Source organism: Extibacter sp. GGCC_0201, assembly GCF_017566055.1.
Lineage (GTDB): Bacteria > Bacillota > Clostridia > Lachnospirales > Lachnospiraceae > Extibacter.
In genome coordinates this window covers 1-57671 of sequence record NZ_JABFCH010000005.1, presented here as the reverse complement: position 1 = coordinate 57671, position 57671 = coordinate 1, and the positions used below count along the sequence as shown (strand labels likewise).

The following is a 57671-nucleotide window of genomic DNA, read 5'->3' as shown; positions in this document are numbered from 1 at the left end:
GCGCTTCTGGAACTGCATCCCTGACGATTGGGGGGACGGGTATGAGAACGTGACGATTGGCTGTACGGTGGAGAATCAAGCGAGGGCAGACGAGAGGCTTTCTTTTTTCAAGACCCTCCCAATCAGGCATAAGAATATTATCTGCCAGCCGCTGATAGAGCGAATCGATATCCGGAAGTATCTGGACGGAGTAGAGCTGGTCGTTGTCGGAGGCGAGTCGGACCGGAATGCAAGGCCGCTTGATTATGAATGGGTGCTTGCTGTCAGAGAGCAGTGTATCAGTGCGGGGGTCCATTTTGAGTTCCGGCAGTGCGGGACACATTTTATAAAAGACGGCAGAGAATATACGCTCAATGTCCGGGAATTGGGCAGCCAGGCACGGAAGGCCGGTATCGATTGCTGAGGCAGCCTGTTTATATAATAATGATGCAGGAGGTGTGTTGGGAATGAAGTACAATTTGATTTATCCGGCTGTCATGTGGGCAGTGGGGGCTATGCTGGTTGGGCTTGGCATATATGCCCGGCGCAGGAAGAGGCCAATGTGGTTTTGGACAGGCGAGCATATATCGCCTGACGAGGTAAGTGACGTAGCTGCCTTTAACAGGGCTAATGGCAGAATGTGGCGGCTAAGTTCCGTGCTGTTCTGGATTGCCGGTCTGGTAGAGTTCTGGTATCCGCAGGCGGCGTTGATCTTCTTTGTGCTGGCATGTACGGTTGGCATAGCGTGGGTTATGTGGTATCATAATAAGATTGATGAAAAGTACAAGAAATAATTATAACGCTCAGATGGAGGAAGCTGAAACATGCTTGCAGAAGATATAGCGTATGCCCGGACGGATGAGTATCCGCTGCGGGACAGGGAGTACAAGGATGAATGTCTGACGGAAGAGGATATTCGGAAAATAGAATTCATTCATATCAAATTCATGAGATGCAGGTTCACTGGCTGTGATTTCAGCGGGGCAGGATTTTACAGCGCAGAATTTGATAACTGTGATTTTTCCAACTGCCGGTTCGGCGGAAGCTACTGGAAGGATTCGGCTATAAAGGAATGCAAAGGGAACGGAGCTAAATTAGATATGGCGGTTCTGAAGCATGTAGAACTGGAGAACTGCCGTCTGGATCTCACTAATTTCACAGGCTCTTCGTGGGAGGGATGCAGCGTGCGGGAATGCGGCTTCCGGGAATCTTTCTTTTCAGAAGTCCGATTTCGGAAGGTCCGTTTTGAAAAGTCGGATTTATCAAAGACAGATTTTTTCCGGACGTCTCTGAAAGATATAGATTTTTCCGACAGCGTGATAGAAGGTATCACCGTTTCGGAGGAGCATCGGGAGCTCCAGGGAATGAAGGTCAATATGTTCCAGGCGGCAGAACTTGTAAAGCTGCTCGGTGTAAAAGTCATATGACGTGGTTAGAAAATATAGATGCGAGAGGAGACAGGATATGAAGGTAGGATTTATAGGGATGGGAAGCATGGCGCAGGCTATGATAGAAGGATTCCTCAAAAGCGGGGCGCTGGAAGGAAGAGACATATATGCAAGCGGCGGGAATTATGAGCGGCTTGAGAAGAACTGCAGGAGATTCGGATGTATTCCGTGCCGGACGAACGAAGATGTGATTGAACATTCAGATATGGTCGTCATATCGCTGAAAGCCGCTATGGTGGCGGATGTCATACGCCCGCTTGCAAAGTCGCTGAAAGGCAGAATCGTCGTTTCCATAGCGGCCGGTTATACATTTGACACGTTCAGGGACATATTGGGTACAGACGTCCACTATATCTGCACGATACCGAACACTCCGGTATCCGTAGGGGAAGGAATCACCGTATGCGAGGACAGGCATTCGCTTGAGGAAGAAGAGTATGAGGCATTCTACACGTTGTTTTCTGCCATCGGACTGGTACAGCCTGTCGAGACGGAACTTGTAGGAACGGCTGGTACCGTGGCGGGCTGCGGCCCCGCATTTGCCAGCATGTTTCTGGAAGCGCTTGGAGACGCAGGGGTCAAATACGGCCTGCCGAGACGTACGGCATATGAGCTTGCCGCCCAGATGCTCTGTGGGACCGGGAAGCTGTACACGGAGAAGAAGCAGCATCCGGGCGAGATGAAGGACGCCGTCTGTTCCCCCGGCGGGACGACGATAAGAGGCGTGTCCGCGCTGGAACGAGCCGGCTTCAGGGATGCGGTCATCCGTGCGGTGGACGAGATAGAAGGCTGATGCCGCCGCTATGCGGTAAGGACGGAAGAAGGAGTGGTGACGTTGAGGTTTTTTCATTTATCTGATTTGCACATAGGCAGACAGCTGCATCATTATAACCTGATTGACGACCAGAGGAAGGTGCTCAAAGAAATAGCCGCGTATGCGGCAGACTTGCATCCGGATGCCGTAGTCATTGCAGGAGACATATACGACAAGTCCGTACCGTCTGCCGAGGCGGTCACGGTATTTGATGAATTTCTGACGGCACTGTCCGCAATAGAGCCATCCATTCCGATACTGGTAATAAGCGGGAATCATGACTCGCCGGGACGACTCAGCTATGCATCCGGATTTCTGAAGGCGCATCATATCTATGTTGCCGGAAACGCACCCGAACATGGTGGGGAACATATTTCCAAGGTGACGCTGGCGGATGAATATGGGGAAGTGGATTTTTATCTGCTTCCATTTTTAAAGCCCTCCTATGTAAGGAACGTATGGGAAGGATGTGGGCCTGAAAGCAGCAGCGACGCCATACGTATGCTCATAGAACGGGAGGACATTGACTATGCGGGGCGCAGGAATGTGCTTATATCCCACCAGTTCTATACAGGGGATGGAATCAGGCCCGGCACATGCGATTCTGAGACCATTGCGGTGGGCGGTACCGACAACGTGGATACGGGTCCGCTAAAGCCGTTCGATTACGTGGCGCTTGGACATCTGCATGGGGCCCAGAAGGTGGGAGTAAGCCATATACAGTATTGTGGCACTCCTATGAAGTATTCCGTCAGTGAGAGCGGACATGATAAATCGCTTGCTATGGTTATTCTGCGGGAAAAAGGGGAAGAAGCCGAAGTTGTCAGACTGCCCCTTCACCCGGTGAGGGACGTTCGCAACAAGAGAGGTAAGCTTCAGGATATTCTCAGCCAGCCGCAAGAGGAAGGCCGGGATGATTACGTGAGCATAACACTGACGGACGAGACAGAACCGTATAAGCCGAAGGAACAGCTGGAGAAGATATACTCCCATATCCTGGAAGTGCGCCTTGACAACGAACGGATCCGGCAGAAGCTGACAGAATTTGACAAAGAGCTTGTGTGGAAAAGCCCTATGGATGCATTTGCCGATTTTTATGCCAAGATGCAGGGAAGAGAGCTGGACGATGAGGAAGAAGAGATTCTGGAGCAGGTAATAGACTGGGCAGGAGAAGAGGAGAACCGCAGATGAAACCATTGAGATTAGTAATGTCGGCCTTTGGTTCGTATGCAGGCAGGACAGTGCTTGATTTCACCAAAGTGCAGGCGGGGATATTTCTGATTACGGGAGATACGGGAGCCGGAAAGACGACTATATTTGACGCGGTCACCTATGCGCTTTATGACCAGACAAGCGGCGGCAGACGGGACGGCAGCATGATGCGCAGCCAATATGCTTCCGAAGAGGTGGAGACTTATGTAGAGTATACATTTTCTTACCACGGGGATGTATATACCGTCCGGAGGAATCCGGAGTATATGCGGCTTGGCAGGCGGCGTCATGCAGACGGGTCTCCCCGTCTCGTAAGGGAAGCCCCGAAGGTTGAGCTCACGCTTCCGGACGGTAAAGCATATCATGGCAGGAAGCGGGAGATTGACCAGAAGATTGCGGATATCATCGGACTGGACGCGGACCAGTTTACCCAGATAGCGATGATAGCACAGGGGGATTTTCTGAAGCTGCTGCATGCAGAGTCTAAGGAACGCAAGAAAATATTTACGAAAATATTCCATACACGGCTATATTACCGTGTGCAGGAGGAATTGAAACGGCAGGCGTCACAACTGTACAGTGAGCTGGAGGAGAATACGAACAATGTACGGCGGGAGGCGGAAAGGGCAGAATGCGGTGCAGACAGCCGGTACAGCGAGGAATGGGAGGCTCTAAAGATGCTACCCATACCGGACAGGGAGGAGACGCTTCGGCTGCTCGGGCTTATCATTAGAGAAGGAGCCGAGAGAGAGAAGGAGAAGAAGAAGGAGGCAGCCCGTCTGCAGGAGCAGCTGGATAGAATCAACGGCGCAATGAAAGAGGGGGAGACGCTGAACCGCCTGTTCCAGGCTTACGAAGAGGCGGGGGAAGAGGAAAAGATGCTCCTGGATAAGAAAGACGCTTACCGTAAGATGGCGGCGGACGTGGCCTGCGCCCGGAGGATGGAAAGGGTACGTTTGAAAGAGGAGGAGCTCCATAGTATAAAGGCATCGGCAGCGGAGTCCGCCCAGAACCTCATCCGGCTGGAGAGAAAAGGAAAGGAAGCGGAGGAGTCGGCACATGCAGCGGCGGCAGTAGAAGAACAGGCGGAGGAAGAACTCAGGCGAAAGGAGCCTGCGTATATGGAAGTATTCATGCGGCTGAAAGACACGATGCAGCAGTACGATGAGCTGGAGCAATATGAAGCGGAGACGGGAAGGCTGGCGGGGCTTTTGGATGAAACGAGAAACCAGTCTGCTATGGCGGAGGAAGAAGAGCAAAGACTTGTGGCGTACTGCGAAAGCCTGAAGAAAGAACGGGAAGAGCTGTCCTGCAGCCCGGCGGAAAAGGAGCGCCTGACCGCAAAGGCAAAAGCGCTGGCCGACAGGGCGCAGGAAGTCGAGGCGCTGGAACAGGCGGCCCAGAATATCAGGCAGCTTGTCATGGAATGTAAAGATAAGCAGCGGCATGAGGAGGAATGCTCGTCAGCTTACCGGGATGAGCTGGAGCATTACGAGCAAAAATACCGGGCATTTCTGAACGAACAGGCAGGTATACTGTCGTGCAGTCTCGTTAGTGGGCGCCCATGTCCTGTGTGTGGCTCCTGCGAACATCCGGATCCTGCGCGGCTCTCGGAATCTGCCCCTTCACAGGAAGAGGTCGAGAAGGCAAAGGAATCGAAGGATAATGCGGAAAAGATTCGCCAGGCTGCGGCAGACAGCCTGCGGGAGGCGGCCGGAATGCTTCGGACGGAAAGAGAATTATTTGCCAGGGAGTATGCGAAGCTGTTCGATATAGAGCAGCCTTCAGACTGCAGGGAGAATCTTCCTGATCTGGAGAGAAGAATCAAGGCAGCAGGTGAAGCCTGCGTTAAGAATCTGGCAGATATAAAGCAGGCGCTTCTGCAGACAGAAAGGAATGTGAGCCGTCATGGCTTTGTGTGCGCAGAATATGAAGAGGCAGAGCATACGCTTGTACAGAAGCAGAGCGAGATAAAAGAGATAGCCGGGAGGCTGCTGGAGTTGGAGGGAAAGTACGGCCGGCAGAGCGCATTGGCAGAAGAATGGAAGAAGAAGCTTGATTTCCCCTCGAAAGAAGAGGCTGAAACAAGACAGAAGGAGGCAGCTCATCAGCTTGAAGAATTAAGGAATCATCTCAAACTGGCACGGGAACAGCACCAGAAGGTTCTGCACGAGCTAAAAAGGATTGAGGGAGAGCGGGACGGCGAATTAAAACGCAGGGAACAGTTGGAAATGTTGTGCCAAAAGGCAGAAGAGGCATACAGGCATGCTCTGGCAGAAGAGGAATTCGAAGAAGAAGAGTATGAGACGAAAAAGGAGCTCTTAGATACGAAGGAGGAGATGGCAGCCTCCCTCGAACGTTACGAAGCACAGGTCAAAGAGAACAAAGCCGCCCTTCAGCTACTCGGCACCCAGGTAGAAGGGAAGAAGAGGGTAGATGTGGCAGTTCTTGTAGAAGAGGCAGATAGGCTCGCCGGAGTGCTGGAAGGACTGAGAGGAGAGCAGATCCGTCTCGGCAGTATAAACGGCAGGAACAGGGAGATAAAAGAAGAACTCAGAAAGACATTTGAACGGAAGGGCGGGCTGCAGAAACACTATGAGCTGGTCGGTAACCTGAGCCGTACGGCCAACGGGAATCTGAGCGGCTCGGTCAAGCTGGATTTTGAAACGTATGTACAGCGGCAGTATTTTAAACAAATCATCCATGCGGCAAACAAGAGGCTTGTGCAGATGACAGACAACGGATTCCTGTTGCAGTGCAGGGATATGAAAAGTCTTGGGAGCCAGGGACAGGCAGGGCTGGATCTGGATGTCCTGCATCTGCTCAGCGGTGCGGTGCGCGACGTGAAGACGCTGTCGGGCGGCGAGTCATTCATGGCAGCCTTATGCATGGCGCTTGGCCTGGCAGACATTGTACAAAATACGGCAGGAGCAGTTCATCTGGATACGATGTTCGTGGATGAAGGCTTTGGTTCCCTGGATGATACGTCGAGGGAAAAGGCTATCAGGGTTCTGAACGAGCTGGCGGGAGACAGCAGGCTTGTCGGAATCATTTCACATGTGAATGAACTGAAAGAGCAGATTGATTGTAAGCTCGTAGTGACCAAGACGGAAAAAGGCAGCAGTATACGCTGGTCATTTGACTAAAAGATGGGAGTGAAGACAATGAAACAAAGGCGGCCACACGCGGCTGCAGTGCCTATTCACGAGACATTCAGGATAGCGGCGCTGCTTGCCATCGTAGGAGGGTTTCTGGACGCATACACCTATATGCTCAGGGGAGGCGTATTTGCCAACGCGCAGACAGGCAACATGGTATTGCTCGGCATATACGCGGCTCAGGGGAGATACCGCCAGGCAGGGTACTGCATCATACCGATATTGGCTTTTGCTCTCGGAGTATTCATAACAGAGGTATTTAAAAAGCATTTTACAGAGAAAGAATTTGATATATACGAACACTGGATAATAGCGATAGAAATTATATTGTTGATAGTTATAGGATTTGTGCCTGGTACTGTGCCGGACAGCGTGGTAAATGTGACCATCTCATTCGTCTGCTCCCTGCAGGTCAACAGCTTTCGGAGAATGAAAAACCTGCCGTACGCCTCGACTATGTGTACCGGAAACCTGCGGTCCGGGACCGAGAAAATCTTCCAGTTCATCATGAATAAAGATGAAAGAGCCGGAATACAGGCCGCACACTACTTCGGTATCATCCTGCTGTTCATACTGGGGGCGGTGGCAGGAACAATCCTTGCATTGCTGTGGGGGATACAGAGCATATGGTGCTGCTGCATACTCCTGGGTATCGTATTCGTGATAATGTGTCTGACAATTCGTTGAATTTTGAAAGGGGTCAGACCCCCGTGTACACGGGGGTCTGACCCCTTTCAAAATTTATCAATTATTCTGATAATTTAATGCTGCTTCGATGAAGCCTTTGAACAGTGGATGCGGCCGGTTTGGCCTCGATTTTAATTCCGGGTGTGCCTGGGTTGCGATGAACCACGGATGTCCAGGAATCTCTATCATCTCCACGATGTTGCCGTCTGGTGAGAGGCCGGACAGCTTCATGCCGTGGCTTGTAAGCGCTTCCCGATAGTCGTTGTTCACTTCGTAACGGTGGCGGTGGCGCTCTTTGATCTCTTCCCTGCCATATAATTCGTAAGCTTTGGATGTCTTGTCCAACACGCATGGGTAAGAGCCAAGCCGCAGCGTACCGCCGATATCTTCCACACCGATCTGGTCGGGCATGATGTGTATGACAGGGTGCGTCGTATCAGGCTTCAGTTCTGCGCTGTGGGCATCGTTATACCCGAGCACATCCTGGGCGAACTCTACGATGGAGAGCTGCATGCCGAGACAGAGACCGAGAAAGGGGACATTGTGCGTACGTGCATACCGTATGGCTTCCAGCTTGCCGTCTATCCCGCGGTGGCCGAAACCGCCCGGTACGAGGATTCCGCTTACATCGTGGAAAAGCTCGTCTGCATTGTCTGCATGCACTGTCTCGGAATCGATCCATTTGATATTTACCGTTGCTCGGCTGAAGATTCCGCCGTGCTTCAGCGCCTCGACTACGCTGATATAGGCATCGTGAAGCTGGATATATTTGCCCACCAGTGCGATGGTAACCTCTGTGTTGGGATGGCACAGATAATCGACCATTTCCTCCCAGTCTTTCAGGTCTGGCTCCGGGCACGGAAGGTTCAGACATTCGCACACGACATTGGCCAGCCTTTCTTTTTCCATCGCAAGCGGGGCTTCATAGAGGTATTCCACGTCCAGGTTCTGGAGCACATGGTTCGCCGGGACGTTGCAGAACAAGGCAATCTTATCTTTGATGCCCGTATCGAGGGGGTATTCGGAACGGCAGACGATGACATCCGGCTGGATCCCCATCCCCTGCAGATCCTTTACGCTTGCCTGCGTCGGCTTCGTCTTCATCTCCTGCGAGGCACGCAGATAGGGGATGAGCGTGACATGGATAAGCATGGCATTGTCCCGTCCCTTCTCGTGCTGGAACTGCCGGATTGCCTCGAGGAAAGGCTGGCTTTCGATGTCACCGACGGTCCCCCCTACTTCTATTATGGCTATCTCCGTATTCTCTGCGGATGGGTTGCGGTAGAATCGCCCTTTTATTTCATTAGTGATATGAGGAATCACCTGTACGGTGCCACCGCCAAAATCGCCGCGGCGTTCCTTCTGGAGTACGGACCAGTAGATTTTGCCGGTAGTTACATTGGAATTCTTGCTCAGGCTCTCATCGATGAACCTCTCGTAATGCCCGAGGTCAAGATCCGTCTCCGCACCATCGTCTGTCACGAATACCTCGCCGTGCTGTACCGGGTTCATCGTACCAGGATCGATATTGATATAAGGGTCAAATTTCTGCATGGTCACTGTGTAGCCGCGGGCCTTAAGAAGCCGCCCAAGAGAGGCCGCCGTAATCCCTTTGCCAAGTCCTGACACGACTCCGCCCGTAACGAATACGTATTTTACTGCCATATGTTCCTCCTTGTATAAAATGTTTTAGCCTAAGCTAATCTTATCGCAATTGATATCTTTAGCTTAGGCTATGTAATGTTGGTGAAAAAAATACTTATCTATTATATACCTTTCCCGTTAAAAAATACAGAACTTTTTTCGAACTTTGCCTCGAAGGTGGCCTGGATGGACAGCTTCTTGAACTGTTTCATATCTACAGAACCTACCATGACAGACGTATGGGCCTGGCAGCCTTTTAACTTTGGAATCTGGTCAAGCGCAAGCTGGGCAGTCTCGTCATTTGCGGCACTGACCGAAAGGGCAATCAATACTTCATCCGTGTGCAGACGTGGATTGCGGCTTCCGAGATATTGGGTTTTCAGCTTCTGGATCGGCTCGATCGCATCCGGCGATATGACATGCAGCTCGTGATCAATGCCAGCCAGCTCTTTCAGTGCATTGAGCAGAAGAGCTGCGGACGCGCCCAACAGGTTTGACGTCTTGCCGGTAATCATACGCCCGTCGTGCAGCTGGAGTGCCGCTGCCGGGCCGCCTGTCTCCTGGGCCCGCTGCAATGCGGCGTTCACGACCGGACGGTCACGGACCGTGATGCCGGCCTGGTTCATCAGCATCTCTATCTTGTAAGCCTCGTCGTCCGGGCAGGCGCCGACGAGCAGTCTCCGGAGAGAGTCGTAATAGCGGCGGATAATCTCCTGGCAGGACGCTTCTTTGCACACGTCATCGTCACAGATGCAGTTGCCGGCCATATTAACACCCATATCGGTCGGCGATTTGTATGGGCTCTTTCCGTAAATGCGCTCGAACATGGCGTTCAGCACAGGGAATATCTCTACATCACGGTTATAGTTTACCGTTGTCTTGCCATATGCTTCCAGATGGAAGGGATCGATCATGTTGACGTCATTAAGGTCTGCGGTGGCTGCCTCGTACGCCAGATTGACCGGATGCTTCAGTGGTATGTTCCAGATGGGAAATGTCTCGAATTTGGCATAACCTGCGCTTATCCCTCTTTTATGTTCTTGATAGAGCTGGGACAGGCATACCGCCATCTTTCCGCTGCCGGGTCCCGGGGCGGTGACGACAACGAGAGGCCTCGACGTCTCTATAAAATCATTCTTGCCATAACCTTCATCGCTGACGATGAACGGTACATTGGATGGGTAGCCGGATATCACATAGTGCCGGTATACTTTTATGCCCAGTTTTTCCAGCCGGTTTTTAAACAGATCTGCGCTGCTTTGCCCACTGTATTTCGTGATGACGACGCTGCCGACGTAGAGTCCGTTTTCACGGTAGGCATGCATAAGCCGCAGGACGTCGGAATCATAGGTGATGCCAAGGTCGCCGCGGACTTTGTTTTTCTCGATATCCTCAGCGCTAATTACGATGATGATTTCTGCCTGGTCGGAAAGCTGCTTGAGCATACGCAGCTTACTGTCCGGCTGAAATCCCGGAAGTACGCGGGAGGCATGGTAATCATCGAACAGCTTTCCTCCAAACTCCAGATACAGCTTGTTGTCAAACTGGTCGATGCGTTCCCGGATATGGGCTGACTGCATTTGCAAGTATTTTTCATTGTCAAATCCTTTTTTCATTCGTAAATTCCCTCTTAATTCCTTCAAATTAGCTATTACATCAGTATAAGCAATCTCATTCCAAGTATACTACAAGATATAGGAAGTTTACAATCTTTTCATAATGTTTTTATTGATTTATAAGTAGGCTGTCCGTATAATGAAAGAGTGATGCAGGAGGATAAAAATGGACAACCAGAATAATCAGAATAAAAATAATAAGGGCTCTGGCAATAAGAATAACAAGCAGGGTTTTTCCTTCATTATTTTAGTAACATTGATCACGACGATACTGGTGCTTGCGCTGTATCAGTTCCAGGGTTCCGCGGGATCCAAGGAAATCAGCTATGACCAGTTCCTGAAATACGTGGACGATAAAAAGGTGGAAGAAGTCATCATCAGCAGTGACAGAATCACCATAACGATGAAGAAGGAGAAGGGCGCGCGTACATCCATGCAGTATTACACCGGCGTGGTGAGAGACGAGACGCTGGCGGAAAGGCTTGACAAGGCCGGCGTGAAGTTCGGGCAGGAGATTCCAGACACGACCTCCGCCGTGATACTGAACGTGCTTCTGACTCTCCTGCCGATAGCACTCATCGTAGGCATGTTCGTCTGGATGACAAAGCGGATGTCAAAGGGCGGCGGCATGATGGGTGTCGGAAAGAGCAATGCCAAGATGTATGTGGAGAAAGAGACCGGCGTCACATTCAAAGATGTGGCCGGGCAGGATGAAGCAAAGGAATCACTGCAGGAAGTGGTAGACTTTCTGCACAATCCGGGCAAATACACCCAGATTGGCGCCAAGCTGCCGAAGGGAGCACTGCTGGTCGGCCCACCTGGTACAGGTAAGACGCTTCTTGCCAAAGCTGTTGCGGGAGAGGCGAAGGTTCCGTTCTTCTCTCTGACGGGCTCTTCCTTTGTGGAAATGTACGTAGGTGTCGGTGCATCGAGGGTGCGTGACCTGTTCAAGCAGGCACAGCAGATGGCACCGTGTATCATCTTTATCGATGAGATTGACGCCATCGGCAAGAGTCGTGACAACCAGCTCGGAAGCAATGACGAGCGGGAACAGACGTTGAACCAGCTGCTGTCGGAGATGGATGGATTCGACACGAACAAGGGTCTTGTACTTCTGGCGGCTACCAACCGTCCGGAGATTCTGGATCCGGCGCTCTTGCGGCCCGGCCGCTTCGACCGTCGGATTATCGTTGAAAAGCCGGATCTGAAAGGCCGTGTGGATGTACTGAAAGTGCACTCCAAAGATGTAAGGATGGACGAGACCGTTGATTTGGAAGCGATTGCTCTTGCCACATCAGGAGCTGTCGGCTCCGATCTGGCCAACATGATTAACGAGGCGGCAATCAATGCTGTTAAGAATGGAAGAAATGCGGTATCACAGGGTGACCTGTTTGAAGCGGTGGAAGTCGTTCTGGTCGGGAAAGAGAAGAAAGACCGGATTATGAGCACCGAGGAGCGGAAAATCGTTTCCTACCATGAGGTGGGACACGCGCTGGTCAGCGCACTGCAGAAAGACGCAGAACCGGTACAGAAGATTACGATTGTACCGAGAACGATGGGCGCGCTCGGTTATGTAATGCAGACGCCGGAGGAAGAGAAGTTCCTGAACACGAAGAAGGAGCTTGAAGCGATGCTCGTAGGTATGCTGGCAGGACGTGCGGCGGAGGAAATCGTATTTGACACGGTGACGACGGGGGCTGCCAATGATATTGAGAAGGCGACGAACATAGCGAGAGCCATGATAACCCAGTACGGTATGAGCGAGAAGTTCGGGCTCATAGGGCTGGAGTCAATCCAGAACCGCTATCTGGACGGCAGAGCGGTAAGCAATTGCGGGGAGGCGACTTCTGCCGAGATAGACAGGGAAGTCATGGGCATGCTTAAGACTGCATATACGGAGGCCAAACGGCTGCTCAGCGAACATAGAGAGTCGCTGGATAAGATAGCGGCATTCCTGATAGAGAAAGAGACGATTACCGGCAAGGAGTTTATGGAGATCTTCTATCAGGTAGAAGGCATAGATCCTGAAATTGAGAAAAAGCCGGAAGAGCGAATCGCTGTCAGAGAGACCGAGCCGAAGATCGAAGCAAAAGCAGAAGTGAAAGAAGCAGAAGCTAAACAAGTAGAAGAAGCCAAAGAAGAGGCTGAAGTTAAGGCAGAACCAGAAATATAATGGAAAGGGCCAGGTCCCTTCCGATAGGGGCCAGACCCCTTGCGGAGGGTCTGGCCCCTTTTAATTGATTAACATATCGGCCGGAATATGGTATGATGATGTAGATTTGGAGAACTGCGTATGTGATATGGCACGGCCTTTGAATCGAGGACAAGACAGATAAGGAGACGGCAGACAGATGTTTGATATTCAGGAAGAATTGAAGAAATTGCCCGGCAAGCCGGGTGTCTATATCATGCATGATGAAAAGGATGATATTATCTATGTGGGCAAGGCCATCAGCCTGAAGAACAGGGTACGGCAATATTTCCAGAGCAGCCGCAACAAGGGAATCAAGATAGAGCAGATGGTCACCCATATAGCCAGATTTGAATATATCGTGACGGACTCTGAGCTGGAGGCGCTTGTACTTGAGTGTAATCTGATTAAGGAACACCGCCCGAAATATAATACGATGCTTATGGATGACAAGAGTTATCCATTTATAAAGGTTACGGTAGATGAACCGTTTCCGAGAATCATGCTGGCCAGAAAGATGATGAAGGATAAGGCGAAATATTTTGGCCCTTATACAAGCGCGGGAGCTGTTAAGGACACGATTGAACTTATCAGGAAGCTCTACAATATCCGCAGCTGCAGCCGGAGGCTCCCACAGGACGTAGGCAAGGAACGCCCATGCCTGAATTATCATATCCACCAGTGCAAAGCGCCGTGTCAGGGATACATATCCCAGGATGAATACCGGAAGTCTATAGACGAAGTGATCCGCTTCCTGAACGGTAATTATGACCTGATACTGAAAGAGCTGGAGGAGAAGATGCAGAGCGCGTCTGAGGCTATGGAGTTTGAGAAGGCTATCGAGTACCGGGAGCTTCTGAACAGCGTCCACAAGATAGCCCAGAAGCAGAAGATAACGGACACTGCAGGAGACGACCGCGATATTCTGGCGGTTGCTACCGAGGAGGAGGACGCGGTCGTACAGGTATTCTTTATCCGGGGCGGCAGGCTGATTGGCCGGGACCACTTCTACCTGAGGATTGCAAAAGGCGAGAAAGAATCGGAGATACTGTCCAGCTTTATCAAACAGTTCTATGCCGGTACACCGTATATCCCATCCCAGCTTATGCTCCAGGAGGAGATAGAGGACCAGGAGGTCGTGGAAGAGTGGCTGACCAGGAGAAGAGGGCATAAGGTCCATCTGCGTGTGCCAAAGAAAGGCACGAAAGAAAAGCTTGTGGAGCTGGCTCAGAAGAATGCGGCCCTTGTGCTCAGCACAGACAAAGAACGTCTGAAGCGGGAGGAAGGGCGCACCATAGGCGCGGTAAAAGAACTGGAGAAGCTGCTTGGTCTGAAGGGCATCGTCCGTATGGAGGCATACGATATATCCAACACGAACGGATTTGCTTCCGTCGGCTCTATGATCGTCTATGAAAAGGGGAAGCCAAAGCGGAACGACTACCGCAAGTTCAAGATTAAGGGCGTGCAGGGCGCGGACGATTATGCCAGCATGGAGGAAGTGCTTACGCGCCGGTTCGTGCATGGAATGAAAGAGATGGAGGAAGGAAAAGAGATGGGGAGCTTTACTGCATTTCCGGATCTGATCCTCATGGATGGGGGAAAAGGTCAGGTGAATGTAGCACTGCAGGTGATGGACAAGCTGCGGCTCAATATACCAGTGTGCGGGATGGTGAAGGATGATAACCACCGGACGAGAGGGCTGTTTTATCAGAATATCGAGATACCGATTGAAAGGGATTCGGAAGGATTTAAGCTCATAACGAGGATCCAGGACGAGGCCCACCGGTTTGCAATCACATTCCACAGAAAGCTGAGGAGCCAGGGGCAGGTACATTCTATCCTGGACGACATACCGGGTGTAGGTCCGGCGAGGAGAAAAGACCTGATGAGCCATTTTTCCAATCTGGATGCCATTAAAAATGCTACGGTGGAAGAGCTGGGCAGGCTTCCGTCCATGAATGAAAAATCAGCCCGCGACGTGTACAATTTTTTTCACTGATATGATATAATAGTTGAAAGAAGGAAGACTGAGAAGGAAAAGGAGACTGCCATGGGGAATAAAGTAAAGATGAAGAAAATTGTCGAAAAGATGAATCTCCGGAATCTGACGCCGGATGTCGATTTGACAGAACGAGAGGTGGAGGTACCGGATATTAACCGGCCCGCCCTTCAGCTGACCGGTTTTTTTGAACACTTTGATTCTGACCGTGTCCAGATAATCGGCTATGTCGAGTATACATTTCTTGAGACGCTGGATGAGAAGACGAAGGAACATATCTATGATACGCTGCTGTCTTACCAGATACCTGGCATCATCTTCAGCCGCGACCTCGCGCCGGAACCGATGCTTCTGGACAAGGCCAACGCCGCCCAGGTTCCGATATTTTCAACGGAGAAGAAGACGTCTGAATTCACGGCAGAGATTATCCGCTGGCTGAATGTGGAACTGGCTCCATGTATTTCCATCCATGGCGTCCTGGTGGATGTGTACGGCGTAGGGGTGCTCATTATGGGAGAAAGCGGCATCGGCAAGAGCGAGTCCGCACTGGAGCTCATTAAGAGAGGGCACCGCCTCGTCAGCGATGACGTGGTGGAAATCCATAAGGTCAGCGATGAGACGCTTGTGGGAACAGCTCCGGATATCACCAGGCATTTTATCGAACTGAGGGGAATCGGCATTGTGGATGTGAAGACATTGTTCGGTGTCCAGAGCGTCCGGGAAACTCAGAATATCGACCTCGTCATTACGCTTGAGGATTGGAACAAAGAGAAGGAATATGACCGCCTTGGCATGGAAGAAGAATATACGGAATTTCTCGGAAACAAAGTCGTATGCCATCAGCTTCCGATTCGCCCGGGACGTAATCTTGCCATCATCGTCGAGACAGCGGCCATCAACCACAGACAGAAGAAGATGGGCTATAACGCGGCTCAGGAGCTTTACAAGCGCGTACAGCAGAATCTTACGAAGAAATAGGAGGGGTTATATAGCATGCAGTATTGTTTTGGAGTAGATATCGGAGGCACGACTGTCAAGATGGGTCTTTTCAGGACAGAAGGCACGCTCGTTGACAAGTGGGAGATCAAGACCCGTACGGAAAACAGCGGGGAGGCTATCCTCTCTGATGTTGCGGCGTCCTTGAAGGCGAAGCTGGAAGAAAAGGAGATAGGACATCTGCAAGTTGCGGGAATCGGAATCGGGATACCTGCACCGGTGGATGACTGTGGTATCGTCAGAAACACGGCAAATCTTGGATGGGGCTACAAAGAAGTGAAGCGTGAGATGGGAGAGCTTACGGGCCTGAAGGTTAAGGCGGGTAATGACGCTAATGTTGCAGCCCTTGGAGAGATGTGGCTCGGTGCAGGCAAGGGCCAGAAGAACATGATTATGGTCACTCTCGGCACAGGCGTGGGCGGCGGCGTCATCGTAAATGGCAGCCCGATTGTCGGCGAGCACGGTGCCGGCGGGGAAATCGGTCATATATGCGTGAATTATGAAGAGGTTGAGAAGTGCGGCTGTGGCAGCAGAGGATGTCTGGAGCAGTATACATCAGCCACGGGAATCACAAGACTGGCAAGACGCAGGCTGACGAATCAGAGCGGCAGTACGATGCTGAAGATGGAGAACCTGAGTGCGAAATCGGTCTTTGACGCATTGAAAGAAGGGGACAAGGTGGCGGAAGAAATCGTAGAAGAGTTCGGCACTTATCTCGGACATGCGATGGCGAACCTGGCGGCAGTCACCGATCCTGCAGTAATTGTTATCGGAGGCGGCGTATCCAAGGCCGGGGATATCCTGCTGGAATATGTGGATAAGCATTTTAAGGAACGGGCGTTTTTTGCGAATAAAGATACGAAGTTCGTCCTTGCGGAACTTGGCAATGACGCAGGAATCTGTGGGGCTGCAAAGCTGATTATAGGGTAAGGATTTTTGGCAAAATGATAAAAAATAAAAGCATTTGAAAATCTTTCAAATGCTTTTATTTTTGTATTTTGCTTAATCTTTGATACTATCTAAAAAACCATTGCAAGACATCAAGATGTCTAAGGTGTCGAAGGATCCGGATTTGGATTTGGGTTTGGGTCAGGTGTCGGCTCCGGGTCAGGTGTTGGTTCAGGATCTGGAGTCGGAGTTGGAGTCGGAGTTGGTGTCGGAGTCGGCGTCGGAGTGTTGTTCCCCTGGTTCGGATCTGTCGGAGTCGTATTTGCATCCGGGTTATCGGTTGTATTCTCGTCGTCTTCCCCATCATCCTTCGGAGCTGACGTATCTACATGGCCCGGACAGGACTCTGTCGGAGCCGTATCCTTCGCAAAATATTCCGTGATGCTCGGACAGCCCGGGGCTGCAAGTTTTCCGGTCTTGGTACATACCGTTTTCTTCTCGATGGAATTAGGCATCTCAAAATCTTTGTATTCCAGATTCTCATGAATCCGGCTCATGATTCCGCGCCATATGCGGAAACGGAAGTTCAGGTCATAGCCGTTTACCTTGTTGTCGTCATATCCGCCCCATACCGCACATGTGTAGTACGGCGTGAAGCCGCAGAACCAGAGGTCCTTGTTCGAGTCTGTCGTACCGGTCTTGCCGGCTACCGGCATGTTGTCAAGCCTGCAGGCTGTACCGGTACCGCTTTCTACGACCGTTTCCATCGCGCTTGTGAGAAGAGCAGCCGTACTGTCCTTGATGGCAGTATGTGATTCTCCGGCGCCTTCCAGCAGTACATTGCCGTCATGGTCAAGAATCTTCGTATATAAAGTCGGACTGTTGTATACTCCGCCATTAGCGATCGATGCATAAGCGGCACAGAGCTGGTAGTTGTATACACCGTTGCTCAGTCCTCCGAGAACGAGCGTGTCATATACGTCATTCTGCGGATCCAGCGAAGTGATGCCAAATTTCTCTTTACAGTAGTCATATCCAAGCTTCGGGGTCACCGCTTCAATCGTCTTTACCGCGCATACATTGACCGACCACTGGATGGCCTCGCGCATCGTGATATCTCCCCGGTGCGTAGCACTCGCATTTTTCAGAGGAGTACCGTCCCGGTATGAATAGGGTTCGTCTTTTATGATTGTAGCCAGCGTCTGCCCCGCAGAGTCAAGAGCCGGGGCGTAACCTGCCAATATCTTGAAGGTAGAACCTGGCTGCCTCGGGGAACCAGTATATGCACGGTTCAGGCTTCGGCTCGTCGTCTTGGCACCGCGTCCACCTACCATGGCCTTGATCTGGCCTGTGTACTGGTCCATGACAGTGACAGATGCCTGAGGCTGAGGAGAGATGTTGATATATTCATCATAAGCATCACCCTCCTGGGCAATCGTCGCTTTCCATTCCTCGACCATAGCCCGTGCTTCCTCCTCGCTGGAGTAGAGAAGCCCCTGCTCTTTGCCGTACGTTTCTTTAGCGTACTGTTTTATATGCCCGGAACTGTAGTTTTCAACGGTTCCATCTGCGCGGGTGACGGTTAAAGCATAGTCAAGCCCATATTCCTTTAATCCTGGGTAATTGGAATCGTCATTCATCTCTTCGTCACAGATTTGCTGCATCGCAAGATTCTGTGTGGAGTATATGCTAAGCCCGCCACTGTAGACGGCGTTGTATGCCTGCGTCTCCGTATATCCAAGCTGGTCTATGAGATCCTGCGTAACCTGATCCGCAAGAGCATCGACAAAATAACTGTAAGGCGTATCGTCCGCCTCCGAGTTGTTAACTGTCTGGATACGGGAATATACGTCGTCCGCTTTTGCCTCATCATACGCTGCCTGGTCGATATAGCCCTGGTCGAGCATGTTTTTTAATACTTTATCCCGGCGCTTTGCATTGAGTTCCGGGTTCGTAATAGGGTTATAGTCCGATGGATTCTGGGTGATACCTGCGATTACTGCGCTTTCGGACAAAGTAAGCTCGGATACGTCCTTATTAAAATATCGCTTTGCCGCTGACTGTACCCCAAGGCAGTTCTGCCCGAGGTTAATCGTGTTCATATAGCTTTCCAGAATCGTATCTTTGTCCATCTGCTTTTCGATGGCGACGGCCAGGTACTGCTCCTGGATTTTACGTTCGAGCTTATCAAAAAATGTCTTCTCTTCTGTAAAGTTAGGGAATACATTATTTTTTATGAGCTGCTGCGTTATGGTGCTGGCACCTTCTGAGAAGTTGCCGCTCGTCAGTCCCACTACGGCAGCTCTGGCGATACCCTGAAGGTCGATTCCGTTGTGATCGTAGAAACGCTCGTCCTCAATCGCGACAAACGCATGCTGGAGATCCTTCGGCACTTCGTCAATCTTCTTATATATACGGTTGGAACCCGAAGCGACAAAACGTTCAATCTCAGTCTTGTTATCATCGGCGTATACCATGGTGGTAAAGCCTTTTGGCTGCACATCAGCCGGCGATACGTCCGGAGTATTGTCTAATATCTTCTTCAAAAACAGTCCGCCGCCGATGACGCCGACAACTGCTATGACAAGCAGGCAGAGCAGAAATGCTTTAAAAAGTCTTACACCAACTCTTTTACCCTGCATGGTTGATTTGGACGTTATTTTCTTTTGCTTCTGCGAAGCTTTCTTTTTACCATAATTCATGAGTGTCTGCCTCCTTCATACCAAGTCATTATAGCAAATATAATAATTGAAATAAAGAAAAAAATGAAAACTTCATATTTCAGTAGGAAAAACTTAAGAAATTCGCTATAGTATTAGTTGAACCAGTATGTAATATGAAAGAAAGGTGCAGATTATGACGACTGAATATAGGACAGTTTATGAAGGTGGAGAAGGGGAAATCGTGGAGAAGAAGTCCAGGTTTATTGCCGCGGTCAAGCCGGTCTCTGCGGAGGAGGATGCGTTGGCGTTCATAGAATCCGTAAAGAAGAAACACTGGAATGCCACTCATAACTGTTTTGCATATGTGATTGGAGAGCGTTCAGAATTGGCCCGCTGCAGCGATGACGGAGAGCCGAACGGAACGGCCGGCAAACCGATGCTCGATGTACTGCAAGGAGAAAAGCTCCGCAACACTGCCGTAGTAGTGACACGCTATTTCGGAGGTACGCTTCTTGGAACCGGTGGGCTGGTTCGCGCATACTCACAGGCAGTGAAGGCAGGCCTGGCTTCTTCTGTAATTATAACCAAAATTCGCGGGGTTAAACTTAGGATTGGCACAGATTATACCGGTCTCGGGAAAATTCAGTATATTCTCGGCCAGAAAGGGCTTAAAATACTCGACTCCGTATATACTGATTCCGTGAAGCTGGAAGTGCTTGTTCCGGAGTTAGCAGTTGAAGCAGCATGCTCAGACATCACGGAAGGTACAAACGGACAAGCGGCCATGGAAGAAGGAGTGAAGTGCTGGTTTGCGCAGATAGACGGCCAGCCCGTGGTACTGGAAGAATTCACAGACTGAGACAAGTAAAGCAGGCAGCCGAGGAGGAGGTATGGGGCATTTGACGCATACCTCCCCTTCGGCGTCTACTTTATGAAACTCCTGATGAAGATATCAGCCTTTTGCTTTCCCAGATGCAGCTTCTGAAAAATAGTAATCCTACAATAGCGGGCAATAGCGGGGATACCGCCTGGCCGATGTATATGCCGGGGAAGCCGATACTGAATGTAAAAGCTAACAGCCAGCTTACGGGAAGCCGGACGAAAACGGCATCTAAAAGTGCGTTTGCCATTGCGATATTTGCCGAACCTACTCCTATGGCAAAAGAATCAAACGTATACATGACAGCATAAACGAGGCTGTTTATTCCACAGCAGATTTTCAGATACAGTATGCCATCCCGCATGACTTCCAGGCTGTTTGGTTCAAACAGCCTGATAATCTGGCCGGCATATAGCTGCACGGCTATCACAACAAGTGTAGTGATAAATATAGTTAGGCGTAACCCTGCTCTTACCGTTGATTTCACACGCCCAATATCATTTGCGCCCATGTTCTGCCCAACCATAGCAGTAACAGCCTGCCCTATCGCCCAACAGGGCATGCCCGCAAAGGTATTTACTTTGAGTCCAATCCCCGATGCCGCGGCAGCCGATACGCCAAAATTATTCAGCATACCTGTAATCAAAAGATAGGAGATATTGACAATAGCCATTTGTACAGCGGTAGGAAGACCAACTTTCAAAATGATTGCCAGCTTATCCCGCTGAATGATGAAATGCATAATTTTGAAGTCAAAGATAAAGTCTTTCCGTCTTAAATGTATGATGGATATCGCCAGGGAGATGCCTTGTGAAAAGATGGTGGCATAAGCGGCACCGGCCGTTCCCATCTGGAAAGGACCAGCCAAAACCAGATCCAGTACAATATTTATAACGGCCGCAACCGCTATAAAAAAGAAAGGGCTTTTAGAATCCCCGAGGCCTTTCATAATGGAGCATACAGCATTATAGCCGAATACAAATACTGTGCCATAACAAATGATTTTCATGTAATCGCAGGCGTCCTGCATGGAAGGTGCTGGAACTTTCATCATGTGAAATAGAGGTTCATATACAAGCAATCCTATGATTGTAAAGATAACGGAAGCGATAAGGGCGATAGAAAATAATGTACCGACCGTGCCGCTTTGCCCTTTTTTATCAGCAGCCCCCTTATACTGGGCAGCTAATACAGTACCGCCCATTGTTATTCCGATGCAGATAGAGTTGATGATAAAGCTTACCATAGATGCATTACTGATTGCAGCAAGTCCGGCTTCACCTACGATGTTGCCGATAACGAGCATATCTACTACGCTGTAGAAGGATTGCAGCAGGTTGGCAAGTAACAGCGGCAGGGCGAATGAGAATAGCTTTTTCGATACGTTTCCAGTAGTCAGATCTTGTTCCTTTTTCATTTTGTCAGTATCCTTTCATAACGCAGAAAGCAGAGGGTCGACACGATGACGTGCGCCCTCTGCTTATAGAACTCGATAGTTACATGCAAAAGGCAGCAGACAAAACATTGTCTGCTGCCCGAACATCAGAATGGGATATGGACACGCGAACAAAACTCCGGGCTATAACGCCAGTTTGGAGCAGAGTGGAATCTGTATGTTCTCGTGTCTTTCAGGCTCCGTACAATGTTTTGAACTAACAGATTGTGCGGAGCCGGCCTCGATGCAGAATTTTCCAAATAACATGGTACGCAACCTTTCTTTTCGAATGTTAATAAACTTATTATACTGATTTACGTACCCGGTGTCAATTGTGCCATGTCTATTGAACTGTGAGTAAGCATCTCTGAAAAACAGACGGCTCTAAAAGGCTCCTGCGACCGATGCATCAAGCAAAAAAACGGCACAGCCGAAGCCGTGCCATTTCCGTTATTTATTGCTGTTTTATAATTGCGGCCCTTATGGGCCTTTCTTTTATTCTGCACTTTACTGGAACTCAGGCTCTATAAGGCCAAAGGTTCCGTTCTTCCTTCTGTATACTACATTTACTTCGTCCGTCTCCGCATTGCAGAAGACGAAGAAGTCATGACCAAGTAAATCCATCTGTATGCATGCATCCTCCGGATACATAGGTTTGATGCCAAAGCGTTTGGTACGAACGATTCTTACCTCATCATCATCTTCTGTAGCATATTCGCTTTCGAAAAATTCCTGGCGGAAGTTGCCGCCCTCCTGATGTCTTGCGACCAGTTTGTTCTTGTATTTGCGAAGCTGGCGTTCGATTACCTCCTCTACCAGGTCAATAGAGACATACATGTCATTGCTTACCTGTTCAGAACGGATGATATTTCCTTTCACAGGGATAGTTACCTCAATTTTCTGACGTTCTTTTTCGACACTTAAGGTAACGATGATTTCCGTATCGGAAGTAAAATACTTCTCTAATTTTCCCAATTTGTGCTCTACGGTTTCCCTTAAGCCAGGTGTTACATCGATGTTCTTTCCGCTAATAATAAACTTCATGCTGTCCAACTCCTTTTCGACATAATTTCAGATGTCTATAGTCTGACAATTTGGCTTTCAACTAAGAATCTATCTGATATATGTAGTATAACATGTTTGGACACTAATGTATAGAACGTATTACTTCAATTCTTGAAATTTTTCCTTCATGCATCTTGGCAACTCTGAGGCCGAAATCCGAAAAGTACACACATGCACCGACGCCGGTCTCTATACCATACTCCTCAAACTTCTGTTCAATAACGCTGAGCAGCGTCTCATTCTGTTCATGTGGTATGCTGATGCCGAGTATCTTGTTCACCGTCTTGACTCTTGTGCTGGCACGGAAGATAATCTCGTCAGCCACGTCAAACTCGCAGAACAGGTATTTGCGGGTGGCAAAGAGCACTGCGATGGCACAGACGCCGATAAGGCTGCTCCAGATGGAAGAGTGGTCGATGATAATCTGCCTTGCGATGGCAAAAAGCAGCACTTCAAACACAGTGTTGGGCGTATGGTAGTACATCATTCGTATCAGCTCGACTCCGATAATCAGATTAAAACAAGTCTCGAGAAGATCGTCATAGTTTGGCCACACGTCCAGATTCGGTATGTGTACCATAGATGTCGCCATACGCAGGCAGAGAAGGATAATGCCTAGCGCCAGCATGACGGATATGAAAAATTCCAGTGTTACAGCAAGTCGTTTTAAAAATTTAGCGACGTAATGCTTCATATGTTTCCCCCTTTAGGACGGTTTTCATCGTACGCAGGGCATACCGGACAGAGTCTCCTGTGCGGTATGCGTACACTACAAGTATAAATTATCCCGGAGAATTTGCCAAGACCTAATAATTGGGATTATGCCTGCCGCCTGCCCAATCTGCTGAACAGATATGGATAGAGGACGAGTACCCATAAGACGAGCACAAAATACTCAGCCATTTTAGCGATGATGGAAGTCTCGAATAGAAGGGAAAAGCCTTCCTTAATGACAAGCGCAAGCAGGAGCCCGGCGATGAGCTTCGCGGCCTGGCTGCTGAGATGGCCTGTGCGGGTGCTGAACTTAAGACGGGTCCGCTCTATATAGTATCCGAGAGCGAATCCAAGGCCGGCTCCGGCAGCTTTGCAGCAGTCCGCCGCATATTTCATATCAATCGTGCCCCTGCTCTTCAATACAAGTGCATAGGCGGCAACGGCGAAGGATATGGCTGCCAGCACACCGGCAATCATCTTTACATGCTGTGTTCCGTCCAGAAAAAATCTTTGAAAATGCCAGACTATGCCGGAGACGGTTATGGATATGAGCATCGACACGATGACATCCTTCGGTGTGTGGACACCGAGGTACATTCTGGAGAAGCCGATCAGCATAAATGCAAGTACGCAGAATACTTTAATCAGGCCTCTATTTGCTTTGAGCGCAAGAGGGAAGAACAGGCAGGTGGCCCCCTGCGTGTGCCCGCTCGGAAAAGAATATCCCGTGGCACCGGGGACGGCACTTTCCACAGCTTTGAACTGGGGATCGAGCACCCACGGCCTCGGAACGCGGAATGTAATCTTCAGGCTTTGGACGAGCAGCCCGGCCGTGAAGTAGGTAAAGCCGAGCATATAAGCAAAGCGCTTATCCACGCACCAGTAAAGGGCGCAGATAACCGCTATGATGATGATTTCCTGTCCAAAATAAGTGATAAACTGCATCAGCCTGTCTAGGAAGGGGGTCCGTATGCCTTCCAGAAACGTTAAAAATGCCATTATTTTATTCCTCTTTTTCTCATTTTCGGATCTAAAATCTTTTTACGTATTCTAAGATTCTCAGGAGTAACCTCCAGAAGCTCATCGGTATCGATGAAGTCGAGAGCCTCCTCCAGGCTCAGAATCTTCGGCGATGTCAGACGGAGCGCTTCATCCGCTCCGGAAGAGCGGGTGTTGGTCAGATGCTTCATCCTGCAGACATTCAGCTCGATGTCTTCCGCCTTGCCGTTCTGTCCGATAACCATGCCGGAGTATACCTTTTCACCGGGACCGATAAAGAGCGTCCCCCGCTCCTGGGCGCTGAAGAGCCCATAGGTGACGGATTCCCCAGTCTCGAAAGCGATGAGCGAGCCCTGCTTTCTGTACTGGATATCGCCTTTATACGGTGAGTAGCCGTCGAATGACGTATTCAATATGCCGTTGCCCTTCGTATCGGTAAGAAATTCTCCCCGGTAGCCGATAAGCCCGCGTGCCGGTATAGAGAATTCCAGGCGGGTATAGCCCCCGTTTGACGTTCCCATGCCGCGCAGCTCCCCTTTCCTCTGGCCGAGCTTTTCGATGACGACGCCGGTGAATTCATCCGGTACATCAATATATGCAGCTTCCATCGGTTCTAATAACTTGCCGTTCTCATCTTTTTTGTACAGGACTTCCGCCTTGCTCACTGCGAACTCATATCCTTCCCGGCGCATGTTCTCGATAAGGACTGACAGGTGGAGCTCGCCGCGTCCGGATACTTTGAAGCTGTCCGTGCTGTCGGACTCTTCCACGCGCAGGCTTACGTCTGTATTCAGCTCTTTATAGAGCCTGTCCCTGAGATGGCGGGATGTAACATACTTGCCTTCCTGTCCTGCGAAGGGGCTGTCGTTTACGATAAACTGCATGGCGATGGTCGGTTCCGATATCTTCTGGAACGGGATTGCCTGCGGATTGTCCGGCGAACAGAGCGTATCCCCGATCGATATGTTAGAGATACCGGAGATAGCCACGATAGACCCTATGGAAGCCTCTTTTACATCGACCTTGCTCAGTCCGTCGAATTCATATAATTTGCTGATACGTACCTTCTCTTTCCGTTCCGGGTCATGGGCATTGACGACGACCATGTCCTGGTTGACCGCAATCGTACCATTGTCTACCTTGCCGACACCGATTCGTCCTACATACTCATTGTAGTCGATCGTGCTGATCAGTACCTGGGTATCTGCATCCGGGTCGCCCTCCGGCGCAGGAATGTAGTCCAGTATCGTCTCGAAGAGCGGAAGCATGTTCTGCGGGCTGTCGTCCAGCTCTACGAGTGCATAACCCGCCTTGGCGGAAGCATAGACGAACGGACAGTCAAGCTGCTCGTCGTCGGCATCCAGGTCGATGAAGAGCTCCAGCACTTCATCGATGACTTCCTCCGGCCGTGCTTCCGGACGGTCGATTTTATTGATACATACAATAACCGGGAGCTTTAATTCCAGCGCCTTTCTAAGTACGAACTTCGTCTGCGGCATGGCACCTTCGAATGCGTCTACTACCAGGACGACACCGTTAACCATCTTCAGTACGCGCTCCACCTCGCCGCCGAAGTCGGCATGTCCGGGGGTGTCGATGATATTGATTTTCGTTCCCTTGTAATAGACGGCAGTATTCTTTGACAGGATGGTAATTCCACGTTCCCGCTCGATGTCATTAGAGTCCATGACACGTTCTTCTACTTCCTGATTTTCCCGGAATACACCACTTTGTTTCAGCAGCTCATCTACCAGAGTCGTCTTGCCATGATCGACATGGGCGATAATGGCTATATTACGTACATCTTCTCGTTTTGTCTTCATAAATAATACCCTTTTCCTATACGATTTCTACCTATTTATTATATACAACTTTATTAGTTTACCACATTTTGCAGAATTTACAAGTACTCAATCGCTTATAGAAAGAATCGATAACTTTAAAAATAAAAAATAGTTCTAAATCAGAATCTCTCTTCATAGACTAAATAGTGACCGTGAAATACGATTCAGAGGAAGGGAGATTGTAAAATTATGTCAGATAAGATTATTGAAAACAACCAGGTAACTATTATGGGAGAGGTAGCAGGAGGATTCACATTCAGCCATGAAGTATTCGGTGAAGGATTCTACATGGTAGATGTGCTCGTAAAGCGCCTCAGCAACTCCGAGGACCGGATTCCGCTCATGATTTCAGAACGTCTCATCGACGTGACCCAGGACTATACCGGGGAATTTGTCATGGCAAGCGGACAGTTCCGCTCTTATAACAGACACGATGAACAAAAGAACAGGCTTGTGCTATCCGTATTCGTAAGAGAAGTGTCTTTTATAGAGGAGGAACTGGACGGTGCGAAGACGAACAGCATCTTCCTGGATGGTTACATATGTAAGCTTCCGGTGTACAGAAAGACTCCGCTTGGAAGAGAAATCGCAGACCTCCTGCTGGCGGTGAACAGGCCGTATGGCAAATCAGATTACATACCGTGCATATGCTGGGGCAGGAATGCCAGGTTCGCATCCACTTTTGAGGTGGGAGAGCACGTGCAGGTCAACGGCAGGATCCAGAGCAGGGAATATGTGAAAAAGCTTTCTGAGACTGAGACCCAGAAACGCATCGCCTACGAGGTATCGGTCAGCAAATTAGAATGTGTAGACGAGTAGGAGCATTCAAGCCGGACAAGAGACTTTCATTGACATATTTTAGTATTAATGATAAAATTTTTATGAATCTTAATAATACATATTGGTGAAGGTCAGGAGGTTTAATATGGCTATATTTAAAGGTGCCGGGGTGGCGGTTGTCACACCGTTCAATGAAGATGGAAGCATCAATTATGATAGACTGGATGAGTTAATCGACTATCACTGTAACAACGGTACAGATAGTATTATAATATGTGGTACTACCGGGGAATCGGCCACGATGACAGAGGAAGAGCATCTTGCATGCGTGAAGTTCGCGATAGAACGCACAAAGGGCAGGATTCCGGTCATAGCGGGGACGGGCTCCAACTGTACGAGGACAGCGGTAGATATGTCAAAAGATGCAGCCTGTTATGGGGCGGACGGCCTGCTTCTTGTGACGCCTTATTACAACAAGGCTACGCAGGCGGGGCTTATCGCTCATTACAAGGCAGTTGCGGAGGCTGTATCAGGGACACCGATTATTATGTACAGCGTTGCCAGCAGGACGGGATGTAATATCGAGCCGGCCACAGTGGCAGCTTTAGTGAAAGAGACAGATAATATCGTGGGCATCAAAGAAGCCTCGGGAAACATATCTCAGATTGCCAAGATCATGTGTGCGACAGACGGCAACATCGATCTGTATTCCGGCAATGACGACCAGATCGTGCCGCTCATGTCACTGGGGGGGATAGGTGTCATCTCGGTATTGTCCAATATCGCCCCACAGCAGACACATGATATCTGTGAGAAATATTTAAGCGGGGATGTGCAGGAAAGCGCGCGGCTTCAGCTGAAAGCAATTCCGCTTGCCGCCGAGCTGTTCAGCGAAGTGAACCCGATTCCGGTGAAGCGGGCGATGAAGCTTATGGGAATGGACTGCGGTCCGGTCCGTATGCCGCTCACGGAGCTTACGCCAGAACACGAGAAGACGCTGGCACAGGCGATGAAGGATTATGGAATCAAAGTAGTTCAGTAAGCATAGATAATAAATGAATGTGAAAAGGATATCATATGTTGAGTTTGCATGACAGATATGATATCCTTTTTTTAATAGTAAGTAAAGGAGATTATAAGATGGTCAGAGCGATAATGCACGGGTGCAACGGCAGGATGGGCCAGGTGATTACAGGACTTATCCGTGAAGATGAAGGGATTGAAATTGTTGCGGGAATTGATTCATATACCGGGAGGGAAAATGCGTATCCTGTATTCGAGAGCATAGATAGCTGCGATGTGGAGGCAGATGTGGTCATTGACTTTTCCAACGCAGGGGCGGCGGACGCGCTGCTTGACTACTGTACCGTCCGGAAGGTGCCGGTCGTGCTCTGTACGACAGGCCTGTCCGAAGAGCAGCTCGCGAAGGTGGAAGAAGCGTCTAAGAAGGTAGCGGTACTTAAATCTGCCAACATGTCTCTGGGCATCAACCTGCTTCTGAAGCTTGTAAAGAATGCGGCAAAGGTTCTTGCAGGCGCCGGTTTTGACATAGAGCTGGTGGAGAGGCACCACAACCAGAAGGTCGACGCTCCGAGCGGGACAGCCATAGCGCTTGCAGATTCCATCAATGAGGCGATGGACGATGCGTATACATATGTATACGACAGAAGCCAGGAGCGTAAGAAGAGAGAGAAGAAAGAGCTTGGAATCTCGGCGGTGAGAGGTGGTACGATAGTGGGCGACCACGAGATTATCTTTGCCGGTGCAGATGAGGTGGTAGAGTTCAGACATACGGCGTACTCGAAAGCCATATTTGGCAAAGGCGCGGTAGAAGCCGCCAAGTATCTGGCAGGAAAGCCGGCGGGACGGTACGATATGTCGGACGTAGTTGTGCTGTAAGGCAGACGGGAGGCGTTATGAAAGAGTTAGAGGAAAGATATCTGGAAAGGCTTTCGGAACTTTATCCAACCATTGCAGAAGCGTCGACAGAAATCATCAACCTGCAGGCTATCTTGAATCTTCCGAAGGGGACGGAACATTTTCTGACAGACATCCACGGGGAATATGAGGCGTTTTCCCATGTGCTTAAGAACGGCTCTGGTTCCGTGCGCCGTAAAATTGATGATGTGTTCGGAAATACTATGAGTAGCAGAGATAAGCAGTCTTTTGCTACTCTTATTTATTACCCGGCAGAAAAGATGGAGCGGATAAAAAGGGAAGAGAGTAACATGGAGGACTGGTACCGGATTAAACTGTACCGCCTCATCGAAGTGTGCAAACGGGCCGCCAGCAAGTATACGCGTTCCAAGGTGCGCAAAGCCCTGCCGCAGGATTTCGCCTATGTCATCGAGGAGCTGATTACGGAGAAGGCGGAAGTGACGGACAAGGAATCTTACTACAATGCAATTGTGAATACGATTATCAGGACGGGCAGGGCCGAGAAGTTTATCGTCGCCATGAGCGAGCTGATCCAGAGGCTTACCGTGGATCATCTGCATATCGTCGGGGACATCTATGACCGGGGGCCGGGACCGCACATCATCATGGACAAACTGATGGAACACCATTCGGTCGACATCCAGTGGGGCAATCATGATGTGCTCTGGATGGGGGCTGCGGCAGGGCAGAGAGGATGCATAGCCAATGTAATCCGCATCTGTGCAAGATACGGCAATCTGGATATATTGGAAGACGGATATGGAATCAATCTTCTGCCGCTTGCCACATTTGCCCTGAACACATATGAGGACGATGCGTGCGGATGCTTTAAGCTCAAAGGGGAGCCGAATTACAACCCGAACGAGATGCTGATGGACATCAAGATGCACAAGGCGATATCCATCATCCAGTTTAAGGTAGAAGGACAGGTCGTGAAAAAAAATCCGGGCTTCAAGATGGATGACAGGAACCTTCTGCATCATATCGACTATGATAAGGGAACGATAGAGATAGAAGGCAAGACATATGAACTGCTCGATACAAACTTCCCGACTATCGACCCGAAGCGTCCATATGCGCTGACGAAGGAAGAGGAAGATATCATGGAGCGGCTTGAGCAGGCCTTCCTTCACTGTGAAAAGCTGCAGCGGCACATGCGTTTCCTGCTGAACAAAGGCAGCCTTTATAAAGTGTATAACAATAATCTGCTGTACCACGGCTGCGTGCCGCTGAAAGAAGACGGCACGCTAAAGCCGGTCCGTATCTTCGGAAGGTCATACAAGGGCAGAAGCCTGTATGAAGTGCTGGAGAGCTATGTGAGGAAAGGGTTCTACGCGTTGGACGAAAAAGAAAAAGAGCGGGGCAAGGATATCATGTGGTATATCTGGCTGCACGAGAATTCACCGTTGTTCGGCAAGGACAAGATGGCGACCTTCGAACGCTATTTCCTGGCAGACAAGGAGACGCACCGGGAGAAAAAAAATCCATATTATTCGATGCTGCAGGATGTAAGAGTCGTAGACAGGATACTGGCAGAGTTCGGGCTCCCTCCGGAAGGCACGCATATCATCAACGGCCACGTGCCCGTTAAGTCAAAGGACGGAGAGAACCCGGTAAAATGCGGAGGAAAAGTGCTTGTCATAGACGGAGGATTCTCCAGGGCTTATCAGAAAGAGACCGGAATAGCCGGATACACGCTGATTTACAACTCATACGGCCTGATTCTCGTGGCACATGAGCCATTTGAGTCTACAGACGCGGCTATCGAAAAAGAAAGTGACATCCATTCTGACAGTACGATCGTCAAACGTGTCGTACAGCGCAAGATTGTCGGCGATACTGATGTAGGTAAAGAGCTGAAAGAACAGATAGCGGATCTGGAAGTGCTGATGGCGGCATACAGAAGCGGCCGTATCGCCGAAAGAATGTAAAAAAATCCCACCTGCCCTGATGCATATATTTCTATTAACTGCAAATATTACTAGCAACAAGTAATACTTGATTTAATATGAATATACATGAAAGGGAGATTATGACATGAAACAGTTCAAGAAATTATTAGTTATGCTTATGTGCGTAGGCGTAATCATGGGGGTAACAGCATGCGGAAGCGACAAGGACGCTGCAGATAACGGAGCTACAAACAACACGACGACAGGAGACAATACAGGCGACGCCAACGACACGAATACGAATGACGCGACAGACGGCACACGTGATGAAGGTGTAGCAGACGAAATCGGAGACGACGTAAAAGACGGCGCAGAAGATATCGCCGACGGTCTGGACGGTGACGACAACCGTGACAAGAACACGACAGACAAGAACGCGAACGATAAAGATGTCAAAGGTAACGCGTCAGAGAACAAAGCAGACGACAGCAACAAGTAAGAAGCTGCATACCAATAAGACATGCCAGAGGCGGACCTCCAAAGAGGAGGTCCGCCTCTGGCGCATATAAAAGAAACAGGCAAAGCGGCGTATCGGTAAAAAACTTTGTTTCCGGTGTGAATTATGATATAATTTAAAATTATAAATATATACCAAAGGAGATACATAAAAAATGGCGAAAGAATTGCTGATGGGTAATGAAGCGATAGGCCTCGGGGCTATCCACGCCGGCGTAAGGCTCGTATCCGGCTATCCGGGTACGCCGTCTACGGAGATTCTGGAGACCGTAGCACAACATAACGACGGCGGCAGGATCCATGTGGAGTGGTCCGTCAATGAAAAGGCTGCGCTTGAGGTGGCGGCAGGCGGCGCATACGCAGGAGCGCGGACGATGGTTACGATGAAGCAGGTAGGGCTTAATGTTGCATCCGATCCGCTTATGAGCCTTGCATATGTCGGAGTAAAAGGAGGTATGGTCATCGTGGCTGCAGATGATCCCGGGCCCATATCCTCACAGACGGAACAGGACACGAGGTGCTTTGCTGCATTCGCCAAGCTGCCGGTGTTCGACCCGTCATCGCCGGAGGAAGCATACGAGATGGTAGGGGAAGCCTTTGCGTATTCTGAACAATACGGCACTCCTGTCCTGCTCCGTCCGACGACCCGTGTCTGTCACGGCTGTGCCACGGTGGATCTCGGTGAAGCTGCGGCAGAGAGGGAGCCGGAAGGATTTGTCAAGGATACGGGACGGTGGGTCATATTCCCCCGTCTGTCCTACCAGAACCATATAAAGATTGAGGAGAGGAATGTAGAACTTTCACACCTGTTTTCTACTTGCAGATACAATACGGTAGAGGGGAAGGACGGCTTGAAAAAGGGCGTGGCGGCAGGCGGCATAAGCTATGCCTATGTGAAGGAATCGCTGCCCGGAGAAGTAAAGCTTCTGAAGATCGGCACGCCTCATCCTTTTCCAGAAACGCTGGCCGTGGAGTTTATGAGAGGGCTTGAGGAAGTGCTCGTCCTTGAGGAGCTGGACCCTGTCATTGAAAAGGAGCTGCAGCGAATTGCAGGCAAGTACCACCTTCCGGTGACGATAAGAGGCAAGCTCACCCATGATACAAAAAATGCCGGGGAAAACAGCGTTGAAAGCGTGAGAGGGGACCTGGGAAGGTTTCTGCCTGAATACGAGGAGCTGGCGGCGGGAGACGCGGACGGGCCGGAAGAAGCACCGTCGCTTCCTGTCAGGCCTCCTGTCCTCTGTGCGGGATGCCCGCACCGGGCGTCATTCTATGCGGTCAAGCTGGCGGCGAAAGGAAGAAAGGCCGTATATTCAGGGGACATCGGCTGCTATACGCTCGGCAATTCAAAGCCGTTAGATATGGTAGATACGTGCCTGTGCATGGGGGCGGATGTGACGATTGCACAGGGACTGCATATCATCGAACCTGACGCGGTAAACTTTGCATTTATCGGCGACTCGACCTTCTTTGCCTCCGGAATGACCGGCGTGGTGAATGCGGTATATAACCAGACAGACATCATACTTGTCGTTCTGGATAATTCTACTACGGCCATGACAGGCCATCAGCCGCACCCGGGGACAGGAAAGACGATGATGGGTGATGTAGTTTCTAAGATCAGTATTGAAAAGATTCTGGAGGCAGTCGGTGTAGGCCGGATTGTTAATGCGGATCCGCTCCATCTTGCGGAAGCAGTTGGCGCGGTGAAGGAAGTGATGGATGAAAAGGGAGTGCGTGCGGTAATCTTCAAGTCTCCGTGTATTGCGGTTACAAAACCGGCAGCACGGTATGAGGTGAAGGAAGAAGCATGTACGCTGTGCAGGCAGTGCATCCGTGAGCTCGGCTGTCCGGCAATTGTCAGGACCGACGGGAACATATCTATAGAGCCGTCTCTTTGCACCGGATGCGGCCTGTGTGCCCAGGTGTGCAAGTTCAAGGCGATACAGGAGGTGGAGTAAGATGAATAAGAATTGCCTGCTTTGCGGTGTCGGAGGACAGGGCGTCGTCCTTGCCTCCAAACTGATTGCGTATGCAGCTATGGATAAAGGGTATGACGTGCGGACGACCGAGACAATCGGCATGGCACAAAGGGGAGGCTCTGTCGTGAGCCATGTGCGTATGGGAAAGCATATCCATTCTCCTCTCATACCGTTTGGGAGCGCGGAAGTCATCCTGGCGTTTGAACCGGCGGAGGCAGTGAGGAACCTTCCTTACCTGAGGGAAGGCGGCGTGGTCGTCGTCAATAAGAAGGCGGTCAAGCCGGTGACTGCCACGTTGAGTGACAGCAGCTATGACGGGATAGAGATGCTGCGCTATCTGGAAGAGCATGTCAGCCGTCTCTGTATCGTGGACGGCACAGAACTGTGCAATAAAGCAGGCTCCGCGAAAGTGCTCAACGTAACGCTTCTCGGCGTGGCTGTCGCAAGCAGGGCGCTGGATATCACTCTGAGCGATATGGAAGCGGAGATTAAGAAACGTGTGAAACCACAGTTCGTTGCTATGAACATGAAAGCGCTGTCTCTCGGAGCAGAGGCGGCACGGTGAGAGAGAATACATCGAAGGCCGGAAAACCGGAGAAAGGGTTTTAGAAATGCAGATGACAGAATTACAGTTCAGGCTCATTAAGGAGAACTTGAAATTATTGACCTCCAAGCCGTGCTTTTACAAAGATAAGCTGGACGGAATCGACATCGGGTCGATACAGTCTCAGGAAGACTTTGAAACGCTTCCGTTCACATGGAAAGGTGACCTCAGGGAGGCATACCCTCTTGGCCTTCAGGCAGTGCCGGACGAGGAGATCGTAAGAATCCACTCTTCTTCAGGGACGACGGGGACGCCCATAATCATCCCATATACGCAGAAGGATGTGGGCGACTGGGCGAAGATGTTCGCCAGATGTTACGAGATGGCGGGCATCACGGCGCTGGACCGCATACATATCACGCCCGGATACGGGCTGTGGACGGCAGGAATCGGCTTCCAGCTCGGCGCGGAATGGCTCGGAGCCATGACGATTCCGATGGGACCCGGCAATACGGATAAGCAGCTCCGTATGATGCGTGACATGAAGTCTACGGTCCTCTGCGCTACTTCCTCATATGCACTGCTTCTGGCAGAGGAGATAGCAAAAAGAGATATGACAGACAAGATATACCTTAAGAAAGGCGTCATCGGTTCCGAACGGTGGGGCGCGAAGATGAGAAAGCGGATTGCCGATGAACTGGGCGTGCAGCTCTATGACATATATGGGCTTACGGAAGTGTACGGTCCCGGCATCGCCATGAGCTGCGACTGTGAGTGCGGTATGCATTACTGGGATGATTATGTATATTTTGAGATTGTGGATCCGAAGACCGGGAAGAATGTTCCGGACGGGGAGATAGGAGAGCTTGTCATCACGACGCTGCGTAAGCAGGGGGCACCGCTCATCCGCTATAGAACCCATGACCTGACGAGGTTCATACCGGGAGACTGTCCGTGCGGTTCCAGATATCCGAGAATCGACACGCTGATTGGGCGTACGGATGACATGGTAAAGGTGAAAGGCGTGAATATCTTCCCGAGCCAGATCGAGGATATGCTCAAAGGCGTCATGGAGGCATCCAGCGAGTACCAGTTCATGCTCGACCACCTGAACGGCAAAGACGTGTGTACGCTGTTCGTGGAAGTGAACAGAGGTGTGGAGCTCAAAGAAGCCGCAAAGGTGATTCAGAAGGAATTCAAAGAGAAGATAGGTATCACTACGAATGTGAAACCGGTGGCAATCGGCGATCTTCCACGTAGCGAGAAGAAGTCGACGAGAATATTCGACAACCGGTATTAGGAGGGTAAGATGCGTTTTCGACCATGTATCGATATACATAACGGCAAAGTGAAGCAGATTATCGGCGGGAGCCTGACAGACGAACAGGATCGCGCCAGGGAGAACTTTTCCTCCGTATGTGGGGCGGCGCATTATGCAGACCTGTATCAAAGAGACGGGCTTAAGGGAGGCCATGTCATACTCCTGAACCCCGCATCGTCGGAACACTACGAGGCGACCAGGGCACAGGCGCTGGAGGCTCTGTCCGCTTATCCGGAAGGCCTGCAGATCGGGGGAGGCATCACGGCGAAGAACGCAAAGGATTATATCGCGCATGGAGCGAGCCATGTCATCGTAACGTCCTATGTGTTCCGGGACGGCGCGGTGCAGTGGGAGCGGCTCCGGGAGCTGGAGCGTGCCGCAGGCAGGGAACATGTGGTCATCGATCTGAGCTGCCGCAGGAAGGACGGGGCATATTATATCGTGACAGACCGGTGGCAGAAGTTCACGGATGTGGAACTGACGCCCTGCGTTCTGGATGAGATAGCCGGGTACTGCGATGAATTTCTTGTGCATGGAGTGGATGTGGAAGGGCGTGTTTCCGGTATGGAAGAAGGGCTGGTACGTATGCTCGGGAGCTTTAAGGGAATTCCGGTGACATATGCGGGGGGCATCGGAAGTCTTGAGGATCTGGAGCATTTCAGGGAGGTGTCAGGCGGCGGCGTGGACTTTACAATAGGAAGTGCCCTGGATTTGTTCGGCGGAACTGTGCCGTATGACATGGTGAAGCAATACAGATGACGAGTAATTAACAGTTTGTGAACTCTTTATAAACGGGTTGAATTGGAGTTTGTATAGTGCTAGAATGAGGGATAGAGTAAATTTACGGACAAGGAGTAAACACGCAGTATGGGTTTAATACAGAAAATATTTGGAACGCACAGCGAGAACGAGCTGAAGAGAATCTATCCGATAGCAGACGCTATCGAGGCGCTGGAGCCTGAGATACAGAAGCTCTCAGACAGCGAGCTGAAAGATAAGACACGGGAATTCAAAGAGAGGCTGAAGGAAGGAAAGACGCTTGACGACATACTTCCGGAGGCTTTTGCCGTTGTCAGGGAAGCCGCGGTCAGGACGCTTGGGATGAAGCACTACAGGGTGCAGCTCATCGGCGGCATTATACTGCATCAAGGGCGTATCGCAGAGATGAAGACAGGTGAAGGCAAGACGCTCGTGTCGACCCTGCCTGCATATCTGAACGCTCTGACCGGTGATGGCGTGCACATCGTCACGGTCAATGATTACCTGGCAAAGCGTGACGCCGAATGGATGGGACAGGTGCACGAATTTCTCGGACTGAAGGTCGGCGTCGTGCTCAACAGTATGGATAATGACGAGCGCCGGGACGCATATAACTGCGACATCACCTATGTGACGAACAATGAGCTTGGATTTGATTATCTGAGAGACAATATGGTCATCTACAAGGAACAGCTTGTGCAGAGAGGACTTAAGTTTGCCATCATCGATGAGGTCGACTCCGTATTGATTGACGAGGCGAGGACTCCGCTCATCATATCCGGGCAGAGCGGGAAATCCACGAAGCTGTATGAAGCCTGTGATATCCTGGCACGCCAGCTGGAGCGAGGTGAGGCAAGCGGAGAGTTCTCCAAGATGAACGCAATCATGGGAGAGGACATCGAGGAGTCGGGAGACTTTATCGTCAATGAAAAAGAAAAGAATATCAACCTCACGGAAGACGGTGTGAAGAAGGTAGAGAAGTTTTTCCATATAGAGAACCTGGCGGATCCGGAGAATCTGGAGATTCAGCACAACATCATACTGGCGCTGCGGGCGCATAACCTGATGTTCCGTGACCAGGACTATGTCGTGAAGGAGGACCAGGTACTGATTGTAGATGAATTCACCGGCCGTATCATGCCGGGGCGCCGTTATTCCGACGGCCTTCATCAGGCCATAGAGGCGAAGGAGCACGTCAAGGTCAAAAGGGAGAGCAAGACGCTGGCGACGATAACGTTCCAGAACCTGTTCAACAAATTTGACAAGAAATCCGGTATGACAGGTACCGCTCTCACGGAAGAAAAAGAGTTCCGGGATATCTACGGCATGGACGTCGTGGAGATACCTACGAATGTAGAAGTACAGAGGATTGATCTGGAAGATGCCGTATACAAGACGCAGAAGGAGAAGTTCCGGGCCGTGTGCGATGAGATAGAAGCGGCGCACGCCAAGCATCAGCCTGTGCTCGTCGGCACGATTACGATTGAGACATCGGAGCTTCTTAGCAGTATGCTGAAAAAAAGGGGCATCCCGCACAATGTGCTGAATGCGAAGTACCATGAGCAGGAGGCGGAGATCGTCGCTCAGGCCGGTATCCATGACGCGGTGACGATAGCGACCAACATGGCAGGACGTGGTACGGATATCAAGCTGGATGATGAGGCAAGGGCTGCCGGGGGCCTGAAGATTATCGGTACGGAGCGGCATGAGGCGAGGCGTATTGACAATCAGCTGCGCGGACGTTCCGGACGTCAGGGCGATCCGGGAGAGTCCAGATTCTACATCTCTCTGGAGGACGATCTGATGCGCCTGTTCGGTTCGGAGAGGCTGATGAACGTATTTACGACGCTTGGCGTGGAAGACGGAGAACAGATAGAGCACAAGATGCTCTCCAACGCTATCGAGAAAGCGCAGCAGAAGATAGAGAGCAACAACTTCGGCATCCGTAAGAATCTGCTCGAATATGACCAGGTCATGAATGAACAGAGAGAGATTATATATGAAGAGAGGCGCCGCGTGCTGGACGGAGAGAATATGCGTGACTCCATCTTCCACATGATCAACGATTATGTGGAGAACGTGGTAGACATGATTGTCTCTCCGGACGACGAGCCGGAAGACTGGAACCTTCAGGAACTGAACATGACGATCCACAATGTAGTTCCGATGGAGCCTGTCACGGAAGGGGACATCAAGGATATAAGCCAGAAGGAATTAAAGCATATGCTGAAAGAGCGTGCGGTGAAGTCTTATGAGCTGAAAGAGACGGAATTCCCGGAACCGGAGCATCTGCGTGAAGTAGAGCGTGTCGTTCTGCTGAAGGTGATTGATGCGAAGTGGATGGATCACATCGACGATATGGATCAGCTGCGCCAGGGAATCGGGCTGCAGGCATATGGACAGAGAGATCCGAAGGTGGAGTACAAGATGCACGGATATGATATGTTCGGGGCGATGACAAAAAGTATTACCGAGGATACGATACGTACGCTGTTCCATGTGAGAATCGAACAGAAGGTAGAGCGGGAACAGGTAGCCAAGGTGACCGGCACGAACAAGGACGAGAGTGCGGTCCGCGGTCCGAAGCGGCGCGCGGAGAAGAAGGTGTATCCTAACGATCCGTGTCCGTGCGGAAGCGGCAAGAAATATAAGCAGTGTTGCGGGCGCAAGTAAGAGAAGATATAGGAATATAAATATATGGAAATAAGAGATTAGTAATAAGAGATTATATATAGAAAGAGGTGACAGCGTGGTTGAATTAGATGCATTTAAAAGTATTATGAATGCTTATGAAGAACCTCTTGCCGAGATGAGGGATTCACTTTGACGTCTCTGGCAAAGAGAAACGGATAGAAGAGCTGGAGAGGAAGATAGAAGAGCCGGGCTTCTGGGACAGACCGGAAGAATCGCAGCAGGTGATGAAGGAGCTCAAAGACCTGCAGGAGCTCGTGAAGACAATCCATGCATTGTATGACGGATATGAGGATATCAATCTGCTCATCGAGATGTCTTACGAGGAAAACGACGCCTCTGCAGTAAAAGAGATGGAAACGGAGATTCATAATTTTGAAGAGCTGTTCGAGGAGCTGCGGATCAGAACCCTCCTTTCCGGAGAGTACGATGCGTGCAACGCGATTGTGACGATTCATGCCGGTGCCGGAGGAACGGAGTCGTGCGACTGGGCGGGCATGTTATACCGCATGTACAGCCGTTATGCAGAGCGCAAAGGTTATGCGGTGGAAGTGCTTGACTATCTGGACGGCGATATCACAGGCATCAAGACGGTCACATTCGAGGTCAGGGGCGAGAATGCTTACGGATACCTGAAGTCTGAAAAGGGGGTACACCGGCTCGTTCGTATCTCACCGTTCAATGCGGCCGGCAAGCGGCAGACTTCCTTTGCTTCTTGTGATGTGGTTCCGGACATCGAGGATGAGATTGACATCGAGATTGCGGACGAGGAGCTTAAGATAGACACATACAGGGCCAGCGGTGCAGGTGGACAGCATGTCAACAAGACGTCCTCCGCCATCCGCATCACCCATCTGCCGACAGGTATCGTCGTCCAGTGTCAGAATGAGCGTTCCCAGCATTTTAACAAGGAGAAGGCGATGCAGATGCTGAAAGTCAAGCTGCAGCTTCTGAAGGAACAGGAACAGGCGGAAAAGGTGTCAGACATAAGGGGAGAGGTAAAGGAGATCGGCTTCGGTAACCAGATACGTTCTTATGTCATGCAGCCATACACTCTGGTGAAGGATCACCGTACCAGTGAGGAATGCAGTAATGTTACGGCAGTGCTGGACGGAAGCATCGATATGTTTATCAACGCATATCTGAAGCAGTCGTCCGGCAGCTAAAGGGAGGAATATATGGTAGATATAGCAGTTATGGGTTATGGAACCGTCGGTTCCGGTGTCGTGGAAGTCGTCAATACGAACGGCGCCCGCATCAGCCAGAGAATCGGCGATGAGCTGAATATAAAGTATGTGCTGGATCTGAAGGAGTTTCCGGGCGACCCGGTGCAGGATAAGATTGTCCATGATTTCGAGGCCATTGTCAATGATGATGACATCAAGATCGTCGTGGAGGTCATGGGAGGGATCGAGCCTGCATACACCTTTGTAAAGCGGTGCCTTCAGGCAGGAAAGAGCGTTGCCACGTCCAATAAGGCGCTTGTTGCTAAGCACGGCGCGGAGCTTCTGTCCATCGCGAAGGACCAGGGCATCAACTTCCTGTTCGAAGCGAGCGTGGGAGGAGGCATTCCGATTATCCGTCCTCTGAACTCTTCGCTGACGGCGGATGAGATTGAGGAGATAACAGGCATCCTCAACGGCACGACCAACTATATGATGACAAAGATGTTCTATGAGGGGGCGGACTACGATGAAGTGCTGAAGGAAGCACAGGAGAACGGGTTCGCGGAGCGCAACCCGGAGGCGGACGTGGAAGGCTATGACGCGTGCAGGAAGATAGCAATCCTGTCATCGCTTATCTCAGGGCAGCAGGTTGACTTTGAAGATATCTACTGTGAAGGCATCACGGAGATTACGGCAGAAGATATGAAGTATGCCAAGGCGATGGGGACGACCATCAAACTTCTGGCGTCCAGCAAACGGCGCGGCAACCGTCTGCACGCAATCGTGGCTCCGTGCATGCTCTATCCGGGACATCCGCTCTACAACGTGAACGGCGTCTTCAATGCCATCTTCGTGCACGGCAACGTGCTCGGTGATGCGATGTTTTACGGCAGCGGTGCAGGCAAGCTTCCCACCGCCAGCGCTGTGGTGGCTGATGTGGTGGACGCTGCAAAGCATCTGAACCGCAATATCATGACGATGTGGAAGCAGGATAAGCTTAAGCTCGAAGACAAGGCGGACGCCAAACGGCGCTTCTTCATCCGCATGAAGGGAGACGCCCGGGATATGCTGGATGACCTCAAAGATTCCTTCGGTGATATAGAGATTATTCATGCAGACGGACTGGACGGTGAATTTGGATTTATCACCCCTGTCATGATGGAAGGCGATTATGATACGAGGGCAAGGATATATAAAGATGAGATATTGCATATGATACGTATTCAAGAATAGGGCGGACAGGGAGGTAGCATGAAATACATAATCGTATTGAGTGACGGCATGGCAGGCCGTCCGCTTAAAGAACTGGGAGGAAAGACGACACTTGCCGCCGCGCGTACGCCGGTCATGGACCGGCTTGCACGGAAGGCGGAAGTAGGCATGGTATCCATGGTGCCGGAAGGTATGGCGCCGGGCAGCGACACAGCCAATCTTGCCGTGATGGGATATGATCCGAAGATATACTATACAGGACGGTCTCCGCTGGAGGCGCTCAGCATCGGCGTGGATATGGAGGATACAGACGTGTCTTTCCGTTGTAATATCGTGACGCTGTCCGAGGAGGACTGCGCATATGAGGAACGGACGATTATCGACCACAGTTCTGGTGAAATCAGCACCCAGGATGCAGCGGTACTTCTGGAGGCCCTGCAAGAAGGACTGGAGAGAGAGGGGTACCGTTTTTACACAGGTACGAGCTACCGCCATCTGCTCATTTGGAAGCAGGGGGCGGTTGTGGATCTGACGCCTCCCCATGATATCCTGACGAAGAAGATTGGTGCATATCTGCCGGATGATGCGGTCCTTCGGGAAATGATGGCTAAGAGCTATGAAATACTTGAGAATCATCCAATCAACGTGGAACGCAGAAGGAAGGGGCTCCGCCCTGCCAACTCCGCATGGTTCTGGGGGGCAGGGAAACGCCCGGCCCTCAAGTCCTTTGAAGAGATGACGGGACTTAGGGGAGTCATGATATCTGCTGTTGACCTGCTTAAGGGTATCGCGGTCGGAGCCGGGATGGACTGTATAGAGGTAGAAGGGGCGGACGGCGGGCTGAATACGAATTATACCGGAAAGGCCATGGCAGCGGTAGACGCACTGATGAATGGCGGATATGATTTTGCCTATATCCATGTAGAGGCTCCGGACGAAATGGGGCACCAGGGCATCGTAAAAGATAAAATCACAGCGATAGAGAGGGTAGATGGACTCGTTGCCGGGAAGATTGCAGAAGGCATGGAACGCGCCGGTGCGGATTACCGGATACTTGTGCTTCCTGACCACCCTACCCCGATAGAGGTCCGCACCCACACGGGGGATCCGGTCCCATATCTTCTGTACGACAGCACCGCGCCTGCGGAAGGTACGGATGCATTTGACGAGAAGACGGCTTCCGGGACAGGGATATACTGGCCGGACGGTTACAGATTGATTGGGCATCTGCTTGACGGAGCACAGTCATAGAAGAGGAATGCGGGAGGAATATATGTTAGTTGTTAAGAAATTCGGCGGCAGTTCTGTTGCCAACAAAGAAAGAATATTTAATGTGGCGCAGCGCTGTATTGAAGATTACAAAGCAGGAAACGATGTCGTCGTCGTTCTCTCGGCTATGGGAGACACGACAGACAATCTGATCGAGATGGCAGAAAGCATCAATCCAAATGCCAAGCAAAGGGAGATGGATATGCTGCTCACGACAGGCGAGCAGGTGTCGGTGTCGCTGATGGCGATGGCGATGCAGGCGCTGGATGTTCCGGCGGTATCGCTCAACGCTTTCCAGGTGATGATGCACTCTACGTCGAGATATGGCAATGCCCGTTTCAAACGTGTAGATACGGAGCGTATTCTCCATGAGCTGGATTCGAGAAAGATAGTGATTGTGACCGGTTTCCAGGGAGTGAACAAGTATGATGATATCACGACGCTTGGAAGGGGAGGTTCGGATACGACCGCAGTAGCGCTGGCCGCTGTCCTTCATGCGGATAAGTGTGAGATATATACAGATGTGGACGGCGTGTACACCGCCGATCCGAGGGTTGTCAAAAATGCCAGGAAGCTGGATGTCGTGACGTACGACGAGATGCTTGAGCTGGCCAGCCTCGGGGCAAAGGTGCTTCACAACAGGTCTGTGGAAATGGCAAAGAAATATAATGTAGAATTAGTAGTAAGGTCCAGTCTGAACCGTTCAGAGGGAACTGTAGTCAAGGAGGCTTCACATATGGAAAAAATGTTAGTGACAGGCGTAGCTGCCGATAAGAATACAGCAAGAATCTCCGTAATCGGGGTGCAGGATAAGCCGGGTATCGCATTCAATATCTTTGATACGCTGGCTAAGAACAATATCAATGTAGATATCATACTGCAGTCTGTAGGACGTGAGGGGACGAAAGATATTTCATTTACAGTCGCAGACAACGATCTGGAAAATGCGATCAAAGTGCTGGAAGAGAATAAAGACAGGCTTACGATACAGCAGATTACATGGGAAGAAGAAGTTGCAAAGCTATCGATCGTAGGTGCGGGAATGATGAGCAATCCGGGGGTTGCGGCAAAGATGTTCGAATCGCTCTACAACTCCAGAATCAATATCAATATGATTTCAACATCTGAGATAAGGATTACGGTGCTTGTGGACGAGAAAGATATCGATCAGGCCATGGTAGCGGTGCATGACGGATTCGCGGTGAATGATTAGGCGCCGGATTTAACGTTGTCATTAATAAAACCGGTAATTATCTGTTTGTGTTCTCTGGAAAGTGTGCGGAGCTTCGTGATGATATCCAATTCTTCCTCAGTGAGATAAATAGAATTACCGGTATTTTTATCTATAGAAAGCGTATAAGGAATCTTCTGTTCGGCAATCGAACCGGCAGCCGCAGTCAGGTCAGGAGAAGGAAGGCAGCCGAGTACGAGGCCGTCCAGATTGACATTATAAAATCCAGCCAGATACAGAAGAGAATCCAGGTCAGGGGTACGCTTGCTCGTCTCATAGTTCGAGTACGCCTGTCTGGATATGTTCAGCATCTCGCTCAGATCCTTCTGAGTCAGATTCTTTTGTTTCCTCAGATACCGTAAATTATTGGCCAGTTGAATGTTTGGCATGACAGCTAACCTCCCAAGTAACTTTACTTGTTAGTATAGCAATTTGTCCAATAAATAGATATCTATGCATCGAAATGTTGCCCTGTGATGTAAAGCAACGGTAAGTTGCAGGTTCTACAGCCTGCTCAGCGTGCTGTTGTGGTATCTTCCGGAAAAGGTGACATCGTCCCCAAACCATTTTGGAGGGGCAAAAGATGCGGCGGCGTCTTCGTCCGGGAATTCTACTTCTGCGAGCATGAGCGGAGCAAGGCGGCCTTCAAAAATATCCAGTTCAATGGTGAGAGAATCTGTATACGGTATCATATAACGCCTTTTCTGTATGAGACGTCCGTCAATCTTCTTAAGCAGATGTTCATATGCGTCTTTTGTGAGGGGAAGGTTATATTCCTCCCTGACCATCAGGCCTTTTGATTTGTACGTCAGCTCGAACTTGTCGTTGTCACGCCGGATACGTACGACAGGGTCTGTATTCAGATAGCCCTGTTCAATGATACGGCATGGGAATCCGGTCAGATCGCCGGGGAGTTCATCTACTAAGAATTTACGTTCTATTTCCATATATTGCACCACCTTCATTTTAATAGTTATGATAATATAGTTTCAGGAAAATGTAAACGTATTTGCTTTTTTACACGTTGTTTGTTAATATTTATTCATAATGGCTTTAAAAGGCCGTGCAGGGGTTTTCAAAATCAGTAAGGAGGAATTTGATGAAGAGAGTAAGCGTTATATTGGCAGACGGGTTTGAAGAGATTGAGGCACTTACAGTCGTAGACCTGCTCAGGCGGGCAAAGATATATGTGGATACGGTATCTGTTACGGATGAATATATCGTACACGGGGCGCACGGAATCAATGTCCAGACGGAAGATTTGTTTGACGAGGTGAACTTTGTGGAGTTCGACATGATCGTGCTTCCGGGCGGAATGCCGGGAACCCGGAACCTGGAGGAGCACAATGGAGTGCGCCGGGTCGTAAAGGACTTTATCGAGGAGGGCAAGACCGTGGCCGCCATCTGCGCCGCGCCGACCATACTCGGCAACCTCGGACTGCTCAAAGGCAAGCGGGTGACGTGCTACCCGACGATGGAGACGAAGATTCAGGGAGCAGTCCTTACAGGGGCTCCTGTTACGGTGGACGGCAATATCATTACCGGACGCGGGGCAGGAACAGCTATAGATTTCGCACTTAAGATTATCGAACAGCTAATGGGCAAAGAGAAGGCCAAAGAGATTGCAGAGTCTATCGTCTATGAATAAGATTGCAGAGGATTATAATATGAAGAGAAGTCTGAAACCTCTGCTGCTCGTCTTGCTCTGTATCATGCTGGCAGCCGGCAGTACCGGGTGCGGGCGTGACTTTGACGCGTCCGGATATGTGAAGGGCGTGCTGGACCTGAATTTCCAGGGACAGACGGAAAAGGCCCTGGAGATGATAGACGGCTCCACAGCGGAGTCTTTGAAAGCGCAGTACAAGGAATTTATAGATACATTTGTTGCCAACAACATCACGAACGAGATTGACATGGGCGATTTGAAGACAAGCCAGTTCGCGGAGCTCGTGTCGAAGATATTTTCGGTGATGCGTTACAGCGTAGGCGAGGCGGACAAGACTGGCAAGAAGGAGTATGAAGTTCCGGTGGAAATCCGGCCGTCAGACGTATTTATCCGATTCCAGCAGCTTCTGACCGAGGATTCATTAAAGATTGCCCAGGATGTGAAGGACGGGGTGTACAAGGGAACGGATGAAGAGGTTCAGCAGCAGATACTGAGCGACATCATCAACCACGCTTATGAACTGCTGGATGTAGCGTCTTCCGAGATGGAATTCCAGGACGCCAAAACTGTCATAGTAAAGGTAAAAGCAGATAAGAGAAATGAGTATTCCATTGACGGAGATGATATGGACAACCTTGTCATAAAAATACTTAGGCTAGATGAAATTCAAGGCTAGATATTTAGGGAGGTTTGTGTTATACTTCTTTAGTGAATGTAATGTAGCATGCCCATCTTTCCGGCGGTTGAAAGGCGGGACAGAAACAGGAGGAAATAGTAAAAATGAGTCTACAGGTAGAAAAGTTAGAAAAAAACATGGCAAAACTTACCATCGAAGTTCCTGCCGATGATTTAGAGAAAGCGCTTCAAAGTGCATATATGAAGCAGAAGAACAAAATCAATATGCCAGGATTCCGCAAGGGGAAAGTTCCGCGTCAGATGATCGAGAAGATGTACGGTGCAGAGATATTTTACGATGATGCGGCGAACGAGCTGATTCCAAAAGCATATTCCGATGCATATGAAGAATGTGAGCTGAACATCGTGTCCCAGCCGGACATCAATGTCGTCCAGATTGAGAAGGGCAAGCCTTTTATCTTTACGGCAGATGTGGCTACAAAGCCGGAAGTTAAGCTCGGAGAGTATAAGGGGCTGGAAGTAGACAAGGTTTCCACACGTGTGACCCAGAAGGAAGTAGATGCCAAGATTCAGGAAGAGGCGGAGAAGAATGCAAGAACCGTTGCAGTGGAAGACCGTCCGGTACAGGATGGGGATGAGGTTATCCTCGACTTTGAAGGATTTGTAGACGGCGTTGCGTTTGAAGGCGGCAAAGGCGAGAATTACCCGCTGACCATCGGCTCCAACTCTTTCATTCCCGGATTTGAGGAGCAGCTTGTAGGTGCAGAGGCAGGCAAAGAGATAGAGGTCAATGTGACGTTCCCGGAGGACTATCATGCGGAAGACCTGAAGGGGAAAGAAGCTGTATTCAAGTGTACGGTGCATGAGATCAAGGCAAAAGAACTCCCGGAGATTGACGATGAATTTGCAGCGGAAGTGTCCGAATTTGACACATTAGAAGAATATAAAGCTGACGTCAAGGCAAAAATCAAAGATGAGAAAGCTGCAGAAGGCAAGACGAAGAAGGAAGATCAGGTAGTCGAGCAGGCAGTCAAGAATGCCGAGATGGAAATCCCGAAGGCTATGATCGAGACGCAGGTAAGACAGATGGCAGATGATTTTGCACAGAGAATCCAGTCACAGGGATTATCTATGGAGCAGTATTTCCAGTTTACAGGCATGACCGCAGAGAAGATGCTGGAGGAACTGAGACCTCAGGCAATCAAACGTATCGAGACCCGTCTCGTTCTGGAAGCGATAGCCAAAGCTGAGAACATCGAGATCAGCGATGAGAAGATTGACGAAGAGCTTGTTAAGATGGCCGAGTCATATAAGATGGAAGTCGATAAGTTGAAAGAATTTATGGGCGAAAATGAAAAGAATCAGATGAAGGAAGATATGGCTGTACAGGAAGCAGTGACATTCCTCTTGGATAGTGCTGTAGAGAAATAGTCATATCACATAGTCAGGAGGAGACGAATACATGAGTTTAGTACCTTATGTCATTGAACAGACCAGCCGCGGAGAACGCTCCTACGACATCTATTCAAGATTATTAAAAGACAGGATTATATTTTTAGGGGAAGAGGTAACGGACGTATCCGCAAGCGTGGTAGTGGCCCAGTTATTATTCCTGGAAGCAGAAGACCCGGAAAAGGATATCCATCTGTATATCAACAGCCCGGGAGGTTCCGTGTCAGCAGGTCTGGCCATTTATGACACGATGCAGTATATCAAGTCTGACATAGAGACGATCTGTATCGGCATGGCCGCAAGCATGGGTTCCTTCCTCCTTGCAGGAGGGACCAAAGGAAAACGGCTGGCTCTGCCAAACGCAGAGATTATGATCCACCAGCCGTCAGGCGGGGCACAGGGACAGGCAACTGAGATTCAGATTGCAGCGGAACATATTTTAAAAACCCGTCAGAGACTGAACCAGATTCTGGCGGAGAATACGGGACAGCCGCTGGATGTTATCCGCATCGATACAGAGCGTGATAATTTCATGTCTGCGGAGGAAGCGAAGGCCTACGGGCTCATTGATGAAGTCATCAAGAACCGTTAAGGAATAGCGCGGAATGTCCCAGAGAGGTGAAAGCATGGCAGGAAAGAACGACGATCAGGTAAGATGCTCGTTTTGCAATAAGACACAGTCACAGGTCCGCAAGCTGATTGCAGGTCCGAACGGAGCTTATATCTGTGATGAGTGTATCGATGTATGTGCAGAGATTATTGAAGAAGAATTTGAATATGATGACAGGAGGCACTGGAATCCATTTGCCGATATCAATCTTCTGAAACCGGAAGAGATCAAGGAGTTCCTCGATGAGTATGTCATCGGTCAGGATGAGGCGAAAAAGGTATTGTCAGTAGCCGTCTACAACCACTATAAGAGGATTATGGCGCAGAAAGACCTTGGGGTGGAGCTCAATAAGAGCAATATCCTCATGCTGGGGCCGACGGGGTGTGGCAAGACGCTGCTTGCCCAGACGCTTGCCAAGATATTGAATGTGCCGTTTGCCATCGCTGATGCGACTGCGCTCACAGAGGCGGGCTATGTGGGAGAAGATGTGGAGAACATTCTTCTGAAGATTATCCAGGCTGCCGACGGAGACGTCGAGCGGGCAGAATACGGCATCATCTATATCGATGAGATTGATAAGATTACGAGAAAGTCCGAGAACCCTTCCATCACAAGAGATGTATCCGGTGAAGGCGTACAGCAGGCGCTGCTTAAGATTATCGAAGGAACGGTTGCCAATGTGCCGCCTCAGGGGGGAAGGAAGCATCCGCATCAGGAGCTCATACAGATCGACACGACGAACATCCTTTTCATATGCGGAGGCGCGTTTGAAGGGATTGAAAAGATAGTCGAGAACAGGATAGACAAGAAAGCGATAGGATTTAACGCAGATATAACGGAGAAGCATGAAAATGATGTGGACCGTCTGCTGAACCAGGTACTGCCGCAGGATCTTGTGAAATATGGAATCATTCCCGAGCTTGTCGGACGTGTGCCGGTGACGGTCGCGCTCCAGATGCTTGACAAGGAGGCGCTCATGCGCATCCTCACAGAGCCGAGAAGCGCGATAGCCAAGCAGTACCAGAAGCTGCTCGAGCTGGACGGCGTGGATCTCATCTTTGACGAAGAGGCACTGGAAGAGATTGCAGAGACATCGCTGAAGCGCAAGACAGGGGCCAGAGGGCTGCGAGCGATTATGGAGAATGTCATGATGGATATCATGTACCGCGCTCCGTCAGACGAGACATTGAAGACATGCCGAATCACAAAAGAAGTTGTAAAAGGAACCGGAGAGCCGGAGTGTGAACACACTGCCGTCAGATCGGAAAGTGCTTAATAAAAAGGCGGGTGCAGAATCAGTTTTGTGCCCGCTTGTTTTAAATTGTCAAAGGGGTCAGACCCCTATGTAGCATAGGGGTCTGACCCCTTTCAAAATAGGAGAAATTGTATGACAAATGAAGTGAATAGTTTACCGATGGTTGCCCTGCGCGGTATGGTTGTTTTGCCCGGAATGGTTACTCATTTCGACGTCAGCAGGGAGAAGTCAATTGAAGCAATTGAACAAGCGATGCAGGAAAATCAGAAGATTTTTCTGACAGCTCAGAAAGATATTGAAAAAGAGAATCCGGGTATGGATGATATCTGCACTGTTGGCTGCATCGCATCGATCAAACAGATTGTAAAATTACCGAAGAAGATTAGCAGGATTCTGGTGACGGGGGAAACGCGTGCCAAGATGGACTGTATGGAATATGATGATCCGTATCTGCGTGCAAATGTTGTTGCAGTGGAAGATATCGATAACTCGGCGGAAGCGGTAGGCGCAGAGGAGAATCCCCTCAATATGGAGGCGATGCTGCGGGGGCTTAAAGATCTGTTCCGGGAGTATCTTCCGCGCAACCCGAAGCTCTCCAAGGACCTGGCGCTTCAGATGGAGGGAATCAAAGACTTGCGTATGCTCGTAGATGAAGTCGCCGCCAATATGCCGCTTTCGTGGGAGCATGCCCAGGAACTGCTGGAAGAGCCGGATGTGCTGAAACGCTATGACAAAGTCGTTAGCAGGCTCGTCAGCGAGATTCAGATTTTCAATATCAAAGAAGAGATTCAGACGAAGGTAAAAGAGCGGGTAGATAAAAACCAGAGGGAGTATATACTGCGGGAGGAGATGAAGCTCATCCGCGAGGAGCTCGGCGATGACAATACGATGTCTGACGCGGACGAGTTCCAGGAGGCGGCAGATAAGCTGAAGGCACCCGGTGAAGTGAAGGAAAAGCTGAACAAGGAAATCAAGCGGTTCAAGAATACGATGGGCAATCCTGCTGAGACAGGCGTCGTCCGCACATATATCGAGACGCTTCTCGAGATGCCGTGGGATAAAGTATGCAAGGATCACAAGGACATCGCGTATGCGAAGGAAGTGCTGGATGAGGACCACTACGGTCTGGAGAAGGTAAAGGAAAGAGTGCTGGAATTTCTCGCCGTGCGTGCGCTGACGAAAAAGGGCGACACGCCGATACTATGCCTTGTAGGCCCCCCGGGCACCGGCAAGACGTCCATAGCGAAATCGCTTGCCAGGGCGTTGAAGAAACCGTACGTGAGAATCTCCCTCGGCGGGGTGCGCGACGAGGCAGAGATACGGGGGCACAGGAGGACATACGTGGGCGCCATGCCGGGAAGAATCGCCACCGGGCTCAAGTCTGCGGGTGTCAAGAATCCGCTCATGCTGCTTGACGAGATAGACAAAGTGAGCAATGATTACAAAGGAGATACATTCTCCGCCCTGCTGGAAGTGCTGGACAGTGAACAGAATGCGAAGTTCCGGGACCATTATATCGAAGTGCCGGTGGACTTGTCAGAAGTGCTGTTCGTGACGACTGCGAATACGCTCCAGACGATACCGAGGCCGCTTCTGGACCGTATGGAAGTCATCGAAGTGAGCAGTTACACGGAGAATGAGAAAATGCATATCGCTATGGAGCATCTTCTGCCAAAGCAGCTGAAACGGCACGGATTAAAACCGGAGCAGCTCACCGTAAGCAAGAGGGCAATCTGGAAGATGGCGAGAAACTATACGAAAGAGGCAGGAGTACGGCAGCTGGAACGTAAGCTCGGCGAGATATGCCGGAAAGCGGCCAGAGAAATCCTCGAGACAAAGAAGAAGGCAGTCCATATCACAGAGAGGAACCTTCATCTTTATCTTGGAAAAGAACTGTACACATACCAGATGGCGAATGCGTCAGATGAAGTCGGTATCGTGCGGGGCCTGGCGTGGACGAGCGTCGGCGGCGACACGCTCCAGATAGAGGTGAATATCATGCCGGGAGAAGGCGAGATACTGCTTACCGGGCAGCTTGGTGATGTAATGAAAGAGTCCGCAAGGACCGGCATCAGCTATATCCGTTCCGTCAGCGGCGAGTACGACATAGGAGAGTCTTTCTTTAAAGAGCATGACATACATATCCACATTCCGGAAGGAGCAGTTCCGAAAGACGGCCCGTCAGCCGGTATTACCATGGCGACGGCTATGATATCTGCGGTGACGGCGCGAAAGGTAAGAGCGGACGCCGCCATGACGGGAGAGATTACGCTCCGGGGCCGCGTGCTGCCGATCGGCGGGCTGAAGGAAAAGCTGCTGGCAGCCAAGAACGCCGGCATCCGTACGGTAATCATCCCGCAGGAGAACCAGGTGGATTTGGAAGACATCTCTTCAGAGATTACGAAAGGCCTTGAGATACTGCCGGTATCCCATATGAATGAAGTATTGAAAATAGCGTTGGTGTAGCAGCCGATGACAGTAAAGAGGAATAGATATGATTGTTAAAAATGTAAATTTAGAGACTGTATGCGGGATTACGAGCGTACTGCCGGATAACGCGCATCCTGAAATCGCTTTTTCAGGGAAGTCGAACGTAGGGAAATCATCGCTCATCAATGCGCTGATGAACCGGAAATCCTATGCAAGGATATCGGCTACGCCGGGAAAGACACAGACGATCAATTATTATAACATCAATGACGAGCTGTATCTGGTCGACCTTCCCGGCTACGGATATGCGAAAGTGTCCGAGAAGGAGAAGATCAAGTGGGGGCAGCTTGTTGAGCGATACCTCCACAGTTCCAGGCAGCTGAAGGCGATATTCCTGCTCATCGATATCCGCCATGAGCCGTCCGCCAATGACAAGATGATGTACGACTGGATCGTAGGACAGGGGTATGAGCCGATTATCATCGCCACGAAACTGGATAAGATCAAGCGCAGCCAGATAGAGAAGCATATCAAGATGCTGAGGACCGGGCTTAAGCTTCTTCCGGGTACGAAGGTCATCCCCTTCTCTTCCATGACGAAGCAGGGAAGAGATGAGATATGGGAACTGGTCGAGACAGAATATATCGGCGAGCAAGAGGTGGAATAGCAGATGAAGACAGATTTTAAGGAACAGCTCCATGACGAGAGGCCTTACTGGAAGGTGATAGTAAGCCTTGCATTCAGCCTGATTGGAACAGCGCTGTTCGTGTTCCTTGGCGTCAGGCTGCTCGTGTTCTTCATGCCCTTTGTCATAGGCTGGTTTATCGCATATATCGCAAGCCCTGTTGTCAACTGGCTGGAGCGGCGGCTGAAGATTGTGAAGAAGCTCGGCTCTGCTATCATTATCATAGGCGTCCTCGCCGGACTCGTGTTTCTCCTATATTTTGCGGGAAGCAGACTCTGGCGGGAAATCATGGCATTGATCCAGAACATGCCTGACTTGTATCAGCAGCTGGAAAGCGGCCTCAGTGATATCGGCAAGACGCTGGAGGGCGTATTCACCGTGCTGCCAAAAGGCATACAGAACGGCTGGCACGCCATGGTCAGCAATCTGGACAGCACGATGGGAAATCTGATTGGAAGATTCAGCGAGCCGACCGTCGCGGCTGCGGGCAATTTTGCAAAGAAGATACCGTCCGTACTCATAGCCACTATCGTCACGGTCATATCCGCCTACTTTTTCATCGCAGACAGGGATGCTGTCATCGCATGGTCCAAGAAAATAGCACCGGATCCGGTTGTACGCCGGATGAGCATGGTGATCGATAACCTGAAGTATGCGGTGGGCGGATATTTCAAGGCCCAGATGAAGATAATGGTCGTCGTATTTGGGCTTCTCCTCATAGGATTCGTGCTCATGGGAGTGCATTTCCAGATTCTCCTTGCGCTGCTCATTGCATTTCTGGATTTCCTGCCCTTTTTTGGAACAGGAACCGCACTGATACCGTGGGCGCTGTATAAGTTCATGGTAGGCAACTATAAGCTTGCAATCGCGCTGATGGTGCTCTATGCGGTAACGCAGCTCGTCCGCCAGCTCATCCAGCCGAAGCTCGTCGGCGACAGCATGGGCCTGAATCCACTTGTAACGCTCGTGCTGCTCTACGTAGGCTATAAAGTGGGAAGCGTGCTTGGCATGATCTTCGCGGTGCCGATAGGGATGATTGTCATCAATCTCTTTAAGGCGGGAGCTTTTGATTATATACTGGATGATGTGAAAATACTTCTCGAAGGCGTCACGAGACTGAGAAATGAATAGGCATAACTGGTAATTTACAATAATTACCAGTTATTTTTTTGACTTCCATATACATTTTAAATCTGTTAAAATAGGCAATAAGAGAAAGTGTATAACGCTGGGAGAAGAAGGAAGAAAGGCAAACTTTAATTACAGGAGGATAAGAAGATATGGGATTGATAAAAGCAGGAATCGGAGCATTAGGCGGGGTACTGGCCGACCAGTGGAGAGAGTATTTCTACTGTGATTCTCTGGAGGCGGAAGTGCTTGCGGCGAAAGGGGTAAAGCGCAGTTCCAGACGCAGCAGCAACAAGAAAGGAAGTGAGAACGTCATCACGAACGGATCAATCATTGCAGTCAATGACGGTCAGTGCATGATGATTGTAGAGCAGGGCAAGGTAGTAGAATTTTCCGCGGAGCCGGGGGAATTCGTCTGGGACAGCTCTACGGAGCCTACGATATTTTACGGCGGGTTTGGAGAGGGCCTGGGACAGTCATGGGAAACGCTGAAGAAGCGTTTTACATTCGGTGGAGATACAGGAAAAGACCAGAGGGTATACTTCTTCAACACGAAAGAGGTGATGGGCAACAAGTATGGTACGGCCAATCCGGTACCGTTCCGCGTCGTCGACAGCAATGTGGGGCTGGATATGGATATTGCCCTCCGCTGCTGCGGGGAGTATTCCTACCGGATAGTCAATCCGATGCTGTTTTATAAAAATGTGTGTGGGAACGTAGATGGCGAATATTTGAGAGATGAACTGGACAGCCAGCTGAAAAGCGAGCTGCTGACCGCTCTGCAGCCGGCCTTTTCCCAGATCTCAGCACAGGGGGTCCGCTACAGCGCGATTCCGGGGCACACGATGGAGATAGCGGATGCGCTCAATAATATCCTATCTGCAAAATGGAGGAACCTGCGCGGAATAGAGGTTGCTTCCTTTGGTGTCACGAGCCTGAAGGCATCGGAGGAAGATGAGGCCATAATCAAGGAGCTCCAGAGGAATGCGGCATTCAAAGACCCGACAATGGCCGCGGCCCAGCTCGCAAGCGCCCAGGCAGCAGCGATGCAGGCGGCGGCAAGAAACGAAAACGCAGGCCCCGCCATGGCGTTCATGGGAATGGGCATGGCCCAGAATATGGGCGGCATGAATACCCAGGGACTGTACCAGATGGGACAGCAGAATGCTCCTGCACCGCAGAATGTCCAGGCTCCGCAGACCGCCCAGGCTCCACAGGCCGCCCAGAGCGCTGGCATGGCGGGTACTGTCCAGGGAGCGCCCGCACAGGAAAGCACGCCAGATGCGGACGGCTGGACATGTGCGTGTGGACACGGAGATAATAAAGGGAAGTTCTGTCCGGAATGTGGTGCAAAGAAGCCAGCAGGAGTCCCCCTTTACCGCTGTGACAAATGTGGATGGGAGCCGGCGGACCCGAAGAATCCGCCGAAGTTCTGCCCCGAATGTGGAGACCGGTTTGACGAGAATGACATACAGTAGCTTATGTCAGATATAGCGGTAGTCTTTCCGTTTCTTATAGAAGAAATAGACGGACAGGAAGACAGTCATGCACTCGGCGGCGGGTACGGACAGCCAGATGCCATTTACGCCGATAAGGTACGGCAGCAGCAGTATGTTCGCCACGATGAACACGAAGGTGCGGACGAAAGAGATGGCTGCCGATATCTTCCCGTTGGAGTATGCGGTAAACATCGCGGATGCGAAGATATTGATACCGGCAAAGATATAGTTGAATGAGAAGAGGAAGAATCCGCTTCGTGCAATCTCGTATGTCTTCGTTCCCGCCGGCGTAAAGATTTCCACGATATACGGAGAGGACAGCAGGGCGAACAGTGTTATGATAACGGCGGATATGCAGATGAACGAGATACATATTCTGTATATCCGCTTCAGCAGCTTTTCATTGCCGCTACCGTAATTGTAGCTGATTACAGGGGCGACACCCATGGAGAAGCCCATATACATCGCATTGAACAGGAACTGCCCGTACAGCACGATCGTGATTGCGGCTACGCCTGGCTCGCCGAGGAACTTAAGCATCATGATATTGAACAGATAAGTTACGACAGCGGCGGATATATTTGTCACCATCTCCGAAGAGCCGTTCAGGCAGCTTTCGATGATGACAGAGCCCCGGAGCTTTGGCTTCGTAATGTGCAGGGAACCCTTTACAAAGAAAAAGTAAACCATTCCCGATACAGCAGGGACGAGCTGTCCGATACCGGTGGCCAGGGCGGCGCCGCCGATGCCCATCTGAAGCGGCCCCATGAAGACATAGTCCAGAATCATGTTGGCCAATCCGCCTCCGATAGTGAGCAGAAGCCCCAGATTCGGCTTTCCTGCGGTCACGAAGAACGTCTGGAAGAGCAGCTGCAGGATACAGGCCGGCGCGAGGAACAATGACACGCTGAGGTAGCTGACCGCGTCCGCAAGCAGCACATCTGTCGCGCCAAGCATTCTTGTTATTGGCTCTATGAACAGGTTGCCGGCAGCCATGATTATGAATCCTGCCGCAACTCCGACGATAATGAGCAGTGAAAAGTCTTCGCGGGCTTCTTCCGCTTTATTTTCACCGAACTTTCTGGCTATGATGGCACTCCCCCCCGAAGCAAGCATGACACCGACTGCTATGACAAGGTTCAGAACCGGATATACAATGTTGGCGGAGGACAGAGCGTTCGTTCCGAGCAGCCTGGAGATAAAGATACCGTCTACGATCGTATATAAGGACATGAACACCATCATAACGATAGTGGGGGCCGCAAAGCGGAGCAGTGAGAAAAACTTGAAATCTTTTGCAATTGAATTCGACATATGAATCCTCCTTCCTGATTAATGTGTTGCATTAAATTATCTAAGTTGCGTTTTTACCCGACAATTGCTATGATAAGGTATAGGGTAACCCGATAGTCAAGAGGAGATTACAAATATGGCAATAATAAAGAAAGAAAGGTATCTGACGACCGGAGAATTTGCAAGGCTGACAGGAGTGACGAAGCACACGCTGTTCCACTACGACGCCATCGGGCTGCTCTGCCCGGAGGTGAAGCTCGACAACGGATACAGGTACTACACGTTTTCTCAGCTCGATATATTTGAAATCATATCTTCGCTGAAAGAGCTGAACATGCCCCTGCAGGAGATCAAGGAGTATGTGGATGGCAGGACCCCGGAGAGCCTTCTGAAGCTGTTCGAGCGGGAGAATCTTATCATCGAAGAACGGATGCAGAAGCTCCGCCAGATGCAGCGCTGGATGAAGGAGAAGGCAGACTGCATCCAAAGCGGAATCTCTGCGCCGCCGGAGGAAATCCGCGTGCGGCATGAAGAGAAGAGGTACATGGTACTGTCCGGAATCGAAAGCAGCGATGAGATGGGATGGAGCATAGAGATTGGGAATTTCCTCGACTATTGCGAGGAGCATGGGATCAGAAGCCCGTACGGCATCAGCTTCCGGCAGAATCTGGCTGATATCATGGAAGGAACGTATGACAAGTACCGGACGCTGTACCAGCTGCTCTCGGCAAAGCCGAAAAAGGTGGCATACGAAGTGCGCCCGGAAGGTGACTATGTAACAGCCTACCATAAAGGGAGATGGCAGGATATCGGAATGGCGTACAGAAGGCTTGTGCGGTATGCACAAGACAACAGGATAGAGCTTACAGAGCACTTTTACGAAGATTATCTTCTCGACGGACTGACCGTGCAGCGGGAAGAGGACTACCTGACGAAGATTATCTGCATGGTCTGCTCAGCATAAGCAGATGACCTTTAGTGCAGTTGTATTTGTCCTTATCAGTAAAGTGGGAGCCGGGTGGGAGATGCATCGGAGCATCTCCCACCCGGCTCCCTGTCGTATCCTGAGCCACTATACTTCCGTTATTTCACTGTGCAGCTGCTGGAGCGGCTTGACCTCTCCATTGCCGTGTTCTTTCACATAGCGGATGCCTTTTGCGGTGGCCCTTGCAGCGGCAATCGTGGTCATATATGGAACCTTGGCTTTTATGGCAGCCTTCCGCAGATAGCTGTCGTCATGGACGCTGTCCTTGCCTACTGGTGAGTTTACGATAAGCTGTATCTTGCCGTTCGTAATCATATCTAGGATATTCGGGCGCCCTTCGTACAGCTTTTTCACTTTTTCGGCTTCGATGCCTGCCTCCCGGATGAGGTCGCATGTCGTACCTGTCGCCACGATATCGAATCCGTCTTCTGCAAAGCTTCTTGCAATCTCTGCCACTTCGGCTCTGTCTTTACGGTTCACGGAGATGAGTACCGTGCCG

At 50.4% G+C, this 57671-nt stretch carries 47 protein-coding genes and 1 pseudogene (1 of these 48 running past the window's edge); 36 read left to right on the top strand and 12 right to left on the bottom strand.

From position 1 onward, the window contains the following. The 7 genes in view from HJV72_RS04755 to HJV72_RS04725 are tightly spaced (at most 43 nt apart) and all read left to right on the top strand, a layout consistent with a single transcriptional unit that may run on beyond the window. Positions 1–403: the 3' portion of a DUF5131 family protein gene (locus tag HJV72_RS04755; protein WP_208069149.1), read on the top strand. It extends 305 nt beyond the left edge of the window; 403 of the gene's 708 nt are visible here — the last part of the coding sequence; its start codon lies off the left edge, out of view; it ends in the stop codon at positions 401–403. A gap of 43 nt (positions 404–446) precedes the next feature. Continuing rightward, positions 447–773, top strand: coding sequence for a hypothetical protein (locus tag HJV72_RS04750; protein ID WP_208069146.1), 327 nt, complete (start codon positions 447–449; stop codon positions 771–773). Between the two features lie 30 nt (positions 774–803). Beyond that, positions 804–1406, top strand: a complete 603-nt coding sequence (locus tag HJV72_RS04745) for a pentapeptide repeat-containing protein (protein ID WP_208069144.1) — start codon at positions 804–806, stop codon at positions 1404–1406. Positions 1407–1443: 37 nt separating this feature from the next. After that, positions 1444–2220, top strand: coding sequence for a pyrroline-5-carboxylate reductase (gene proC, locus HJV72_RS04740; RefSeq protein ID WP_208069142.1), 777 nt, complete (start codon positions 1444–1446; stop codon positions 2218–2220). A gap of 42 nt (positions 2221–2262) precedes the next feature. Next, complete coding sequence (locus tag HJV72_RS04735; protein WP_208069140.1) at positions 2263–3432, top strand: exonuclease SbcCD subunit D; 1170 nt, start codon at positions 2263–2265, stop codon at positions 3430–3432. Next, positions 3429–6599: an AAA family ATPase gene (locus tag HJV72_RS04730; protein ID WP_208069138.1), complete on the top strand. Its 3171-nt coding sequence runs from the start codon at positions 3429–3431 to the stop codon at positions 6597–6599. Before HJV72_RS04735 ends, HJV72_RS04730 begins: the two co-directional genes overlap by 4 nt. Positions 6600–6617: 18 nt before the next feature. Next, positions 6618–7298, top strand: a complete 681-nt coding sequence (locus tag HJV72_RS04725; protein WP_208069136.1) for a YoaK family protein — start codon at positions 6618–6620, stop codon at positions 7296–7298. 57 nt (positions 7299–7355) lie between these two features. On the opposite strand, the gene HJV72_RS04720 is transcribed toward HJV72_RS04725, so the two are convergent. Together HJV72_RS04720 and HJV72_RS04715 are read right to left on the bottom strand one after the other, a co-directional pair. Beyond that, complete coding sequence (locus tag HJV72_RS04720; protein WP_208069134.1) at positions 7356–8963, bottom strand: CTP synthase; 1608 nt, start codon at positions 8961–8963, stop codon at positions 7356–7358. Between the two features lie 101 nt (positions 8964–9064). After that, on the bottom strand, positions 9065–10558 hold the full coding sequence (locus HJV72_RS04715) for a DUF1846 domain-containing protein (RefSeq protein ID WP_208069132.1): 1494 nt from the start codon (positions 10556–10558) through the stop codon (positions 9065–9067). A gap of 166 nt (positions 10559–10724) precedes the next feature. Between HJV72_RS04715 and ftsH the strand changes: the two genes are divergently transcribed. The 4 genes from ftsH (at position 10725) to HJV72_RS04695 (ending at position 16674) form a co-directional block, all read left to right on the top strand. Then, positions 10725–12731, top strand: a complete 2007-nt coding sequence (gene ftsH / locus HJV72_RS04710) for an ATP-dependent zinc metalloprotease FtsH (RefSeq protein ID WP_208069130.1) — start codon at positions 10725–10727, stop codon at positions 12729–12731. Positions 12732–12909: 178 nt separating this feature from the next. After that, positions 12910–14748, top strand: coding sequence for an excinuclease ABC subunit UvrC (gene uvrC, locus HJV72_RS04705; RefSeq protein ID WP_208069124.1), 1839 nt, complete (start codon positions 12910–12912; stop codon positions 14746–14748). Positions 14749–14799: 51 nt separating this feature from the next. Next, positions 14800–15726: an HPr(Ser) kinase/phosphatase gene (gene hprK, locus HJV72_RS04700; protein ID WP_208069123.1), complete on the top strand. Its 927-nt coding sequence runs from the start codon at positions 14800–14802 to the stop codon at positions 15724–15726. A gap of 15 nt (positions 15727–15741) precedes the next feature. Beyond that, complete coding sequence (locus HJV72_RS04695; protein WP_208069122.1) at positions 15742–16674, top strand: ROK family glucokinase; 933 nt, start codon at positions 15742–15744, stop codon at positions 16672–16674. Between the two features lie 119 nt (positions 16675–16793). Here the strand turns inward: HJV72_RS04695 and HJV72_RS04690 are convergent, their stop codons facing one another. After that, positions 16794–19334, bottom strand: coding sequence for a transglycosylase domain-containing protein (locus HJV72_RS04690; protein ID WP_208069116.1), 2541 nt, complete (start codon positions 19332–19334; stop codon positions 16794–16796). Between the two features lie 154 nt (positions 19335–19488). Between HJV72_RS04690 and HJV72_RS04685 the strand changes: the two genes are divergently transcribed. After that, entirely contained in the window at positions 19489–20154 is a 666-nt protein-coding gene (locus HJV72_RS04685; RefSeq protein WP_208069114.1) for a YigZ family protein, read from the top strand. A 70-nt stretch (positions 20155–20224) separates the two neighbouring features. Here the strand turns inward: HJV72_RS04685 and HJV72_RS04680 are convergent, their stop codons facing one another. From HJV72_RS04680 to typA, 5 genes are all read right to left on the bottom strand, one after another. Next, positions 20225–21592: an MATE family efflux transporter gene (locus HJV72_RS04680; protein ID WP_208069111.1), complete on the bottom strand. Its 1368-nt coding sequence runs from the start codon at positions 21590–21592 to the stop codon at positions 20225–20227. Positions 21593–22117: 525 nt separating this feature from the next. Further along, positions 22118–22654, bottom strand: coding sequence for a ribosome hibernation-promoting factor, HPF/YfiA family (gene hpf / locus HJV72_RS04675; protein ID WP_066578466.1), 537 nt, complete (start codon positions 22652–22654; stop codon positions 22118–22120). A gap of 103 nt (positions 22655–22757) precedes the next feature. Further along, complete coding sequence (locus HJV72_RS04670) at positions 22758–23369, bottom strand: transporter (RefSeq protein ID WP_208069110.1); 612 nt, start codon at positions 23367–23369, stop codon at positions 22758–22760. Positions 23370–23494: 125 nt separating this feature from the next. Next, complete coding sequence (locus HJV72_RS04665; RefSeq protein WP_208069109.1) at positions 23495–24388, bottom strand: phosphatase PAP2 family protein; 894 nt, start codon at positions 24386–24388, stop codon at positions 23495–23497. Further along, entirely contained in the window at positions 24388–26211 is a 1824-nt protein-coding gene (typA, locus tag HJV72_RS04660) for a translational GTPase TypA (RefSeq protein ID WP_208069108.1), read from the bottom strand. Before typA ends, HJV72_RS04665 begins: the two co-directional genes overlap by 1 nt. Positions 26212–26421: 210 nt before the next feature. Here typA and HJV72_RS04655 point away from each other — a divergent pair, with 210 nt between their 5' ends. The 14 genes from HJV72_RS04655 to HJV72_RS04590 all read left to right on the top strand — a co-directional run bounded on the left by HJV72_RS04655 (position 26422) and on the right by HJV72_RS04590 (position 43515). Then, on the top strand, positions 26422–27051 hold the full coding sequence (locus HJV72_RS04655) for a single-stranded DNA-binding protein (protein WP_049727416.1): 630 nt from the start codon (positions 26422–26424) through the stop codon (positions 27049–27051). 106 nt (positions 27052–27157) lie between these two features. Beyond that, positions 27158–28054, top strand: coding sequence for a 4-hydroxy-tetrahydrodipicolinate synthase (gene dapA, locus HJV72_RS04650; RefSeq protein WP_208069106.1), 897 nt, complete (start codon positions 27158–27160; stop codon positions 28052–28054). A gap of 98 nt (positions 28055–28152) precedes the next feature. Next, positions 28153–28911 (top strand): 4-hydroxy-tetrahydrodipicolinate reductase, encoded by a 759-nt coding sequence (gene dapB, locus HJV72_RS04645; protein ID WP_208069105.1) that lies wholly within the window; start codon positions 28153–28155, stop codon positions 28909–28911. A 17-nt stretch (positions 28912–28928) separates the two neighbouring features. Continuing rightward, on the top strand, positions 28929–30881 hold the full coding sequence (locus HJV72_RS04640) for a fructose-1,6-bisphosphatase (protein ID WP_208069104.1): 1953 nt from the start codon (positions 28929–28931) through the stop codon (positions 30879–30881). 106 nt (positions 30882–30987) lie between these two features. Next, on the top strand, positions 30988–31341 hold the full coding sequence (locus HJV72_RS04635; protein ID WP_208069103.1) for a hypothetical protein: 354 nt from the start codon (positions 30988–30990) through the stop codon (positions 31339–31341). A gap of 172 nt (positions 31342–31513) precedes the next feature. Then, positions 31514–33319, top strand: coding sequence for an indolepyruvate ferredoxin oxidoreductase subunit alpha (iorA, locus tag HJV72_RS04630; RefSeq protein WP_208069102.1), 1806 nt, complete (start codon positions 31514–31516; stop codon positions 33317–33319). Position 33320: 1 nt separating this feature from the next. Beyond that, on the top strand, positions 33321–33905 hold the full coding sequence (locus tag HJV72_RS04625; protein ID WP_208069100.1) for an indolepyruvate oxidoreductase subunit beta: 585 nt from the start codon (positions 33321–33323) through the stop codon (positions 33903–33905). A 46-nt stretch (positions 33906–33951) separates the two neighbouring features. After that, a complete protein-coding gene (locus tag HJV72_RS04620) occupies positions 33952–35184 on the top strand; it encodes a phenylacetate--CoA ligase family protein (RefSeq protein ID WP_208069098.1) in 1233 nt (410 codons plus the stop codon). 9 nt (positions 35185–35193) lie between these two features. Further along, the gene (gene hisA / locus HJV72_RS04615; RefSeq protein ID WP_208069096.1) at positions 35194–35964 is read left to right on the top strand and encodes a phosphoribosylformimino-5-aminoimidazole carboxamide ribotide isomerase; all 771 of its coding nucleotides are present in this window, start codon (positions 35194–35196) and stop codon (positions 35962–35964) included. 108 nt (positions 35965–36072) lie between these two features. Continuing rightward, on the top strand, positions 36073–38637 hold the full coding sequence (secA, locus tag HJV72_RS04610) for a preprotein translocase subunit SecA (RefSeq protein WP_208069088.1): 2565 nt from the start codon (positions 36073–36075) through the stop codon (positions 38635–38637). Between the two features lie 76 nt (positions 38638–38713). After that, positions 38714–39821, top strand: a protein-coding gene (gene prfB / locus HJV72_RS04605; protein WP_208069085.1) for a peptide chain release factor 2 whose coding sequence is annotated in 2 segments (ribosomal slippage) — positions 38714–38776 and positions 38778–39821 — 1107 coding nt in all. Because the reading frame shifts where the segments join, the coding sequence is not laid out codon by codon here. 12 nt (positions 39822–39833) lie between these two features. Further along, positions 39834–41054 carry a homoserine dehydrogenase gene (locus tag HJV72_RS04600; protein ID WP_208069084.1) on the top strand — a complete coding sequence of 407 codons (1221 nt, stop codon included), beginning with the start codon at positions 39834–39836 and terminating at the stop codon, positions 41052–41054. Positions 41055–41072: 18 nt separating this feature from the next. Continuing rightward, positions 41073–42284, top strand: coding sequence for a cofactor-independent phosphoglycerate mutase (locus HJV72_RS04595; RefSeq protein WP_208069083.1), 1212 nt, complete (start codon positions 41073–41075; stop codon positions 42282–42284). A gap of 22 nt (positions 42285–42306) precedes the next feature. Next, positions 42307–43515, top strand: coding sequence for an aspartate kinase (locus tag HJV72_RS04590; RefSeq protein ID WP_208069082.1), 1209 nt, complete (start codon positions 42307–42309; stop codon positions 43513–43515). Here the strand turns inward: HJV72_RS04590 and HJV72_RS04585 are convergent. Both HJV72_RS04585 and HJV72_RS04580 read right to left on the bottom strand, forming a co-directional pair. Continuing rightward, positions 43512–43922, bottom strand: coding sequence for a helix-turn-helix domain-containing protein (locus tag HJV72_RS04585; RefSeq protein ID WP_208069081.1), 411 nt, complete (start codon positions 43920–43922; stop codon positions 43512–43514). The genes HJV72_RS04590 and HJV72_RS04585 overlap by 4 nt on opposite strands. 114 nt (positions 43923–44036) lie before the next feature. Continuing rightward, positions 44037–44480 (bottom strand): CYTH domain-containing protein, encoded by a 444-nt coding sequence (locus HJV72_RS04580; RefSeq protein ID WP_208069079.1) that lies wholly within the window; start codon positions 44478–44480, stop codon positions 44037–44039. Between the two features lie 152 nt (positions 44481–44632). On the opposite strand from HJV72_RS04580, the gene HJV72_RS04575 reads away from it, so the two are divergent. From HJV72_RS04575 to HJV72_RS04535, 9 genes are all read left to right on the top strand, one after another. Continuing rightward, positions 44633–45181, top strand: coding sequence for a DJ-1 family glyoxalase III (locus HJV72_RS04575; RefSeq protein ID WP_066578421.1), 549 nt, complete (start codon positions 44633–44635; stop codon positions 45179–45181). Further along, complete coding sequence (locus HJV72_RS04570; RefSeq protein WP_208069078.1) at positions 45174–45875, top strand: hypothetical protein; 702 nt, start codon at positions 45174–45176, stop codon at positions 45873–45875. Before HJV72_RS04575 ends, HJV72_RS04570 begins: the two co-directional genes overlap by 8 nt. A gap of 104 nt (positions 45876–45979) precedes the next feature. Then, positions 45980–47266 (top strand): trigger factor, encoded by a 1287-nt coding sequence (tig, locus tag HJV72_RS04565; RefSeq protein ID WP_208069076.1) that lies wholly within the window; start codon positions 45980–45982, stop codon positions 47264–47266. A gap of 31 nt (positions 47267–47297) precedes the next feature. Then, positions 47298–47879, top strand: a complete 582-nt coding sequence (gene clpP, locus HJV72_RS04560; RefSeq protein WP_049727434.1) for an ATP-dependent Clp endopeptidase proteolytic subunit ClpP — start codon at positions 47298–47300, stop codon at positions 47877–47879. Between the two features lie 34 nt (positions 47880–47913). Then, on the top strand, positions 47914–49173 hold the full coding sequence (clpX, locus tag HJV72_RS04555; RefSeq protein ID WP_066581601.1) for an ATP-dependent Clp protease ATP-binding subunit ClpX: 1260 nt from the start codon (positions 47914–47916) through the stop codon (positions 49171–49173). 111 nt (positions 49174–49284) lie between these two features. Then, on the top strand, positions 49285–51618 hold the full coding sequence (gene lon / locus HJV72_RS04550) for an endopeptidase La (protein WP_208069075.1): 2334 nt from the start codon (positions 49285–49287) through the stop codon (positions 51616–51618). Positions 51619–51646: 28 nt separating this feature from the next. Further along, complete coding sequence (yihA, locus tag HJV72_RS04545) at positions 51647–52249, top strand: ribosome biogenesis GTP-binding protein YihA/YsxC (protein ID WP_208069074.1); 603 nt, start codon at positions 51647–51649, stop codon at positions 52247–52249. A gap of 3 nt (positions 52250–52252) precedes the next feature. Then, positions 52253–53398, top strand: a complete 1146-nt coding sequence (gene ytvI / locus HJV72_RS04540; RefSeq protein ID WP_208069073.1) for a sporulation integral membrane protein YtvI — start codon at positions 52253–52255, stop codon at positions 53396–53398. Between the two features lie 149 nt (positions 53399–53547). Beyond that, positions 53548–54873 (top strand): SPFH domain-containing protein, encoded by a 1326-nt coding sequence (locus HJV72_RS04535; RefSeq protein ID WP_208069072.1) that lies wholly within the window; start codon positions 53548–53550, stop codon positions 54871–54873. 6 nt (positions 54874–54879) lie between these two features. Here HJV72_RS04535 and HJV72_RS04530 read toward each other — a convergent pair whose 3' ends face one another. Continuing rightward, a complete protein-coding gene (locus HJV72_RS04530) occupies positions 54880–56208 on the bottom strand; it encodes an MATE family efflux transporter (RefSeq protein ID WP_208069071.1) in 1329 nt (442 codons plus the stop codon). A 115-nt stretch (positions 56209–56323) separates the two neighbouring features. On the opposite strand from HJV72_RS04530, the gene HJV72_RS04525 reads away from it, so the two are divergent. After that, positions 56324–57151, top strand: a complete 828-nt coding sequence (locus HJV72_RS04525; RefSeq protein ID WP_208069070.1) for a MerR family transcriptional regulator — start codon at positions 56324–56326, stop codon at positions 57149–57151. 108 nt (positions 57152–57259) lie between these two features. Here HJV72_RS04525 and HJV72_RS04520 read toward each other — a convergent pair. Beyond that, positions 57260–57671: pseudogene (locus HJV72_RS04520) on the bottom strand (carbamoyl-phosphate synthase large subunit); the annotation flags it as partial.

Coding starts and splice junctions, on each gene's coding strand:
- HJV72_RS04750 (WP_208069146.1), top strand. CDS start 447: ATGAAGTACAATTTGATTTATCCGGCTGTCATGTGGGCAGTGGGGGCT.
- HJV72_RS04745 (WP_208069144.1), top strand. CDS start 804: ATGCTTGCAGAAGATATAGCGTATGCCCGGACGGATGAGTATCCGCTG.
- proC (WP_208069142.1), top strand. CDS start 1,444: ATGAAGGTAGGATTTATAGGGATGGGAAGCATGGCGCAGGCTATGATA.
- HJV72_RS04730 (WP_208069138.1), top strand. CDS start 3,429: ATGAAACCATTGAGATTAGTAATGTCGGCCTTTGGTTCGTATGCAGGC.
- HJV72_RS04725 (WP_208069136.1), top strand. CDS start 6,618: ATGAAACAAAGGCGGCCACACGCGGCTGCAGTGCCTATTCACGAGACA.
- HJV72_RS04720 (WP_208069134.1), bottom strand. CDS start 8,963: ATGGCAGTAAAATACGTATTCGTTACGGGCGGAGTCGTGTCAGGACTT.
- HJV72_RS04715 (WP_208069132.1), bottom strand. CDS start 10,558: ATGAAAAAAGGATTTGACAATGAAAAATACTTGCAAATGCAGTCAGCC.
- ftsH (WP_208069130.1), top strand. CDS start 10,725: ATGGACAACCAGAATAATCAGAATAAAAATAATAAGGGCTCTGGCAAT.
- uvrC (WP_208069124.1), top strand. CDS start 12,910: ATGTTTGATATTCAGGAAGAATTGAAGAAATTGCCCGGCAAGCCGGGT.
- hprK (WP_208069123.1), top strand. CDS start 14,800: ATGGGGAATAAAGTAAAGATGAAGAAAATTGTCGAAAAGATGAATCTC.
- HJV72_RS04695 (WP_208069122.1), top strand. CDS start 15,742: ATGCAGTATTGTTTTGGAGTAGATATCGGAGGCACGACTGTCAAGATG.
- HJV72_RS04690 (WP_208069116.1), bottom strand. CDS start 19,334: ATGAATTATGGTAAAAAGAAAGCTTCGCAGAAGCAAAAGAAAATAACG.
- HJV72_RS04685 (WP_208069114.1), top strand. CDS start 19,489: ATGACGACTGAATATAGGACAGTTTATGAAGGTGGAGAAGGGGAAATC.
- HJV72_RS04680 (WP_208069111.1), bottom strand. CDS start 21,592: ATGAAAAAGGAACAAGATCTGACTACTGGAAACGTATCGAAAAAGCTA.
- hpf (WP_066578466.1), bottom strand. CDS start 22,654: ATGAAGTTTATTATTAGCGGAAAGAACATCGATGTAACACCTGGCTTA.
- HJV72_RS04670 (WP_208069110.1), bottom strand. CDS start 23,369: ATGAAGCATTACGTCGCTAAATTTTTAAAACGACTTGCTGTAACACTG.
- HJV72_RS04665 (WP_208069109.1), bottom strand. CDS start 24,388: ATGGCATTTTTAACGTTTCTGGAAGGCATACGGACCCCCTTCCTAGAC.
- typA (WP_208069108.1), bottom strand. CDS start 26,211: ATGAAGACAAAACGAGAAGATGTACGTAATATAGCCATTATCGCCCAT.
- HJV72_RS04655 (WP_049727416.1), top strand. CDS start 26,422: ATGTCAGATAAGATTATTGAAAACAACCAGGTAACTATTATGGGAGAG.
- dapA (WP_208069106.1), top strand. CDS start 27,158: ATGGCTATATTTAAAGGTGCCGGGGTGGCGGTTGTCACACCGTTCAAT.
- dapB (WP_208069105.1), top strand. CDS start 28,153: ATGGTCAGAGCGATAATGCACGGGTGCAACGGCAGGATGGGCCAGGTG.
- HJV72_RS04640 (WP_208069104.1), top strand. CDS start 28,929: ATGAAAGAGTTAGAGGAAAGATATCTGGAAAGGCTTTCGGAACTTTAT.
- HJV72_RS04635 (WP_208069103.1), top strand. CDS start 30,988: ATGAAACAGTTCAAGAAATTATTAGTTATGCTTATGTGCGTAGGCGTA.
- iorA (WP_208069102.1), top strand. CDS start 31,514: ATGGCGAAAGAATTGCTGATGGGTAATGAAGCGATAGGCCTCGGGGCT.
- HJV72_RS04625 (WP_208069100.1), top strand. CDS start 33,321: ATGAATAAGAATTGCCTGCTTTGCGGTGTCGGAGGACAGGGCGTCGTC.
- HJV72_RS04620 (WP_208069098.1), top strand. CDS start 33,952: ATGCAGATGACAGAATTACAGTTCAGGCTCATTAAGGAGAACTTGAAA.
- hisA (WP_208069096.1), top strand. CDS start 35,194: ATGCGTTTTCGACCATGTATCGATATACATAACGGCAAAGTGAAGCAG.
- secA (WP_208069088.1), top strand. CDS start 36,073: ATGGGTTTAATACAGAAAATATTTGGAACGCACAGCGAGAACGAGCTG.
- HJV72_RS04600 (WP_208069084.1), top strand. CDS start 39,834: ATGGTAGATATAGCAGTTATGGGTTATGGAACCGTCGGTTCCGGTGTC.
- HJV72_RS04595 (WP_208069083.1), top strand. CDS start 41,073: ATGAAATACATAATCGTATTGAGTGACGGCATGGCAGGCCGTCCGCTT.
- HJV72_RS04590 (WP_208069082.1), top strand. CDS start 42,307: ATGTTAGTTGTTAAGAAATTCGGCGGCAGTTCTGTTGCCAACAAAGAA.
- HJV72_RS04585 (WP_208069081.1), bottom strand. CDS start 43,922: ATGCCAAACATTCAACTGGCCAATAATTTACGGTATCTGAGGAAACAA.
- HJV72_RS04580 (WP_208069079.1), bottom strand. CDS start 44,480: ATGGAAATAGAACGTAAATTCTTAGTAGATGAACTCCCCGGCGATCTG.
- HJV72_RS04575 (WP_066578421.1), top strand. CDS start 44,633: ATGAAGAGAGTAAGCGTTATATTGGCAGACGGGTTTGAAGAGATTGAG.
- HJV72_RS04570 (WP_208069078.1), top strand. CDS start 45,174: ATGAATAAGATTGCAGAGGATTATAATATGAAGAGAAGTCTGAAACCT.
- tig (WP_208069076.1), top strand. CDS start 45,980: ATGAGTCTACAGGTAGAAAAGTTAGAAAAAAACATGGCAAAACTTACC.
- clpP (WP_049727434.1), top strand. CDS start 47,298: ATGAGTTTAGTACCTTATGTCATTGAACAGACCAGCCGCGGAGAACGC.
- clpX (WP_066581601.1), top strand. CDS start 47,914: ATGGCAGGAAAGAACGACGATCAGGTAAGATGCTCGTTTTGCAATAAG.
- lon (WP_208069075.1), top strand. CDS start 49,285: ATGACAAATGAAGTGAATAGTTTACCGATGGTTGCCCTGCGCGGTATG.
- yihA (WP_208069074.1), top strand. CDS start 51,647: ATGATTGTTAAAAATGTAAATTTAGAGACTGTATGCGGGATTACGAGC.
- ytvI (WP_208069073.1), top strand. CDS start 52,253: ATGAAGACAGATTTTAAGGAACAGCTCCATGACGAGAGGCCTTACTGG.
- HJV72_RS04535 (WP_208069072.1), top strand. CDS start 53,548: ATGGGATTGATAAAAGCAGGAATCGGAGCATTAGGCGGGGTACTGGCC.
- HJV72_RS04530 (WP_208069071.1), bottom strand. CDS start 56,208: ATGTCGAATTCAATTGCAAAAGATTTCAAGTTTTTCTCACTGCTCCGC.
- HJV72_RS04525 (WP_208069070.1), top strand. CDS start 56,324: ATGGCAATAATAAAGAAAGAAAGGTATCTGACGACCGGAGAATTTGCA.